This window comes from Rahnella sp. CJA17(1/100) (assembly GCF_963881615.1).
GTDB classification, from domain to species: Bacteria; Pseudomonadota; Gammaproteobacteria; order Enterobacterales; family Enterobacteriaceae; genus Rahnella; species Rahnella aceris.
Genome location: NZ_CAWOJA010000003.1, coordinates 1 through 57,671 on the forward strand (window position 1 = coordinate 1; position 57,671 = coordinate 57,671).

47 protein-coding genes (1 of these 47 running past the window's edge) are annotated in these 57,671 nt (G+C 52.8%); 27 read left to right on the forward strand and 20 right to left on the reverse strand.

The features are described from left to right. Positions 1 to 174: 174 nt before the first annotated feature. Both gorA and AACU55_RS01750 read right to left on the reverse strand, forming a co-directional pair. Positions 175 to 1,527 carry a glutathione-disulfide reductase gene (gene gorA / locus AACU55_RS01745; RefSeq protein WP_037033742.1) on the reverse strand — a complete coding sequence of 451 codons (1,353 nt, stop codon included), beginning with the start codon at positions 1,525 to 1,527 and terminating at the stop codon, positions 175 to 177. 176 nt (positions 1,528 to 1,703) lie between these two features. Next, positions 1,704 to 2,546, reverse strand: coding sequence for a 23S rRNA (adenine(2030)-N(6))-methyltransferase RlmJ (locus AACU55_RS01750; protein ID WP_013573521.1), 843 nt, complete (start codon positions 2,544 to 2,546; stop codon positions 1,704 to 1,706). Positions 2,547 to 2,727: 181 nt separating this feature from the next. Between AACU55_RS01750 and prlC the strand changes: the two genes are divergently transcribed. Continuing rightward, positions 2,728 to 4,788, forward strand: a complete 2,061-nt coding sequence (prlC, locus tag AACU55_RS01755) for an oligopeptidase A (protein WP_112151950.1) — start codon at positions 2,728 to 2,730, stop codon at positions 4,786 to 4,788. A gap of 9 nt (positions 4,789 to 4,797) precedes the next feature. Further along, complete coding sequence (rsmJ, locus tag AACU55_RS01760; RefSeq protein WP_037033739.1) at positions 4,798 to 5,544, forward strand: 16S rRNA (guanine(1516)-N(2))-methyltransferase RsmJ; 747 nt, start codon at positions 4,798 to 4,800, stop codon at positions 5,542 to 5,544. A gap of 93 nt (positions 5,545 to 5,637) precedes the next feature. Here the strand turns inward: rsmJ and uspA are convergent, their stop codons facing one another. After that, the gene (uspA, locus tag AACU55_RS01765) at positions 5,638 to 6,078 is read right to left on the reverse strand and encodes a universal stress protein UspA (protein WP_013573524.1); all 441 of its coding nucleotides are present in this window, start codon (positions 6,076 to 6,078) and stop codon (positions 5,638 to 5,640) included. A 337-nt stretch (positions 6,079 to 6,415) separates the two neighbouring features. Between uspA and uspB the strand changes: the two genes are divergently transcribed. Beyond that, positions 6,416 to 6,751: a universal stress protein UspB gene (gene uspB / locus AACU55_RS01770; RefSeq protein WP_013573525.1), complete on the forward strand. Its 336-nt coding sequence runs from the start codon at positions 6,416 to 6,418 to the stop codon at positions 6,749 to 6,751. Between the two features lie 100 nt (positions 6,752 to 6,851). Here uspB and pitA read toward each other — a convergent pair whose 3' ends face one another. Further along, complete coding sequence (gene pitA, locus AACU55_RS01775) at positions 6,852 to 8,357, reverse strand: inorganic phosphate transporter PitA (RefSeq protein WP_037033738.1); 1,506 nt, start codon at positions 8,355 to 8,357, stop codon at positions 6,852 to 6,854. Positions 8,358 to 8,668: 311 nt separating this feature from the next. Here pitA and AACU55_RS01780 point away from each other — a divergent pair, with 311 nt between their 5' ends. The 3 genes from AACU55_RS01780 to AACU55_RS01790 all read left to right on the forward strand — a co-directional run bounded on the left by AACU55_RS01780 (position 8,669) and on the right by AACU55_RS01790 (position 11,639). Continuing rightward, the gene (locus tag AACU55_RS01780) at positions 8,669 to 9,868 is read left to right on the forward strand and encodes an NAD(P)/FAD-dependent oxidoreductase (protein ID WP_134706545.1); all 1,200 of its coding nucleotides are present in this window, start codon (positions 8,669 to 8,671) and stop codon (positions 9,866 to 9,868) included. A gap of 439 nt (positions 9,869 to 10,307) precedes the next feature. Next, positions 10,308 to 10,967 carry a hypothetical protein gene (locus tag AACU55_RS01785; protein WP_134706588.1) on the forward strand — a complete coding sequence of 220 codons (660 nt, stop codon included), beginning with the start codon at positions 10,308 to 10,310 and terminating at the stop codon, positions 10,965 to 10,967. A gap of 192 nt (positions 10,968 to 11,159) precedes the next feature. Further along, positions 11,160 to 11,639: an Hcp family type VI secretion system effector gene (locus AACU55_RS01790; RefSeq protein ID WP_134706546.1), complete on the forward strand. Its 480-nt coding sequence runs from the start codon at positions 11,160 to 11,162 to the stop codon at positions 11,637 to 11,639. 250 nt (positions 11,640 to 11,889) lie between these two features. On the opposite strand, the gene AACU55_RS01795 is transcribed toward AACU55_RS01790, so the two are convergent. Beyond that, positions 11,890 to 12,198: a hypothetical protein gene (locus AACU55_RS01795; RefSeq protein WP_134706547.1), complete on the reverse strand. Its 309-nt coding sequence runs from the start codon at positions 12,196 to 12,198 to the stop codon at positions 11,890 to 11,892. A gap of 41 nt (positions 12,199 to 12,239) precedes the next feature. Further along, a complete protein-coding gene (locus AACU55_RS01800) occupies positions 12,240 to 13,895 on the reverse strand; it encodes a methyl-accepting chemotaxis protein (protein ID WP_134706548.1) in 1,656 nt (551 codons plus the stop codon). A 156-nt stretch (positions 13,896 to 14,051) separates the two neighbouring features. Between AACU55_RS01800 and AACU55_RS01805 the strand changes: the two genes are divergently transcribed. Then, positions 14,052 to 14,294: a hypothetical protein gene (locus AACU55_RS01805; RefSeq protein WP_013573530.1), complete on the forward strand. Its 243-nt coding sequence runs from the start codon at positions 14,052 to 14,054 to the stop codon at positions 14,292 to 14,294. A gap of 35 nt (positions 14,295 to 14,329) precedes the next feature. Further along, positions 14,330 to 15,541, forward strand: a complete 1,212-nt coding sequence (locus tag AACU55_RS01810; RefSeq protein WP_240785672.1) for a serine hydrolase domain-containing protein — start codon at positions 14,330 to 14,332, stop codon at positions 15,539 to 15,541. A gap of 1 nt (position 15,542) precedes the next feature. Here the strand turns inward: AACU55_RS01810 and AACU55_RS01815 are convergent, their stop codons facing one another. Beyond that, positions 15,543 to 17,249 (reverse strand): lysophospholipid acyltransferase family protein, encoded by a 1,707-nt coding sequence (locus AACU55_RS01815; RefSeq protein ID WP_037033733.1) that lies wholly within the window; start codon positions 17,247 to 17,249, stop codon positions 15,543 to 15,545. A gap of 198 nt (positions 17,250 to 17,447) precedes the next feature. Between AACU55_RS01815 and AACU55_RS01820 the strand changes: the two genes are divergently transcribed. After that, positions 17,448 to 18,674 carry an MFS transporter gene (locus tag AACU55_RS01820; protein ID WP_134706550.1) on the forward strand — a complete coding sequence of 409 codons (1,227 nt, stop codon included), beginning with the start codon at positions 17,448 to 17,450 and terminating at the stop codon, positions 18,672 to 18,674. Here the strand turns inward: AACU55_RS01820 and AACU55_RS01825 are convergent. The 3 genes from AACU55_RS01825 to AACU55_RS01835 form a co-directional block, all read right to left on the reverse strand. Then, positions 18,671 to 19,180, reverse strand: coding sequence for a GNAT family N-acetyltransferase (locus AACU55_RS01825; RefSeq protein WP_134706551.1), 510 nt, complete (start codon positions 19,178 to 19,180; stop codon positions 18,671 to 18,673). The genes AACU55_RS01820 and AACU55_RS01825 overlap by 4 nt on opposite strands. 432 nt (positions 19,181 to 19,612) lie before the next feature. Then, on the reverse strand, positions 19,613 to 21,463 hold the full coding sequence (locus AACU55_RS01830) for a hypothetical protein (RefSeq protein WP_134706552.1): 1,851 nt from the start codon (positions 21,461 to 21,463) through the stop codon (positions 19,613 to 19,615). Positions 21,464 to 21,506: 43 nt separating this feature from the next. Next, entirely contained in the window at positions 21,507 to 23,603 is a 2,097-nt protein-coding gene (locus tag AACU55_RS01835) for a hypothetical protein (RefSeq protein WP_134706553.1), read from the reverse strand. A 237-nt stretch (positions 23,604 to 23,840) separates the two neighbouring features. Here AACU55_RS01835 and AACU55_RS01840 point away from each other — a divergent pair, with 237 nt between their 5' ends. Next, complete coding sequence (locus tag AACU55_RS01840; protein WP_013573537.1) at positions 23,841 to 24,536, forward strand: pirin family protein; 696 nt, start codon at positions 23,841 to 23,843, stop codon at positions 24,534 to 24,536. A 64-nt stretch (positions 24,537 to 24,600) separates the two neighbouring features. On the opposite strand, the gene AACU55_RS01845 is transcribed toward AACU55_RS01840, so the two are convergent. After that, entirely contained in the window at positions 24,601 to 27,321 is a 2,721-nt protein-coding gene (locus AACU55_RS01845) for an autotransporter family protein (protein ID WP_134706554.1), read from the reverse strand. Between the two features lie 400 nt (positions 27,322 to 27,721). Here AACU55_RS01845 and AACU55_RS01850 point away from each other — a divergent pair, with 400 nt between their 5' ends. The 5 genes from AACU55_RS01850 to gntR all read left to right on the forward strand — a co-directional run bounded on the left by AACU55_RS01850 (position 27,722) and on the right by gntR (position 32,838). Further along, the gene (locus AACU55_RS01850) at positions 27,722 to 28,045 is read left to right on the forward strand and encodes a PTS sugar transporter subunit IIB (RefSeq protein WP_013573539.1); all 324 of its coding nucleotides are present in this window, start codon (positions 27,722 to 27,724) and stop codon (positions 28,043 to 28,045) included. Beyond that, positions 28,042 to 29,370 (forward strand): PTS cellobiose transporter subunit IIC, encoded by a 1,329-nt coding sequence (locus AACU55_RS01855; RefSeq protein ID WP_013573540.1) that lies wholly within the window; start codon positions 28,042 to 28,044, stop codon positions 29,368 to 29,370. Before AACU55_RS01850 ends, AACU55_RS01855 begins: the two co-directional genes overlap by 4 nt. A gap of 53 nt (positions 29,371 to 29,423) precedes the next feature. After that, positions 29,424 to 30,806 (forward strand): glycoside hydrolase family 1 protein, encoded by a 1,383-nt coding sequence (locus tag AACU55_RS01860; protein WP_134706555.1) that lies wholly within the window; start codon positions 29,424 to 29,426, stop codon positions 30,804 to 30,806. 13 nt (positions 30,807 to 30,819) lie between these two features. Next, a complete protein-coding gene (locus AACU55_RS01865; protein ID WP_134706556.1) occupies positions 30,820 to 31,737 on the forward strand; it encodes a LacI family DNA-binding transcriptional regulator in 918 nt (305 codons plus the stop codon). Positions 31,738 to 31,842: 105 nt separating this feature from the next. Continuing rightward, positions 31,843 to 32,838: a gluconate operon transcriptional repressor GntR gene (gntR, locus tag AACU55_RS01870; RefSeq protein ID WP_014411484.1), complete on the forward strand. Its 996-nt coding sequence runs from the start codon at positions 31,843 to 31,845 to the stop codon at positions 32,836 to 32,838. A gap of 121 nt (positions 32,839 to 32,959) precedes the next feature. Here the strand turns inward: gntR and AACU55_RS01875 are convergent, their stop codons facing one another. Further along, on the reverse strand, positions 32,960 to 33,475 hold the full coding sequence (locus AACU55_RS01875; protein WP_037033722.1) for a gluconokinase: 516 nt from the start codon (positions 33,473 to 33,475) through the stop codon (positions 32,960 to 32,962). 246 nt (positions 33,476 to 33,721) lie between these two features. On the opposite strand from AACU55_RS01875, the gene gntT reads away from it, so the two are divergent. The 3 genes from gntT to nadS all read left to right on the forward strand — a co-directional run bounded on the left by gntT (position 33,722) and on the right by nadS (position 35,799). Next, positions 33,722 to 35,038 carry a gluconate transporter gene (gene gntT / locus AACU55_RS01880; RefSeq protein WP_013573545.1) on the forward strand — a complete coding sequence of 439 codons (1,317 nt, stop codon included), beginning with the start codon at positions 33,722 to 33,724 and terminating at the stop codon, positions 35,036 to 35,038. A gap of 131 nt (positions 35,039 to 35,169) precedes the next feature. Continuing rightward, positions 35,170 to 35,493 carry a toxin RelE gene (locus AACU55_RS01885; RefSeq protein WP_014411485.1) on the forward strand — a complete coding sequence of 108 codons (324 nt, stop codon included), beginning with the start codon at positions 35,170 to 35,172 and terminating at the stop codon, positions 35,491 to 35,493. A gap of 15 nt (positions 35,494 to 35,508) precedes the next feature. Then, the gene (gene nadS, locus AACU55_RS01890; RefSeq protein WP_013573547.1) at positions 35,509 to 35,799 is read left to right on the forward strand and encodes a NadS family protein; all 291 of its coding nucleotides are present in this window, start codon (positions 35,509 to 35,511) and stop codon (positions 35,797 to 35,799) included. A gap of 54 nt (positions 35,800 to 35,853) precedes the next feature. Here nadS and AACU55_RS01895 read toward each other — a convergent pair whose 3' ends face one another. Continuing rightward, entirely contained in the window at positions 35,854 to 36,447 is a 594-nt protein-coding gene (locus AACU55_RS01895; protein ID WP_013573548.1) for a YhgN family NAAT transporter, read from the reverse strand. Between the two features lie 210 nt (positions 36,448 to 36,657). On the opposite strand from AACU55_RS01895, the gene asd reads away from it, so the two are divergent. From asd to glgP, 6 genes are all read left to right on the forward strand, one after another. Then, a complete protein-coding gene (asd, locus tag AACU55_RS01900; RefSeq protein WP_013573549.1) occupies positions 36,658 to 37,761 on the forward strand; it encodes an aspartate-semialdehyde dehydrogenase in 1,104 nt (367 codons plus the stop codon). A 412-nt stretch (positions 37,762 to 38,173) separates the two neighbouring features. Next, positions 38,174 to 40,357, forward strand: a complete 2,184-nt coding sequence (glgB, locus tag AACU55_RS01905) for a 1,4-alpha-glucan branching protein GlgB (protein WP_013573550.1) — start codon at positions 38,174 to 38,176, stop codon at positions 40,355 to 40,357. Continuing rightward, positions 40,357 to 42,381 carry a glycogen debranching protein GlgX gene (gene glgX / locus AACU55_RS01910; RefSeq protein WP_134706557.1) on the forward strand — a complete coding sequence of 675 codons (2,025 nt, stop codon included), beginning with the start codon at positions 40,357 to 40,359 and terminating at the stop codon, positions 42,379 to 42,381. The genes glgB and glgX overlap by 1 nt, the downstream gene beginning before the upstream one ends. A 17-nt stretch (positions 42,382 to 42,398) precedes the next feature. Continuing rightward, positions 42,399 to 43,676 carry a glucose-1-phosphate adenylyltransferase gene (gene glgC, locus AACU55_RS01915; protein WP_013573552.1) on the forward strand — a complete coding sequence of 426 codons (1,278 nt, stop codon included), beginning with the start codon at positions 42,399 to 42,401 and terminating at the stop codon, positions 43,674 to 43,676. Between the two features lie 71 nt (positions 43,677 to 43,747). Beyond that, positions 43,748 to 45,184, forward strand: a complete 1,437-nt coding sequence (glgA, locus tag AACU55_RS01920) for a glycogen synthase GlgA (RefSeq protein WP_013573553.1) — start codon at positions 43,748 to 43,750, stop codon at positions 45,182 to 45,184. Positions 45,185 to 45,221: 37 nt separating this feature from the next. Continuing rightward, positions 45,222 to 47,669, forward strand: a complete 2,448-nt coding sequence (gene glgP / locus AACU55_RS01925; RefSeq protein ID WP_014411488.1) for a glycogen phosphorylase — start codon at positions 45,222 to 45,224, stop codon at positions 47,667 to 47,669. Between the two features lie 144 nt (positions 47,670 to 47,813). Here the strand turns inward: glgP and glpD are convergent, their stop codons facing one another. The 7 genes from glpD to ulaG form a co-directional block, all read right to left on the reverse strand. Further along, positions 47,814 to 49,325: a glycerol-3-phosphate dehydrogenase gene (gene glpD / locus AACU55_RS01930; protein ID WP_014411489.1), complete on the reverse strand. Its 1,512-nt coding sequence runs from the start codon at positions 49,323 to 49,325 to the stop codon at positions 47,814 to 47,816. 277 nt (positions 49,326 to 49,602) lie between these two features. Continuing rightward, complete coding sequence (locus tag AACU55_RS01935; RefSeq protein WP_013573556.1) at positions 49,603 to 50,361, reverse strand: DeoR/GlpR family transcriptional regulator; 759 nt, start codon at positions 50,359 to 50,361, stop codon at positions 49,603 to 49,605. 9 nt (positions 50,362 to 50,370) lie between these two features. After that, entirely contained in the window at positions 50,371 to 51,204 is an 834-nt protein-coding gene (gene glpG, locus AACU55_RS01940) for a rhomboid family intramembrane serine protease GlpG (RefSeq protein WP_134706558.1), read from the reverse strand. Positions 51,205 to 51,423: 219 nt separating this feature from the next. Then, complete coding sequence (locus AACU55_RS01945) at positions 51,424 to 52,614, reverse strand: trans-sulfuration enzyme family protein (protein WP_037033717.1); 1,191 nt, start codon at positions 52,612 to 52,614, stop codon at positions 51,424 to 51,426. Positions 52,615 to 52,754: 140 nt separating this feature from the next. Continuing rightward, entirely contained in the window at positions 52,755 to 53,075 is a 321-nt protein-coding gene (gene glpE, locus AACU55_RS01950; RefSeq protein ID WP_134706559.1) for a thiosulfate sulfurtransferase GlpE, read from the reverse strand. Between the two features lie 84 nt (positions 53,076 to 53,159). After that, the gene (gene ulaR / locus AACU55_RS01955; protein ID WP_013573562.1) at positions 53,160 to 53,915 is read right to left on the reverse strand and encodes an HTH-type transcriptional regulator UlaR; all 756 of its coding nucleotides are present in this window, start codon (positions 53,913 to 53,915) and stop codon (positions 53,160 to 53,162) included. A gap of 114 nt (positions 53,916 to 54,029) precedes the next feature. After that, positions 54,030 to 55,094 carry an L-ascorbate 6-phosphate lactonase gene (ulaG, locus tag AACU55_RS01960; RefSeq protein WP_013573563.1) on the reverse strand — a complete coding sequence of 355 codons (1,065 nt, stop codon included), beginning with the start codon at positions 55,092 to 55,094 and terminating at the stop codon, positions 54,030 to 54,032. Between the two features lie 412 nt (positions 55,095 to 55,506). Between ulaG and ulaA the strand changes: the two genes are divergently transcribed. The 3 genes in view from ulaA to ulaC are tightly spaced (at most 56 nt apart) and all read left to right on the forward strand, a layout consistent with a single transcriptional unit that may run on beyond the window. Then, positions 55,507 to 56,910 carry a PTS ascorbate transporter subunit IIC gene (ulaA, locus tag AACU55_RS01965; protein WP_014411492.1) on the forward strand — a complete coding sequence of 468 codons (1,404 nt, stop codon included), beginning with the start codon at positions 55,507 to 55,509 and terminating at the stop codon, positions 56,908 to 56,910. A 56-nt stretch (positions 56,911 to 56,966) separates the two neighbouring features. After that, positions 56,967 to 57,275 carry a PTS ascorbate transporter subunit IIB gene (gene ulaB / locus AACU55_RS01970; protein WP_013573565.1) on the forward strand — a complete coding sequence of 103 codons (309 nt, stop codon included), beginning with the start codon at positions 56,967 to 56,969 and terminating at the stop codon, positions 57,273 to 57,275. Between the two features lie 10 nt (positions 57,276 to 57,285). After that, positions 57,286 to 57,671, forward strand: the 5' portion of a protein-coding gene (ulaC, locus tag AACU55_RS01975; RefSeq protein WP_013573566.1) for a PTS ascorbate transporter subunit IIA. The gene runs 85 nt beyond the window's last position; the window shows 386 of its 471 coding nt (coding positions 1–386); it begins with the start codon at positions 57,286 to 57,288; its stop codon lies beyond the right edge, outside the window.

Below are 57,671 nucleotides of genomic sequence, written 5' to 3' on the forward strand. Positions count from 1 at the left end.
CAGCAACGCAGCGATGCTAAAACTGCCCTCGAGACGTGAGCGTGAATATGTCAGGGAAGTGAGAGAAAAAAGGTCGAAATATCCCTTAAAAAACAATGCCGGTCACCTTAAGTGACCGGCATTAGCCGATCGGCAGCCTTTCAGTGCATTGCGACTCAGCGCAAGCCCCGCGAATTAACGCATAGTCACAAACTCTTCCGCACCGGTCGGGTGGATGGCGACGGTGTTGTCGAAGTCTTTCTTGGTCGCGCCCATTTTCAGTGCGACCGCAAAGCCCTGCAACATTTCATCCATACCGTAGCCGATGCCGTGGATACCGACGATTTTCTCTTCAGCACCGACGCACACCAGTTTCATGCGGCACGGCTGGCGGTGTTGAGTGACGGCGGTGTACATGGCGGTGAAAGCAGATTTGTAGACTTTGACGTTATCTTCGCCGAACTGCTCTTTCGCCTGTGGCTCGGTCAGACCGACCGTACCGATTGGCGGGTGGCTGAATACCACGGTCGCAATGTTGCTGTAATCCAGATGTTCGTCAGGTTTGTTGTTAAACAGACGCTCAGACAGACGACGACCCGCAGCAACGGCAACCGGAGTCAGTTCAACGGCACCGGTATTATCGCCAACGGCGTAAATCCCGTTTACGCTGGTGTTCTGGAACTTATCGACGACGATGTAACCTTTTTCGTTGGTTTTCACGCCGGTCGCTTTCAGATTGAAGTTATCGGTTTCCGGTTCGCGGCCAATTGCCCAGACCAGGCTGTCGACTTCAAATTCCTGACCGTTTTCCAGCTTCAGCGTCAGGCTGCCGTCGGCATTTTTCACCACTTCTTTCGGAATGGATTCTTTATGCAGCGCCGGGCCTTCGGTTTCCATCACTTCCACCAGCGTCTCGACGATCAGCGGATCGAAAGTCCGCAGCGGCGCGTGTTTACGCACGAACAGGTGAGTTTCAGCACCCAGCGCGTTCATCACACCGGCGATTTCTACCGCGATATAACCTGCGCCAACCACCGCAACGCGTTTTGGCATTTCGGTCAGATCGAAGAAACCGTCTGAATCGATGCCGTATTCAGCACCCGGAATATCCGGATGGCTCGGGCGTCCGCCGGTAGCGATCAGGATGTGATCTGCCGTGATCTTCTCACCGTTCACTTCCACAGTATGATCGTCAACGAAACGGGCGAAGCCTTTGATCACATCAACGTTATTTTTGCCCAGCACGTTATCGTACGAGGTATGGATACGGTCGATGTAGGCGGTACGGTTGGCGACCAGCGTTTTCCAGTTGAAGCTGTTCACGGTGGTATCAAAGCCGTAATCCGGGCCGTAGTTGCGGATCGCTTCAGCGATTTGCGCGGCATGCCACATCACTTTTTTCGGGACACAACCCACGTTGACGCACGTGCCGCCCAGCTCTTTAGCTTCGATCAGCGCACATTTTTTCCCATACATGGCTGCACGGTTGATTGATGCGATACCGCCGCTGCCGCCGCCAATTGCCAGATAGTCATAATGTTTGGTCATCGGATTTTCCATGAGTTGTCAAAAATGAAGAACGCCATACCGGCGTCGCTAATCTTAAAAATTGCTTGTGAGTTTAGCGCGTGAATGCGTTTTGTCGCAAAGTTTGGATCGATGGCTGCAATAGGTTTGATAGCTGAGACCTTAGAAAAAGGCCTCAGCGAAGGGAAATTCTTTACTTACTCAGGCACTACCCAGTTCACCGTGGTGTGACCGGTACCGGAAGGCACCAGCACTTTGAGCAGCCACGGCAGTACGTTGTTCATCTGCTGCTCGAGTTTCCACGGCGGGTTAATCACGATCATGCCGGAAGCGGTCATGCCGCGCTGATCGCTGTCGGGACGCACGCCCAGTTCGATTTGCAGAATACGGCGGATGCCGGTCGCTTCGAGATCACGCAGCATTTTCTTGATTTGCTGGCGCATCACCACCGGATACCACAACGCGTAAGTGCCGGTGGCAAAACGTTTGTAGCCTTCCTGAATGCCTTTTACCACGTCCTGATAATCGGTTTTCATTTCGTACGGCGGGTCCATCAGGATCAGCCCGCGACGTGAAGGCGGTGGCAACTGGGCTTTCAACTGCTGATAACCGTCGGCACGCGCAACGCGGGTACGGTCATCTTTCTGGAATTCACTGCGCAGCAGCGGGAAATCGCTCGGGTGCAGTTCGGTCAGGTGCAGCTTGTCGTCTTCGCGCAGCAACTGACGGGCAATCAGCGGTGAACCCGGGTAATAACGCAGGTTCTCGTTGCGGTTGAAGTGATTGACGACGGACATATACGCCGCCAGTTCTTCAGGAATATCGTCCCGCTGCCAGATGCGCGCGATGCCTTCCAGATATTCGCCAGTACGTTCGGCATGTTCACCGCTCAGCTGATAACGCCCGGCACCCGCGTGGGTGTCGAGATAAAGGAAGGGCTTTTCTTTTTCTTTCAGAGATTCAATGATCAGGCTCTGAACGGTGTGTTTCAGTACATCGGCATGGTTGCCGGCGTGAAAACTGTGGCGGTAACTCAACATGTGCGGCTTCTCCTGCGGCTTCGCGGCATTATCCATTAAAGACTATCCCGCCGCCACCCATTGATTTCCCCATAACTTGACCGCATGTTAGAAGTTACGTCATCTTTAAGACGACCCGAATTCACGGCGTGGTGCGCCACAGGCGCATCAGCCCCAAACGCTATTACGAAGGACTGGCCCTATGACTGAACAGCAAAACGCGTCGAATCCGCTCTTAAAACCGTTCTCCCTGCCTCCTTTCTCTGCGATCAAGCCTGAACATATTGTCCCTGCGATGAAATCCGCTATCGAAGAAAGCCGTCAGACGATCGAACGTGTTGTCGCGCAGGGCGCGCCTTATACCTGGGAAAATCTCTGTCAGCCGCTGGCCGAAAGTGATGACCGCCTGAGCCGTATCTGGTCGCCAGTGGGGCATCTCAATGCCGTAAAAAACAGCCCGGAACTGCGTGAAGCTTACGAGCAGTGCCTGCCGATTCTGTCTGAATTCAGTACCTGGACCGGGCAGCACGCCGGTTTGTATCAGGCCTACCGCGATTTAAAAGACAGCGAACATTTCAGCACGCTGTCCGTGGCACAGAAAAAAGCCATTGATAACGCGCTGCGTGATTTCGAGCTGTCCGGCATTGGTTTGCCGATGGAAAAACAAAAGCGCTATGGCGAAATTTCCGCGCGTCTGTCTGAGCTGGGTTCGACCTACAGCAACAACGTGCTCGATGCCACGATGGGCTGGAGCAAACTCATCACTGATGAGAATGACCTGAAAGGTCTGCCGGAAAGTGCGCTGGCCGCCGCGAAAGCGCTGGCAGAATCGAAAGAGCAGGAAGGCTGGCTGTTGACGCTGGATATCCCGAGCTATCTGCCGGTGATCACCTATGGCGAAAACCGTGAACTGCGTGAAGAGATGTACCGCGCATTCGCTACCCGCGCCTCCGATCAGGGTCCGAATGCCGGTAAGTGGGACAACAGTGAAGTGATGGCTGAAGAACTGGCGCTGCGTCACGAACTGGCTCAGTTGTTAGGTTTTGATTCTTTCGCGGATATGTCTCTCGCCACCAAAATGGCCGAAAGCCCGAAACAGGTGATCGACTTCCTGAGCGGTCTGGCAACCCGTGCGCGTCCGCAGGGCGAGCAGGAACTGGCCCAACTGCGTGCTTTCGCCAAAGAACATTTCGGTGTGGACGAAATGGAAGCCTGGGATTTGCCGTTCTACGGCGAAAAACAGAAACAGCATCTGTTCTCCATCAACGACGAACAGTTACGTCCTTACTTCCCTGAGCAGCGTGCGCTGGAAGGGCTGTTTGAAGTGGTGAAACGCATTTACGGCATCACCGCCAAAGAACGTAAAGACGTAGAAACCTGGCATAAAGACGTGCGTTTCTTCGACCTGTTCGATGAAACCGGCGACCTGCGCGGCAGCTTCTATCTCGACCTGTATGCCCGCGAACACAAACGCGGTGGCGCATGGATGAACGACTGCGTTGGCAGCATGCGTAAAGCCGACGGCGAACTGCAAAAACCGGTCGCGTACCTGACCTGTAACTTTAACGGTCCGGTCGGCAACAAACCGGCGCTGTTTACCCATAACGAAGTCACGACGCTGTTCCATGAATTCGGTCACGGCCTGCATCATATGCTGACCCGCATCGACACGCCGGGAGTCGCCGGTATTGCCGGTGTGCCGTGGGATGCCGTCGAGCTGCCAAGCCAGTTTATGGAAAACTGGTGCTGGGAGCCGGACGCACTGGCGTTCATCTCCGGTCATTTCGAAACCGGCGAACCGTTGCCGAAAGAGATGCTGGATAAAATGCTGGCGGCGAAAAACTATCAGGCGGCGTTGTTTATCCTGCGTCAGCTGGAATTCGGCCTGTTCGATTTCCGTATGCATGCGGAATATGACCCGGCTAAAGGCGCGCAAATCCTGCAAACGCTGGCTGAAATCAAGAAACAGGTTGCCGTGGTGCCGTCACCTTCATGGGGCCGGTTCCCGCATGCCTTCAGCCACATCTTTGCAGGCGGTTATGCGGCCGGTTACTACAGCTATCTGTGGGCGGAAGTGTTGTCTGCAGATGCCTATTCCCGCTTTGAAGAAGAAGGGATTTTCAACCGCGAAACCGGTCAGTCGTTCCTGGATAACATTCTGTCGCGCGGCGGTTCCGAAGAGCCAATGGAGCTGTTCAAACGCTTCCGCGGGCGTGAGCCGCAGCTGGATGCTATGCTGCGCCACTACGGAATCAAAGGATAACCTCTGCCTGTGAGTGTGTGTTTACTGTGTGAAGAAGGCGCCGATGAAGGCGCCTTATCTGTTCTGGCGCAGCGCTGGAATCTGACGTCTGACCCGGATGCCGTGATGGCACTGGTGCTGACGCCTGAACGTCTGGAATTACGTAAACGTGATGAGCCGAAACTCGGCGCGATTTATGTCGATTTTGTCGGTGGCACGATGGCGCATCGTCGCAAATTTGGCGGCGGACGCGGTGAAGCGGTGGCCAAAGCTGTCGGCATCAAGGGGCGCTATCTGCCGGATGTTGTCGACGCGACCGCCGGGCTGGGCCGCGATGCGTTTGTGCTGGCTTCTCTGGGTTGCAAAGTGCGGATGCTGGAGCGTAATCCGGTGGTCGCGGCACTGCTTGATGACGGGCTGGCGCGTGGTTATCGCGATGCAGAAATTGGCCCGTGGCTGCGCGAGCGTATGACGTTGCTGCACGTCTCAAGCCTGACGGCGCTTGCTGAGCTTTCGCCAAAGCCGGAAGTGGTGTATCTCGACCCGATGTATCCGCACAAACAGAAAAGTGCGCTGGTGAAGAAAGAGATGCGCGTGTTTCAGGGACTGGTCGGCCCGGACGAAGATGCCGATGGCTTGCTGGAACCGGCACGCCGTTTAGCGACCAAACGTATTGTGGTGAAACGCCCGGACTATGCGCCACCGATGGCCGACATCCCCGCACAGGCCGCCGTGGTGACCAAGAGCCACCGGTTTGATATCTATACGCCGTTATAGAAAGCCGCTGCTGTAACGTCTTTCCACTACTGTCATAAAAAAAAGCCCGCAGGTGCAAACCAGCGGGCTTTTTTAAATTAACAACAACGCCTCTTATTCTTCTTCTTCCTCATCGCGCAACGGCACGATCAGCATGTCGATATGAACGGTGTTGATTAGCTGGCGTGCGGAGGACATCAGTTTGCTCCAGAAATCCTGGTGATGGCCGCACAGTACTAAGTCCATGCCATATTTGTTGATGGCATCCACCAGCACCTGCGCTAAATCACCGCTGCCGCTCAGGGTTTCTGAAATCGGATAGCCGGCATTTTGCGACAGTTCGTTCAACGCGTGATGCGTTTCTTCGGAAATACGTTTCTGCATGTCACCCAGATTAACGTCGATCAGACCGGTATACAGGTCTGAATAGTTTACATCAACGTGGATCAGGGACACTTTGGCGTTATACGGACGCGCCATGGAAACGGCTTTCTCGACCAGAACTTTGCTCTCCGGTGACAAGTCCACAGCAATAAGTATGTGTTTGTAAGCCATAAGAAAACTCCTTCCATAAGTCGGTTAATAGCAATATCAGCATCATGCAAAACTCATGACTTCAGTATAGCGCCAAAAGGGTTAAATAAATCAAGCATACAGATCCCATTTCCGTTTCCGGCTATGTATAGATATAAATAATATGAACAGTTACGGATTCGTTTCCTACACTGAATAATGCAGGCGTCTCCTGTTTTGGCAATCTTCTGTGATAGGGCAAGAGGGCGGGCGAACGTAGCCCGGGGGTGTGAAATTGCGGAAAGGCAGGGCGAAACGCCGGGTGTGTGCCAGCACGACGGGCGCATTGCGCGGTGTCAGTTCGCCTTGAGGGGGAATCATGATCAGTCCCGTTGCGCTGTTTTGGGCTTTATGTTTTGTGTGTGTAGTGAATATGCTGCGCTATTACTCTTCTTTGCGCGCATTGCTGGTGGTTCTGCGAGGGTGTGATCCGCTGCTGTATCAGTACGTTGATGGAGGAGGGTTTTTTACATCTCACGGTCAGCCCAGCAAGCAAATAAGGTTGGTACGCTATATTTATGCTCAGCGCTACGTTGAACATCACGATCCTGAGTTTATCCGCCGTTGTGAACGGGTTCGCGGTCAGTTTATCCTGACAACAGCATTGGTCGGTTTAATATTAATCAGTATGTTAGCCATGCTGATTTGGTATTAGAAACGGAAAGAAACGCGAGGGAGGATGCGTGAAAAAGGAAACAAAAAAGGCGACCTGCTGAGCAAGGTCGCCTTTTTATTTCATGCCGGTCAGACAATTATCAGATCAGCTTCAGTGCAATCCAGTACAGGACACCGGAAAGCACAATCGACACAGGCAGGGTTAAGACCCACGCCATCGCGATGTTTTTCACGGTTTTCGACTGCACACCGCCACCATCGACAATCATGGTTCCTGCGACCGCAGAAGACAGCACGTGCGTGGTGGATACCGGCATGCCGGTATAGCTGGCTACGCCGATGGAGACCGCCGCCGTGAGCTGTGCAGACAGACCCTGTGCGTAAGTCATGCCTTTCTTACCAATCTTCTCACCGATAGTGGTTGCGACACGTTTCCAGCCAATCATCGTACCCAGCGCCAGTGCCAGTGCCACAGCGATAATGATCCAGATAGGCGCGTATTCAACGGTTTGCAGAATGTCTGTTTTCAGCTCGCCGAGGAAGCGTTTGTCTGCAGGAGAGGTTTCCGGCAGCTTGGCCACTTTATCCGCAGTATCAGAAACACACATCAGCAGGCGACGCATATGGCTGCGTTCTTCCGGTGCCAGGTCGCTGTAAGACTGAAGATTGGTCAGCAGGGTTTGCGCGCGGCCGATAGCGTCAAGTGCGTGGCTGCTGTCGCAGTGGAACACTTTAGGCTCATCGGTCGGTGCGATATTGACGTCCGGTGCCGGCACCATTGGCGTCTGTGCAACCACGTGCGGCACGGCATCAACATGTTGCTGATAATACTGGCCGAGGTGAGTCACGGCGTCGCGGGTACGGGTAATGTCGTAACCGGTCGCGTTCATATTCACCACAAAACCGGCTGGCGCCACGCCAATCAGCACCAGCATGATCAGACCGATACCCTTCTGACCATCGTTAGCGCCGTGAGAGAAACTCACGCCGATAGCCGACAGAATCAGACCGGTACGTGTCCAGAATGGCGGCTTTTTCTTGCCGTCTTTCTTCTCACGTTCCGCTGGTGTCAGGTGGATACGGGCATGTTTCTTATTGCCACTCCAGTAACGGCGCAGCAGGAAAATCATGGTACCGGCGATAATCATCCCGACCAGCGGAGAGATAATCAGCGAAGCAAAAATACCAATCATTTTAGGGATGTTTAACGCATCGACCACGGAAGTGTGAGTCATTAATGCATTGGTCAGCCCTACGCCAATGATGGCGCCGATAAGGGTGTGGGAGCTGGACGCCGGCAGGCCGAAATACCAGGTACCGAGGTTCCAGATGATCGCGGCCAGTAACATAGAGAACACCATGGCAAGGCCATGAGCAGAACCCACATTGAGCAGCAAATCGGTTGGCAGTAAATGAACGATGGCATAGGCCACACTCAAACCACCAAGCAGGACGCCAAAGAAGTTAAATACCCCTGCCATCACGACCGCTAATTGCGAACGCATTGCCCGGGTATAGATGACGGTTGCCACTGCGTTGGCCGTATCATGAAAGCCGTTAATGGCTTCATAGAACAGAACAAACAGTAACGCGAGAATCAATAACGAACCGGTATGAATATCCAATCCGGCAAATAGATGCAGCATAATTGTTACGCCAGTTAGTGGTCATGAACGCCGCGCATTATCTGCGAGAACAGGGGGACGGGAAAAGGAAAATATGACATTTTTTTGACTAAAAACAGTTCAATGTTTGGCTTTATTTCAATTAAGTATTTATCTATCAATATGTTATTCCTCCTTTGAACGCAGAAACATTTACTTACGACGTCCGGCAAGCAGTCTGTCTGGCTGGTTTAACAGCCCTCCGTCCCTTACAATCCGCGACTCAAAGCCCCGGTTAACAGGGCAAACCTTATCTAAAACGTAGTTGAATTTCCGGAAAAGAGAGGCCAAAAGTGGAACAGGTTGATGTGGTAGTCATTGGTGCAGGTGCGGCAGGCATGTTCTGCGCAGCACAGGCCGGACAGGGTGGCTGCCGTGTTCTGCTGCTGGATAACGGCAAAAAAACCGGGCGAAAAATTCTGATGTCAGGCGGCGGACGCTGCAATTTCACCAACCTTTATGCCGAACCCGCTGCCTATCTTTCCGAAAACCCGCATTTCTGTAAATCCGCGCTGGCACGTTACACTCAGTGGGATTTCATCGATATGGTCAACCGTTACGGCATCGCCTGGCACGAGAAAACGCTCGGGCAGCTATTCTGCGACGACTCGGCACAGCAAATTGTCGCCATGCTCGATAAAGAATGCGAGCAGGGCAATGTCGATGTGCGCTTGCGCAGCGAGATTTCCGACGTGCAGAAAACCGAAAATGGCTTTGTTATCAAAGTGAATGGCTCAACTGTAAGCACTCACTCACTTGTTATTGCCAGCGGCGGGCTTTCCATGCCAGGGCTGGGCGCGACACCCTTCGGTTACCGTCTGGCGGAACAGTTTGGCCTGAAAGTGCTGCCGACCCGCGCCGGTCTGGTGCCATTTACCCTGCACAAGCCGCTGCTCGATCACTTGCAGACGCTTTCCGGGGTGTCAGTCCCGGCGGTGCTTACTGCTGAAGACGGCACTGTCTTCCGTGAAAGCATTCTTTTTACCCATCGTGGCATGTCCGGCCCGGCCGTTTTACAGCTTTCCAGTTACTGGCAGCCTGGCGAGTTTGTGAGCGTTAACTTACTTCCTGATGTCGATCTGGCGGCGTTTCTGAATGCACAGCGTCAGGAACACCCAAATCAGAGTCTGAAAAACACGCTGGCGATGCAACTGCCGAAGCGTCTGGTCGAATGCCTGCAAACGCTGGGGCAGTTGCCGGACGTGACGCTGAAACAGCTGAACGTGCCGCAGCAGGCCGAACTGGTTGAGCAACTGCAAAACTGGCAGGTACAGCCGAACGGCACCGAAGGTTACCGCACGGCGGAAGTCACACTCGGCGGCGTCGATACCAAAGAATTATCTTCAAAAACGATGGCGGCAGCGAAAGTCCCCGGCCTGTATTTCATCGGCGAAGTGGTGGATGTGACCGGCTGGCTGGGCGGATACAATTTCCAGTGGGCATGGAGCTCGGCGTGGGCATGTGCGCAGGATCTGGTGGCGGTTCTGGAATAATACAGACGGTGATCTGAATAAATAGTTTGTGATCTAACCTGAATTTGAGACATTAAAGTTCGTGATCTAGAGCACCTCTACAAAAAATCTAATTTTGATGTCAAACAGGACAATCTCCCCCCTCAAAAGCAGAAAAACAGTACATATGGTAGCAGTCGCAGATGGGCGGCATAGCATATGTAGTGTTTAGCGAACGGTTCACGCTGGTGGCATGAGGAAGTTGGGCAGTCTGGGTATAAAGCCCAATTCGGAAAAACTCTATTACGCAGCCTGCCCGTAAACCCGAATCTCACCGGCGAGCAAGGCCGCTGGGGAAATCACAGTGCATCATGAAGCGGGGAGGGCCGGCATGTATAAAGACGAAGCCTCTTTTAATATATCCACTGCCGAAGGGGGAGTATACTCACACGCTGGGAACTGGCTAATAAAAGGAATTAGCATGAGCAATTATGAGGAAATCGCCACACGCATTGCCGATATCATTATTTCACCTGACTCAGTATTAGGGTTTGTTCACGGTGCGCTCTCCGTACCCGTCGATCTTGGATATATGGCTTATGGTGTATTTGACACTGATTCACATTACGCCCACGAAACACAAACCATTAGAATCATCCATGCAATCAAAAATGGAATCCTCAATTATGATCGGATTCTAGACGCGATAAAGACGGTTTTCGAAAAGTTTGATAAATACGTTTCAGAAAGCAAACAAAACAAAATATACAGCCGGTCTTTATTTTCAATAATAGGTCGCACTGCAACTAACTCTGTAATTTCAGCAAAAATAGCCACGGCGATTGCTCAGCGTGCTGGATTGGCAGTCACAGTGCGGGGTGGTCTTGTTGGTAATTTATTGCTGATAGGTGGAATGAAAGAACGCTGTATCAGAACATCAGAAGCTCTCAGCATAGACGAACCTGAAATATATGGCGAGTTGCGAAAAAAAGATTATGACTTACTCTACTTTATGTTTGAACCGGCACTCAAGCCCTTTGTGGATGCTCTGATCGTAAGACGACAACAGGGAATGCTAGCGTTTGATAACATACTGGAACGTGTTGAATCAAAATTGAGTGGATCTTATGGGGTTAATTAAAGGCTCACTAGGCGCGTTTGCCGGTTCGATAGCTGTTTGGCTGTCTTTCTATTTCATTTTCCATTTTGACACATGGACAATGAGGTTGATTTCTATTTTTACTCTCAATGCTTGTATTTATCTTGTGGCAAAATTTTTAGACAAAAAATTTCCATGTGATTAATACAGTCGCTTAAATTATAAGGATGTAAAATGTCAAATCCAGCATATTTATGGTTAACTGATGAAAATGGATCACCCGTTATAGGTGGATCTTTAGTTTCTGGTCGAGTAGGAGCCATAGAATTAAAGTCGTTGACTCATAATGTACAGATCCCAACCGACTCAAATACGGGACGACTAACGGGAACACGGGTACATTCACCTTTATCATTTCAAAAGGAATTTGATAAGGTTACACCGCTTTTATACAAAGGACTGAGCCAGGGGCTTACCATGAAATCCGCAACATTTAAGATGTACCAGATCTTAGATGCAGGCATCGAATCCGAGTATTTTAATATAATCCTGGAAAATGTAAAAATAACTTCTATTACGCCGAACCTATATCAAGGCGGTCAGACGGGAACGCATTTTGAAACAATCCAAATGCGCTATGAAGTTATTACGTGGAAGTGTTGCGAGGGCAATATTATATTTAAAGATTCGTGGAATAACCGCTGGGTTGCATAAGCAGACGCACTCCACTTTATAGGGCAAGATGTCTATCCCCACTGTGGTCTCTGAACACAATTTGTGTACAAAGTTTATTGTTCCAAGACAGTGGCTGTTCGTGGCAGTTAAAACTATTTATTCCATATCGTCATCAGGACGTGCTGTCTGTGCGGTGAATTAAAAATCCCCCTGAAGGAGCAAGTGATCCTTCAGGGGGAAGATTAAAAAATACCCCGTGCCGCGTTACCGTCCCCCCGGTAACACATTCTCAGAACAAAAAACCTTTCAAATTTTCCAGCATGTTGGTCATCATGCCGAAGGCCATATTTACGCTGTGAATGCTGTAATACAGCGTAATATCATTGCGCATCAGGTATGTTTCAAAACGCTTATCTGCCAGCACCGCCTGAACTTCCAGACTGCGATCGCGAAAATGGCGGCAGTTATTAATGTACAAATCCAGCGACCGGTATTCTCCCGTAGCAAGCTGATTCACCAGCGCCGCCATCTGTTCGAAGCTCTCTACCAGCGCCCTGTGTTTTTCCAGATGGCCGGTATGCTCCTGAAGATTTTCCATAATGACGTTCTCCCGGTAATAAGACGACGGTAAAAGCCTGATCAGAAGCTTTGCCAGTCGGCCTCATTGGCTGAGAGTACCCCCGGCTTTTCCTTGCGTGGAAGGGCGGCAAGTGCCTGCGCCGGTTTTGCCAGGGACTGATGCTGAGCCGTGGCGTTGCTGAGGTGGAATTCGCCGACCAGTCTCGCCAGGCCATCCGCCTGATCCTGCAACGAGCGCGAGGCTGAAGAGGCTTCTTCAACCAGCGCGGCGTTCTGCTGGGTCACGTCATCCATCTGATTGACCGCCTGATGCACCTGAGAAATTCCCTGACTCTGTTCTGTTGCCGCTGCGGCAATCTCGTTGACCAAATCAGTCACCTGACGGATGGCATTACCCATGGAGTTCATGTTCTCGCCGACATCGCCCGCCTGATGGGCACCGGCTTCGATCAGGCTGTAGGAAAGGTCGATCAGTTCTTTGATCTCACGCGCGGCGGTGGTCGAACGTTGTGAAAGATTTCTGACTTCACCGGCAACAACAGCAAAGCCTTTACCGTGCTCACCGGCTCGTGCTGCTTCTACGGCAGCATTTAACGCCAGAATATTGGTCTGGAAGGCGATGCCTTCGATAAGCGTGATGATCTCAGTGACTTTGCGCGAACTGCTGCGGATATCACCCATCGTACCCAGCATCGTCTCAAGTGATGATGCACTTTTCTCCGACAGCGCATTCATGTTACCCGCCAGCTGGCTGGCCTGACGCGTGTTGTCAGCCGTCTGGCGAACCGTCTCACTGAGCTCGGTCATGCTGGCGGCCGTTTGTTCCAGAGAGGCCGCTTGCTGCTCGGTGCGCGAGGAGAGATCTTCGTTACCGGCCGCGATTTGTGCCGAGGCGCTGCTGACGGACTGGGAAGCCGCGCTCACAGACAGCAGCGCTCCGGATACGCGTTGCATCAGGTTGTTGAACGCGCGGGCCATGTTGCCCACTTCATCATGACGGCTGTCATCGGCGCTCACTGTCAGATCAAGCCGCTCGCTGGCAACGGCCATAATCCCCCCGATGTCCAGCAGGCTTTTTCGTACCCGACGGATGGTGGCCAGTGCAAGGGATCCCAACAGCAGGATAATGATCGTTACGCTGCCGCCCATTCCCCACAGTGTGGTGCTGAAAATGCTGTGGTTGGTGGCCCGCAGCTCCTCACCAATGTTGATATTTAAGGTAAGCTGCTTTCGGTAATCGGAGATGAGCTGACGGATAGCCCCGCCGATGCTGTCATCGCCCTCAATCATTGCCAGAGTGACCTCGTCCTGATGTGCCCGTGAAGAGGTCAGAAAGGCGGGAAGCGCCTCCTCCACTTTACGAATATTGTCGAAAGCCACGTGCGTCAGCCTTTCATCTTCAGCATCTGAGATGTCGTGCTGCAGATAATAATCTGTCAGCGTTTTTAACCCGGTAATCTGTTGCTGAATGCGGGTTTCTACTTCAGACATTTTGCTGTTATCAGTCTGGCTCTGATGTTTATAGAGGGTGAGAGAAAGCTTATTGCTTTGATCAATAAGATTATTGAGATCCTTAATTGAAGGGATCGTATTGACCTGAACATATTCAAACCGGTTCTGGAAACCCGAAATCAACATGATCGCGACGATGCCCATTGTGATAAGGGCCGCAGAAAGCAGCGAGAACGTCAGTAAAAGACGCTGTGTGATGTTCATATTTTCCCCTGATTTTAAAAGTCCCGCCTTCAGGAAAGCGGCAGGATGTGAATCAAGGTTATCGGCAAATGTTGCATCAACATTAATTAAACCGATCTAATTCAACAATTTACGTTAATGCAGTGTTCGTGGTGGGCATGTTTAAAGTGATTTTTTATGCATTTAAAGAAATTTTTCATTCTCATTGAGTCGGTTTTTGAATTATTCCCGAAGGGGCAGGAAGGTTTGTTGAAAAGAACATCAGGAACACAGCAATTTCTCATTGAAAAGCGCGAAGAAATAACCCAGTCTGCGGCCTGCACTGCGCCATCCGGCATGTCTCTTTCTCTGTCACAAGGTCATCTGATGTTTACCCATAATTGTTACCGTGCTATTGCGCTGTATAAATCAATGAAATGAAAAGAATGACGGGACGATTTACCGGTTTAAGCATCATGCTTCCTCTGCTTCTGACGTCATGCGGTACACTTTCTGAAATGCAGGTGGAGGACAATCCTCATGAAGTGAAGCAGCTTGCCTGTAGCCAAAATCTTGACGACATGGTGGATACCGTCGCGCAGCGATATCTGCACAGAGAAAAATCCAGCGGCATGGCGGTCGGGATCATCAGAAATAACGGCGCGGCCAGAACCTGGGGTTATGGCTATACCAACGCGGTGAACGGCTACAAGATTGATGGCGAAACGCTGTTTGCGCTTGGTTCGGTCAGTAAAGGCGTGACGGGAGAAGTGGTGGCGGGGCTGGTCGACAAAGGGCAGCTAAAGTGGGATGACAAACTGGCAGATTTACTGCCAAAAAATATTCCGCTGAGCGAGGACGCCAAAAATATCACTCTGCTGCAACTGGCGACGCATACTTCGGGATTGCCCCGTCAGAAAATGACCAAAGATATGCTGGAAAGTTTTCTCAGGTATTTATATACCGGCGACAACTTCTATCATGAACTGGACAGCGACGCCGTTGTGGATAATCTGTCGTCATTTAAAAAGCCATTATTGCTTGTGCCGCAATATTCTAATTTAGGGTATGCACTGCTCGGTTATATTCTGAAATTGAAAACTGGTGAAGATATCCAGCAATTATCTTATGCCTTTATTTTTAATGCCTTAAAAATGGGTAACACCAGTTTTTATGCCAGCCAGTTAAAAGCCTATCCGTATCGTGCGATTGGACATGCGGGAGATCAGCCTAAACTTATCCGCCGTGGCGAGGTCGTCCCCGACTGGCATTTCTCGAATAATATGGTAGCGGCGGCCAGCCTTTACAGTAATGCTGATGACTTGCTGAAATATCTGCGGGCGCATATTGATGATTCACAACCAGGCGATCTCAGTGACGCCATTCATGTGACGGAAAAAGTCTATTTCCAGCGAAAAATAGAAGCGGCCAATATTGCATGGGTCACGGATTATAAAGATGGCCAGATTATTACTTACCAGGTCGGTTATATCGGCGGCTATTCCAGTTATATTGGTTTTGATAAGAAACATAAAAATGCGGTAGTGGTTTTACAGAATACCTTCAACTGGAGCAATTACATTGGTCATGATTTACTGCTGAAAATGGCAATGGCGGATGACTATAAGGCAACCTGCGGGAAAGAGACGTTTTTCTCCTCCCCCGTTAAAGAGGGAGAAGCCCGGTGATCTATTCTGCCTGATGCACTGCAATATACCGCTCAAACTTCGCCGGTTTTAACTGGCTGAGATCCACCAGCACTAACCCGTCGATGCAGTTGTTGAATTCAGGGTCGCTGCCGAAATCAATAAACTGCACACCACCGGTTTCGCAAAGCTCGGAATATTGTTTATACAACGCCGGAATGCTGCACCCGAGATTCGCCAGCAGGCGTTTCAGGCGCTGCAAGTCTTCCTGATAATCATCGCCGCAAAACTGTGCTAACACATCAGGCAGCGAAGCCGGATACGGACGTCGTGATGTCGCCAGCGGTAATGCCGGGGAGAAATACAGGCGGTAAAACGCCACCAGTAAATCACGGGCGGGCAGCGGCATTCCGCCGGAAATCGACACCGGACCAAACAGATAACGGGTCTGCGGATATTTCGCCAGATACGCGCCGATGCCGAGCCACAGATAATCCAGCCCGCGTTTGCCCCAGTAAGCGGGCTGAATAAAGCTGCGCCCGAGTTCGATACCCTGCGCCAGAATCGGGTCCATCTGATGGCCATAGTGGAACAGGCTCTGGCTGTAGATCCCGTTCAGCCCTTTGCTGGCGACTTGTTCTGCGGTCGGGATGAACCGGTAAGCACCGACAATTTCCAGCGCCTGCGGATCCCATAAAACCAGATGATAATAATCATCATCATAGCCGTCGAGATCACGGCGGCGACCACTGCCTTCGCCCACGGCGCGGAACGCGATTTCGCGCAAACGCCCCAGCTCGCGCAAAATCGGCACAGTGTCTTCACCGTGACGACGATAGAGATAAATCATTTTGCCGTCCGGCGTGTTGCCCAGCACTTCGCTGGCTTCCAGCGCGTGTTTTAGTACCGCACGGTTTTCCGCACGGGCAATCGACGTTTCGGTGTGGAACAAACCCGGCTTGCCAGCGCCGAGGCGGTAAAGGTGTTTACGAAAACGCGCTGCCAGATCGCCCGCCTGCATTTGTCCATCGTGCCAGCTGGTATACGGAATGCGCGCACCGATTTTAAGCGTCAGGCTGTTGCCGCGCTGGCCGAACATTTCATGTACCAGTAAAAGCGTACTGAGCGGGCGGTAAATCATGGAACTGAGATAAAACAGCGCGCTGTTGCTGCCACTGATATGTACCGGCACCACCGGTGCACGGGCTTTGGCGGCGAGGCGGATAAATCCGGTGTGCCATTTTCCGTCGCGCACACCTTTCGAACTCATGCGGGATACTTCACCCGCCGGGAACACAATCAGCACGCCCTGATTCTCCAGATGTTCCTGCATCTGTGTGACCTGATTGCGCCGCGTGCGGTTGCCCATATTATCCACCGGGATCATCAGGCTGCCGAGTGAAGACACCAGCGACAGCAACTGATTCGCCACCACTTTGACATCCGGACGTACCGACGCCACCGCATGTAATATCGCCAGTCCGTCCAGCGTGCCAATCGGATGATTCGCTACGATAACTACCGGGCCGTAGCTCGGGATCTGCTCCCGGTCGCGCTCGGTCAGTTCACAGCGGATATTAAAATGTTCAAGTACCTGCTCGGCCATATCAATGCCTTTCAGGTGCGGATACTGATCGGCGAAACGGTGAAACTCTTTTTCGCGGAACAGGATTTTTAACAGTTTGCGTTGCCAGGAAGGGGTTTTCTGCTGCGGGTCGAGATCCTGAAACAGGGTATCCATGCTGAACATAGGATGTCCTCCGGTTGAAGTCTCCCGACCATAATCAGCGCGCATGACAGTGATGTGTCACTTTGATGGCAGTACGGGGAAGCCTGAGTAAAACAACGGTTCAATTTGTTGCGAAAGCAAGCCATTGCTAATAAAGTCAAACACTCATTTACGGCTTTGTAACATGCCAGAACCCTTTTTTGTGAGACGCGACTTTCCATGCCTGACGCTGCTTCGCCCGACCTGACTGCCACCAGTCCGTCAAAGACCACGCTGCGAATTCTCTCGATTCTGGTGTTCAATTTTGCCAACTATCTGACCATCGGCCTGCCACTGGCGATCCTGCCGGGTTATGTACATGAGCATCTCGGCTACAGTGCTTTCTGGGCGGGACTGGTCATCAGCCTGCAATATTTCGCGACGCTGCTGAGCCGCCCTTATGCCGGGCGTTATGCGGATAAAGTCGGGCCAAAAAGGGTGGTGATATTCGGGCTGAGCGGCTGCCTGTTCAGCGGTGTGTTCTATCTGCTGGCACTGGGATTTGACGCCACACCGGCGGTCAGTCTGGCGTTGTTATGTCTCGGGCGCGTGATGCTTGGTGCCGGGCAAAGTTTTGCCGGAACCGGTTCGACGCTGTGGGGCATCAGCGTGGTCGGCTCCCTGCATATCGGCAAAGTGATTTCATGGAGCGGGGTGGTCACTTACGGTGCGATGGCGATTGGTGCGCCACTCGGTGTGCTGATTTTCAGTTTCGGCGGCCTGACGCTGCTGTCGGTGTGCATCATTTTGGTGGCGCTGACGGCGCTCATCACCGCGTGGCGCAAGCCGCCGGTGGTCACAAAAGCCCCGGCGCAAATCCCGTTCCGCCAGGTGCTGGGGAAAATATTGCCTTACGGCATGATGCTGGCGCTGGCGTCCACCGGCTTTGGGGTGATTGCCACCTTCATCACCCTGTTTTATGCCGCGAAAGGCTGGCCGGGCGCGGCATTTTCCCTGACATTCTTCAGTGTGGCCTTTGTCGGCATGCGGCTGTTATTGCCCAACAGCATCAACCGTTTTGGCGGATTGCGTGTGGCGCTGGCCTGTTTTGTGGTGGAGATTGCCGGGCTGATTATGGTGTTTTTCGCCCCGACGGCGTGGGCTGCAATGGCCGGTGCTTTCATTACCGGTGTGGGTTTCTCGCTGGTCTATCCGGCGCTGGGCGTGGTGGCAGTCAAAAAGTTGCCGCAGGAAAATCAGGGCAGCGCGCTGGCGACCTATTCGGCATTTCTTGATTTATCTCTGGGGATTACCGGCCCGCTGGCCGGTGTGCTGATGGCGCAGGCTGGCATTGATGCGATTTATCTTGGCTCGGCGCTGCTGGTGCTGATGGCGCTGGCGCTGGTCGTCCGGTTGCTGTTACGTCAGCCTCCGCCTGAAACCAACGCCTCTGTCAGTGCTGATTAAACCGGTTGCCGTACGCCACGGATGCGGCCCATATGCAGCGTATCCACCAGTTCGCCGTCGCGCATTGCGTAGCTCGGGCTGAGGCCTTCAACGCTGAAACCGAACTTTTTGTACAGCCCGATTGCGGCATCATTATCGGCATAAACCGTCAGCTCGACGCGGATCACGTGCAACCATTTGTCACACAACTCAAGGGCAGCAGCGATCAGCTGACTGCCGACGCCTCTTCCCTGAAATTGCGTATCCACACCAATACCGAAAGTCGCCACATGGCGGCGTCGCCACGGCTGCTCAACCATCAGGGTGAGATTGCCCACCAGTTTGCCGTCGATACACGCAACCAGCGCGAACCGGCCGGGTGCGGTATTGGCAAGGCGGTCTTCCCATAGCGTGGCGGGTGGATAAGGGAGTTGCAGGGTGTCGCTGTAAACAGGAACCTGAGCGTATAGGTGTTGAAGCGCCTCTGCATCTGCGGCTTCAGCGTGACGAATGACTATTTCGCTCATGGCGACACTCCTCTTTTTGTGGTTACTGTTTGAATATCCTCTACATTTATCAGGAATAGGAAAACTGTCAATCGAATGTTTGGTGAAAAAAACGCTTTACAAGTGCGAATGATAATGATTATTATTGCCATGCGTTCCGGGGATGGCCTCACACCAAGGTCAAACGGGTCCCCATGAATGCACGACATTGCTCACATTGCTTCCAGTATTACTTAGCCAGCCGGGTGCTGGCTTTTTTTTCTTCATATTTTGAGCTGTGGATGCGTTGGCTGCGTTCGCTCACCCCGGTCACATACTTGTGTATGCTCCCGGGGATTCGCTCGCTTGCCGCCTTCCTGTAACTCAAACTATTTCGAAAAAACTTCCTTTCATATTATGGGGTCGCTCGCTGGCCGCGTTCCTGCGACTCACATTCTTTCGAAAAATCCTGCTTCAGGGAAAACTCATATTCTGCTGCCATATCACCCGATCTCCGGCGGGTGGTTGGGCGATGACGGTGCTGCCGGATAAACGGTTATTAAGGAACATCAGTGAGCTGGCGGGTTGTGCGGCGACGTCGGTGAAGTCGAACGTTGCCTGCGTCAGGGTTGAGGAAAGAATATCGATTTGCTTTGGCGCAGTGCCGGAAAGCGTGAAGCCGACCTGATTAAACTGCGATGCCTGAACCGACAGTGTGGAGGATTTCAGCGTGAGCGGTGCAAATTCGGTGGTGGCATTAAACGTACAGCGGACAAAATTCACCGGCGCCGTGCTGTCAAATGAATGCCCGTTGATGTCATTAAATACCGTATCGGTAAAGGTGATGGCGGCAGTGACGTTGCTTTGTACTACCGGCGCGCCGTCCTCCTGCAGGGAAAACTGACACTGACGAATAACGTTCGGGCGCGCAGCGCGTTGCGATGCCTGGCTGATAATCAGGGTGCGGTCAGCGGTACAGCCGGTCATCTGCAAACCGTCGGCATTCACCCACAACATCCCGGACTGCGGGATAGTCTCGTTGGTAATCACCACCAGATCTTCCAGCGTCAGTTCACTCACGCCGGAGCGGGCGACAAACCACGGACAGACGTGCTTACGTACATTGATACGTTTGGCGCTGCCTCCCCAGGTGACACCGGAATTGGCAAAGGTCATCAGGCCGGAATTGCCGGTATAGGTGAGATCATGTTCGTACTGACCGTGAGTCACGAACGGGCCTTTTTCCGCGCTCTGTCCGCTGGCGTGACAATTCTCGACCAGGCAATATGCCGACGCCGTGAAATCATTTAAATGCCGCGCGTTCGCCACGCTGCAATCACTGACATGTCCATACAGACAATAGATTTGCTGTGTCAGATATCCGGCACCGCCAAAGGCGGTGTTCGGCGGATTAATGAGAGAGCACTGCTGCGTCAGATAATGGGTATTCCAGCGTCGCATCACCACCGGCCAGAACGAGCCCGTCGAATGGATCCCTTCGACATTGGTGTAAACACCGTATTCGAACGCCACCGGATGGCTGCCGGTGATCTGATCAGCCCCCGCCCCGAAGAACTGCATATTTTTGATGGTGACGAATGCGACCGGTTCGACTTTCTGCCAGCTGATCACCCTGCCGGCCAGCAGTTCCCAGCCGTTGTAATAGCCAATCTGAATATGCGTGCTGTCAGGAATCGCGATGATTTCCACCAGCTTTTGCAGCTCGCGTTCCGCCGCGCCTTTCACCGGTGCAACCTGCACCGCATACCAGTCGCCCACGCTGAACAGTGACGAATCCGCGACCGGGAAAATATCCGTTTGCTCCTGCAACGTTTCTGTCAGCGTGAAGGAGACGGGGGTGCCGGTCACCGTGCCCCGGAAGAACAGTACGGCGGCAAACGGGTCATTGACCGGTGCGCTGGCAATGCCGGTGGTGAAAACCCGGTTGTTCTGGAAATCCAGGGTGATGTCTGAGCGTGAGAAACGATGGCGGCGCTGAAAAAGCAAATCTGAAAAAGCGAAGATCTGGCTGATGGCCGGGTCATTGACTAATGCATCCAGCGCATCGTCGGCGGGTTGCTCAGCATTGAGAATACCGAAAGTGCGGAAATCGCCCACGCCCTGATGGATAAGCAGCCAGCGTCCGGTGTCCGAGTGGTCAGAAGGGATGACTGTGCCGTTATTGGCGGGCAGAACGCAGTTTTTGTCCCAGTGATAATGACCGCCGCCGCCGTCACCGGCCTGAAAATAACCATTAACGAAGACATTATGATCCAGACGTATTTTATGATTCTTCAGCGCGGATACAGAATTGAATGTTTTCATGGGTGAATCCTTTTAAGGCTCAGAGGTGAGCCACTTTATTTTGTTATATCTCCGTATTTTCAACCACAATATGCGGCCCTGTACTGGCTGGCACAACGGATCGGGTATTTATCATGATATTGTTCTGTTCAATAAAATAAGACGGACGGGAAAATGCCTTATCTGTGAATAACCGCTTACCGTGCGTGAATGTCACGTGATGCGCCTGATAATGATTAATACCAGCGGTAATGTGAATATGAAGCTGATCGTCACCGGTCACTTCAGTTTGCATTGGGCCTAATCGCCAGGTCACAGGATATTCGCCGGTCCGTGAAAGTAAAGGCCGGGAGGCCTGATCGCTGGACAGTGTGGAATCACCATTAATAACGATTTTCTGAGGTTCATCCGCCGTTAATATAAGGGACACATTTTCAAGACGGCAGGCGTTAAAGTTAACTTCTTTATTTTTAATTAACAGCGAAACATCTTTGTCCGTTCCTTTAAACTGGCAATGGGAAAAATACAGCAGCGAACGGCCATTAATGGAATTCCGGGCTTCGGCCGCCGGATGGGAAACAATAAACGGGTCATCCGGCGCCAGGTTACTGATAGTGGAATCATGGCGAGGATCCAGTACGAACCCGCAGTTTTCGAATACGTTCATTTTGATACTGCGCTGACTGTTTTGCAGTAATGTCAGTTCTCCGCTGAGGCTGCAGTTTTGCACCGTCAGTCCGTCGCAATTCAGGCGCAATATGCCGAGATTATCCTGTTCCACACTCCGGTAAATGTGCACATCCGTTAAGGTCAGATCAGTGACGTGCGTGTCGGCTGTCAGCATAGAACAATGGTGCTGGTTGATGACAATACGTGCCGCCGACTGTCCCCAGGGTTTGCCGGAGTTGGCCAGTGTCAGGATGCCGGAGTTGGCCGTAAAATGCAGATCATGTTCATACTGACCGTGGGTGACGAAAGCACCGGAACTGTCACCGTTGCTGTGACAGTGCTTTACCACGCAGGAAGAGCTGGCGGTGAAATCGTTAAGATGCCGGGCATTGGATGCCGTACAGTCCGTAATCACGCCATACTGACAGTAAATTTGCTGAGTCAGATAGCCTGCGCCGCCCCAGGAAACCGAAGGTGGATTAGTCAGCGAGCATTGTTCAGTGCGAAAGAAGGTGTTCCAGCGACGGAAAATGACTGACCAGAATGTCCCCTGAGCATGAACATTCAGAACATCGCAATAAATGGCATATTCGAAGGCGACCGGCTGGGAACTGTTATTAGCCAGCTGCCCCTCTGCGACATATTGCATGTTCTGAATACAGACATTCTCAACCGGCGTGACTTTGCGCCAGTGCAGTTGACTTTGGGCGTCCAGCGCCCAGCCGCTTCTGTAATTGAGCCGGATATGCGTTTCATCAATCTGTTCTGTCACCTGTACCAGTCGTTGTATTTTGCGTTCCCAGTGGCCGGAGACTTTGTCCGATTCCAGGCAATACCACTGGCCGACAGGATATAAGCTGCTGTCATCTACCGGATAGATTTCTGACAATAAAGGCAAAGGATCCCTGAGAAGGGATATTGATGTTTTTTCTTCTGCTATTCCCCTGAAAAAGAAAATAGCGGAGAGGTAATTATTTTTGGCATCTGCCAGGGTTTCCAGTCCTGTCGCGGTCACTGTCTGGCCATTAAAATCGAGGGTGATATTCGAACGGTTAAAGCGATGGCGCGACATGAAATTCAGCGAGGTATGTGCTTCAATCCGGTGAATAAGCGGATCACTGATCATCGCCTTCAGTGCCGCATCTGCAGCATTTTGTCGGTTAACTATACCAAACTGACGAAAATCCATGACGCCGTTATGTAATTGCAACCAGCGGCCTTTAGCGGATTTTAACGAGGAAATAACGGTGCCCTGATTGGCCTCTTTCTCACTGTTCGCATCCCAGTAAACCAGTTTTGGCGCACCATCTCCGGCAAAGTAATATCCCAAAACCATCGCACAGGTCCGGTCAGCAGGCGCAGAGAGGTTTCTTAACGCCATAATGTTGCTCGCGCTAATCATTTTATCCGGATTAATTTCAACGGCTTTAAATAATCCCGCCGACACTACACCACCGGTTATTCCCGCGATCAACTCGCGGCGGTTAATCATGATAATTTCCGGAAACAGATGTCACATTAATTTACCTTAAGGAGTTTCTTCTTTGAGTATTGTACCGATGGGTAATTAAGCAACCTGTACAAGAACAATTTACCTCAACCTTCCTCAAATCCTTTGGATTGAGTCACCTGCATTTGTTCATATTTTTTGAACAGAGGGGTGAAGTTTTTACGCTTTCTTATTCTCAGGCGTTGACTAGACTAGAGAAAACATTGAGGAGAGTTGAACATGATCTATTTACGTCAGGCACAAGAACGCGGTCACGCCAGTCACGGCTGGCTGGAAAGCTGGCACACCTTCTCTTTCGCCGATTATTACGATGCACAATTCATGGGATTCTCCGCACTGCGGGTGATCAATGAAGACTTTATCGATGAAGGACAGGGTTTTGGTAAGCATCCGCATAAAGACATGGAAATTCTGACCTATGTGCTGGAAGGCACCGTGGAACATCAGGACAGCATGGGCAATAAAGAACAGATCCAGGCGGGGGAATTCCAGATTATGAGCGCCGGGACCGGGGTGACACACTCTGAATACAACGGTAACAGCGACCGTAAACTGCACCTTTATCAGATCTGGATTATCCCGAATCAAAAAGGGCTGGAACCGCGTTACGAACAGCGCATGTTCGATGCGCCGCAGGGTCGCCAGTTAGTGCTTTCACCGGATGCCCGCGACGGTTCGCTGAAAGTGTTCCAGGATATGGAGTTGTCCCGCTGGGCGCTGAAAAAAGATGAACAGTCGGTTTATCAGATTCAGGCCGACCGCCGCGTGTGGATCCAGGTGGTAAAAGGCACCGTGTCCATCAACGGTAAGAAAGCCGGGCAGAGTGATGCGCTGGCGATCTGGGATGAAACGGCATTGTCCGTTCACGCAGAGGAAGACAGCGAAATTCTGCTGTTTGACCTGCCGCCAGTCTGATCATGGTGAAGTCAAAAGCAAAAGGCGGTGCTCCGGCATCGCCTTTTTTTGCATCATTCATTCGTCATTTGAAGCTGACATTAATACCGATATTGCCCCGGTAACCTTCCTGTTTTCCGTCAAAGCCACGCTGATAATTCACGCTGGTGTAAAACGATGCATTTTTACTCAATGGCGCCGTGATCCCGCCACCTGCTTTCCAGGCGCTTTGCGAGAAATCAGGCGAAATCTCAGTGCTGCCGATGGTGACGGCGGGCGCATCGCTGAGCGTCGATACTGCGTCGATATTCAGGTATGGCGTAATGTTGGGCTGATCTACCTGAGGCTGATGAGAAAGCCGCAAACCGCCGCGTGCCTGTACGCTGTTGTCGACGGTTTTCGCTACCTCGGCAATACCGTCATTGAACCCTCTCATATGCAGATACTGATAAATCACCTGCGCCTGGGGTTCGAGTCTCCAGCTTTGGGTTATTGCAAAGGGAATGCCGCTTTCCGCTGAAAGCGCCACGCCGTAGCCGTCCTGTTTAGCTTCCGTTTCACTCTGGAATTCGGTGTGGTAATCGGTGACTTGCCCGACGAAATCCAGATACGCGCCGCTGTCGGTCTTCACGGTGTAATAGCCGCCAATGCCGTAAGCATCGGTAGCCACATCTCCGGTATCGGTGGATTCACCGACCAGCCCGCGGGCGCTGTCCGAGCTGCTGGTTTTCTGATCCCCCAGCGAAATCATCACCCCGGCATGCACATTATTCCCGCGCGGTGTCTCATCCTGATACAAATCCTTGCCGATCTGGATATAACGAATGTCGCTGTCAAAACTGAAGCGACCTACATCATAATTATCATGCGATCCGCCGACGCGTGCCCATGTGCCATCCTGAGCACGTTTGACGCTATCGCCGGTACGTTCGTGATAAGACCCCATTGAGCTAAAGCCGTACTGCCGGTTAAGGAAGGGCGCGGCAATGTAACCCACGACATCCGTCCGGTAGGCGATCACCGGTTTAGGTGTGGGTGCAGGTTGCGGTGTGGGCTCCGGTGTCGGGTTAGGGGTCGGGTCAGGATCAGGCACTGGTTCCGGCGGCGGCACCGGTTCGAGCCAGGTGCGCAGATACCAGTCTTTCGGCGACGTACTGCCGCCTTTATAGAGATAATAATCGTATGCCCCCGCACTGACTTTTCTCAGCAATTTCAGCGACGATGTGTCATCGCCATCCACCTGCACCAGACGGATCCCGTCGCCTGTCGTCAGCGCACCATTGCCCCCGGCATTGCGCACCAGCACCCCAAAATTGCCGCTGGCGTTACCCTGAACATGCAGTAAATCGGTGGGGGAATTATCGCTGCCCAGTTGCGTGTTGAAATTCAGGGCACCGTTGCCGGAAAGCGTGCTGGCGGTAAGTGTGTGGAATGCCCCCTGCTGCGGTTGGGTGAAGTTCATCAGGCTGTTATCGAGCGATAAATCCCCGAGGACGGAATCGCCAGTCAGATTCCACACCGACTGATTATTCAGCGCCAGTGAATTGAGGTTTTGCACCGAGCCGGTCAGCACGGAGGCATCCAGTGTGACATCGGTTTTCGCCGTCGTCGCATTGATAATATTGCCGATAATCTGGCTTTTGCCGCTGACATTCACCGTACTGATGCCGTTATCGGCAAAGGTCATGGCCGCGTTAATACCGACAATGCGAGCGGCATTTTCGATGATCAGTTGCGCATTACCGTTGTAAATCTTGCTGATGCCGATATTGCCGCTGTTTATGGTCGCGTTATCAATGCGAACGTTTTGCCACTGATCGTCTGTCATGGGGGCGCCGCTCAGTGACAGGCCGACGGAGGCATTGCCCGGTGTGGAAATAAGCAGTTCATTTTCCAGAATCAGGTTGTTAGCGCCGAGGAATGTTATGCCGTTAGTGGACGTCGCCTTCGTGGTAATGGATCCGCCGTTGATCCGTACATTGCTGTCGTTTTCCAGCATCACGCCGTTGCCATATTGCCCGGAGGTGTGGATGTCGACATTTTTCATTTGTAAATTACCGAACGACAACATCACGGCATTGCTCTGATCTTTCTGCGTGATGATGGTTCCGCGATCATAAGTGACATTTGAGAAGCGGTCAGCGGAGCCGTCGATACTTATGCCCTGACGAACCTGAGACAAAAGTGACGTATTGAGTAATGTGGCATCGGCATTGTTGATGGCTATTGCCGAACTGCTGGACATTCCCGAAAGATGATTAACAGTCAGCCCGGTGGCATTCAGCGTGGCGCCATTATTCACCTCAACGGCATTATCCGCGTTATTGGCGTTAATTGTGGCGTTAAGCATATTTGCCGAGGCGTTATCATTAATCACCACGGCGGCATTATTGGAATTTACCGTGGCTTCATTAATATTTAATACGCTGTTCTCATCCTGGACCGTGATGGCATGAGAAATACCGGATAACGTGCTGTTGTGATTAACAACAGAATCCTTTCCGATATTAATTATCCCACCATTTTGAGCGGAAAGGGAGGAGCCAAGCTGGCTGCCGGACGCGTTGAACGTGTTAGCCAGGAGGGTCAGTTCTGCGCCATTTTTCACCATAATGCCATATTTTATCAGCGGGTTATCGGCAACAATGTTTTCGTTATCCTTGGTGGATAAGGTCAGCTTTTGATTGTTCGTCAGCAGCAGTGGCAGAGTGTAATTTGCCGCACTGGCGCTCATGACGGCAATATTGGGCAGGCAACACGCCAGCAGAATACATCGTGTAATTTTACAGGTGTTAAACGCCGGCATCAGGCATTCCTTAAAGATAATAAGCGGTGAATGCCGGACAATGTATTGATTAATTTCCCACCGACAAAATCATTCCATATCAATTTTTAACATCACATAGTGCGTGATATTAATCAGGTCTTATTTTGATTTTTGACGGTTTTAAATATCCTGCTGATGAGTAATTTAATCCCTCCGTGATAATTGTTATCTGGTTTTTCATGTAGCGTGAGTTTCTTACTGCGCGAATGAAAAATGCGCAAAATGTGAAACGTTTCACATTGCCGGACAATCACCGTGAAATTTTATGAACAGGTTCGCACATTTTCCCTGAAGCCATGGAAACCGGTTTCCATAAGGACTCAAATACCCTCAACAGGCTAAAAAGGGCAGAACATTAATCATCTCGGAGTGAAGCAAAATGAAAAGAATCATGCTTTGTTGTTCGGCGGGGATGTCGACCAGTTTGTTGGTGCGCAAGATGAAAGAAGTGGCGGCGGAACGCGGAGAAGAGGTGCAGATTGATGCATTCGGTGCCAGCGAGTTTGATGAAAAATTCCGTGATTATCAGGTGGTACTGCTCGGACCGCAGGTGCGTTACATGCAGGCTGATTTATCTGCCAGAGCGGCAGAATTCAACATTCCGGTCGAAACCATCAACATGATGGATTACGGCATGCAGCGCGGCGATAACGTGCTCGACTTCGCTTACGGCCTGATCGCACAGGAAGGAAGCCGCGTATGAGTGGCCTTTATCAGGCGATGGTTAACGTCATCGAAAAACACATCACGCCCCTGGCGGGCAGCGTTGGCCAGCAGCGGCATGTGATCGCCATCCGCGACGGCTTTATCGCTGCGCTGCCTTTTATGATTATCGGCTCGTTCATGCTGGTCTTTATTTTCCCGCCATTCTCGCCGGACACCACCATGGGATTTGCGCGCGGGTGGCTGGATCTGTCGCTGAAATACCGCGAGCAGCTGATGTTGCCGTGGTATCTGAGCATGGGCGTGATGACGTTTTTTATTTCGGTAGGCATTGGCGCAAGCCTCGGCAAACACTACAAGCTTGATCCGATCATGACCGGTTTACTGGCGTTTATGGCGTTTCTGCTGGTGGCCGCGCCGTATCATGACAAACAAATCTCGACGCAGTATTTCTCCGGCGAAGGCATCTTCACCGCGATCCTGACGGCGATTTATGCCGCCGAAGTGTATGCGCTGCTCAAACGCCGCAATATCACCATCCGCCTGCCGAAAGAAGTGCCGACCGGCGTGGCGCGCTCGTTTGAAATTCTGATCCCGGTGGTGGCGATTGTCGCCACGCTGCACCCGCTGAACCTGTTTATTCAGTCCACCACCGGCATGATAATTCCGGAAGCCATCATGCACTTGCTGGCACCGCTGGTTTCTGCGTCGGATTCCCTGCCAGCGATTTTGATTTCAGTGTTTATCTGTCAGGTACTGTGGTTTGCGGGTATTCATGGCGCGCTGATTGTCACCGGCATCATGAACCCGTTCTGGATGACCAATCTGGCACTCAACCAGACGGCGTTGCAGGCCGGTGCGCCATTGCCACACATTTATCTGCAAGGATTCTGGGATCACTATCTGTTAATTGGCGGCGTGGGGTCGACCTTACCGCTGGCGATTTTATTGCTGTGCAGCAAGGCCGTGCACCTGCGCACCATTGGCCGGATGGGGGTGGTGCCGAGCTTCTTTAACATCAATGAACCGATCCTGTTCGGCACGCCAATTATCATGAATCCGGTATTCTTCCTGCCGTTTACGCTGGTGCCGATGCTGAACGCTATTTTTGCTTACACCGCCACCAAACTCGGCTGGGTTGCACAGGTGGTCTCGCTCACACCCTGGACAACGCCTGCGCCGATTGGTGCGTCATGGGCCGCAAACTGGGCATTCAGCCCGGTAATTATGTGCCTGTTCTGTATGGTGTTATCAGCCGTTATGTACTATCCGTTCCTGAAAGCCTATGAACGTACGTTGCTGAAACAGGAAGCGGAAAAAGCCCTGGCACAGACGGCGGGCAATGCCGTGCCGGCAAACAGCTAAACAGTCAAATAATTCAGTTAAAAACGTAAAGCTAACGGACAGCGAGGATGACGATGAAATACGCATTTCCAAAAGAATTCTGGTGGGGCAGTGCCAGTTCAGCGCCGCAGACGGAAGGTGAAACCCTGAGCCACGGAAAAAGCGCGACGGTGTGGGATCACTGGTATTCACAACAGCCGACACGTTTCCACAACGACGTCGGTCCGCAGGATACCTCGACGTTTTACAAAAACTGGCGCGAAGATATCGCGCTGCTGAAACGGCTGAACCACAACACGTTTCGCACGTCGATTTCCTGGGCGCGTTTGATCCCCAACGGGCGTGGTGAAGTGAATCAGGAAGCGGTCACGTTTTATAACCAGGTGATCGACGAAATGCTGGCGCAGGGCGTGCAGCCGTTTATCAATCTGTTCCACTTTGATATGCCGATGGCGATGCAGGAAATCGGCGGCTGGGAAAACCGCAACGTCGTGCAGGCTTACGCAAAATACGCCGATACCTGTTTCGAGCTGTTCGGTGACCGCGTGAAGCATTGGTTTACGTTCAACGAACCGGTGGTGCCGGTGGAAGGCGGTTATTTGTATGATTTCCATTACCCGAACGTGGTGGATTTCAAACGGGCTGCCACCGTGGCGTATCACACTATGCTGGCCCATTCGCTGGCGGTGAAGGCCTATCGCGCCCGCAATTCTGGCGGTGAAATCGGCATTATTCTTAACCTTACGCCGTCTTATCCACGGTCACAGAATCCGGCTGACCTGAAAGCCGCTAACATTGCAGACCTGATGTTTAACCGCAGCTTCCTCGATCCGGCGCTGCGTGGTGAATATCCGCAGGAACTGGTGGAATTGCTGAAAAAATACGATCAGCTTCCGGCCTGCCAGCAGGGCGATAAAGCACTGCTGCAACAGGGTGTGGTGGATTTACTCGGCATTAACTATTACCAGCCGCGCCGTATTCAGTGTCGCGACAGTATGGTTAATCCGGAAAGTCCGTTTATGCCGGAATGGTTCTTCGATAACTATGTCATGCCGGGACGTAAAATGAACCCGCACCGTGGCTGGGAAATCTACGAGCAGGGCATTTACGATATTCTGACCAATCTGCGTGAAAACTACGGCAATCCGCGCTGTTTCATTTCCGAAAACGGCATGGGTGTGGAAAATGAACTGCGCTTTGAACAGGCGGGGCGGATTGATGATGATTACCGTATCGAGTTTGTCAGCGGGCACCTGAAATGGCTGCACCGCGCCTTGCAGGAAGGCAGTGGTTGTCTGGGTTATCACATGTGGACATTTATTGATTGCTGGTCATGGATGAATGCCTATAAAAACCGGTATGGTTTCATCCAGCTGGATCTGGAAACGCAGAAGCGTACGGTGAAGAAAAGCGGCGAATGGTTCGCGGCGGTGTCTAAAAATAACGGTTTCGACTAACACAAGGAAAGACATGGCAAACATTAACGACGTTTCGCGGCTGGCGAAGGTGTCGAAAGCGACGGTGTCCCGTGTCCTGAGTGGCAGCCGCGGTGTCAAAGAAGAAAGCCGCCTGGCTGTGATGCAGGCGGTGGAAACACTGCAATATAAACCGAGCGTGATTGCGCAGTCGCTGTCCACGCAGTCTACCGGTTGTATCGGCGTGATTTGTGCGACCGAAAACATCAATCAGTCCACCGGTTATCTCCACGCGCTGGAAAAAGAGTTGCGGCTGAATCAGAAGTATCTGCTGCTGCGCTTTGCCACCGACGCAGCGAGCCTGACGCATTCCGTAGCTGAAATTGGCCGTGGTCTGTGCGATGCGATGATTGTGATCGGTGCGCGTTTTCCGCTGCCGGCATTGCCGGAAAACGTGATCACCATTGATTGTCTGGATGCGGATTCAGCACGCAGCATTCACTTTGACCGCAGCTTTGCCGCCGAAACTGCCTGCCAGTATGTGCTCAAACAAGGGCGCCGGCAGATTGCCCTGATCAACGCGGAAAACAGCGAAACCGCCGGACAAATCTTGCAGGGATATCATCTGGCACTGGAGAAGTTCCTGCTGCCTTACGACCGGCGGCTGGAGCACAGCGGCGCAGATGCGCTGACGAAACTGCTGGCACAGAACGTGCCGTTCAATGCGCTGCTGGTGCCGGACGATGCCACCGCGCAGGATGCACTCCGTCAGCTCGCCCGGCACGGGCGCGCCGTGCCTGAAAATGTGATGGTGTTCAGTCTCGACAGTACGCTGCCACCGGGCGTTTCTGTTGTTCCGGCGATTGCCTATCCGCTGGAAACCCTGGCACAACGCGCGATGGCGCTGCTGACCGGCCAGCTCTCAGCGAACCTCAGCGCACCGGTTCGCGGGCAGCTTTCCCTGCCTTCCTGATAAACCTCTCATGTCGCGCAGCAACGGATATCCGCCTGCGCGATTGTTTGCTAACATCAAGCTCTGATCCCTTAACCTTTTCAGCGGCCCATCTCTTTGATGAATATGAAGAAAAAAAGACCCGTACTCCAGGATGTTGCCGATAAGGTGGGCGTCACCAAAATGACGGTCAGCCGTTATTTGCGTAACCCTGAACAGGTTTCCGGCGCGTTGCAGGAAAAAATCTCTGCGGCGCTCGACGAGCTGGGCTACATCCCCAACCGCGCACCGGACATTCTTTCTAACGCTAAAAGCCGCGCCATCGGTGTGCTGCTGCCGTCGCTGACCAACCAGGTGTTTGCGGAAGTGCTGCGCGGCATCGAAAGCGTGACTGATATCCACGGTTATCAGACCATGCTGGCGCACTACGGCTACAGCCAGGAGCGCGAAGAACAGCGTCTGACTTCACTGCTTTCTTACAATATCGACGGACTGATTTTGTCCGAACGCCATCACACCGCGCGTACGCTGAAGATGATTGAAGTGGCCGGTATTCCGGTGGTGGAGATGATGGACTGTGTGTCGCCGTGTGTGGATCTGGCGGTCGGCTTCAACAACTTCGAAGCCGCGCGGCAGATGACGCAACAAATTATCGCGCGCGGCCATCGTCATGTGGTGTATTTCGGCGCTCGTCAGGATGAGCGAACCATTATCAAACAGCAGGGTTATGAACAGGCGATGCGTGAATCCGGTCTGGAGCCTTACAGTGTGATGACCAGCCGTTCTTCCAGTTACAGTGGCGGCGCGGAATTACTGCGTCAGGCGCAAAAAGACTGGCCACAAATCGACAGTATTTTCTGTACCAACGATGACCTCGCGGCGGGCGCATTTTTTGAATGTCAGCGTCAGGGTCTGAAAATCCCTTCACAAATGGCGATTGCCGGTTTTCATGGGCACAACATGGGGCAGGCGATGGAGCCACCACTCGCCAGCGTGCTGACACCGCGCGAAAGAATGGGGCAAATCTCCGCCGAACGCCTGCTGGCGAGACTTCGCGGCGAAGAAGTGGTGCCGAGAATGGTGGATGTCGGGTTTACGATATCTGCGGGTGGAAGTATTTGATTTCTTTGCTCCTTCCCCTCTCACGAGGGGAAGGCCGGGATGGGGTGTTGGTTTTGCGGATGACAGCTCAGCCATTAAAACCCCCTCCCCACCTCCCCCTTCGCTGGGGGAGGCGAAAGTCTTACTTCTGAATTGTTTTGAGGGCTGCAACGCAGCGATCTACCACACCTTCAAACTTGTGATCGATATTCACGCGCAACACATCCGGTTCGTCTTCGCCCGGTTCTTCGAGCGCATCGAACTGGCTGCGCAGTAAATCGGTCGGCATGAAATGTCCGGCACGCGCTTTAAGGCGCTCGGCGATCACTTCAAAACTGCCTTTCATGTAGATGAACACCATGCCTTCGTTGTCTTTACGCAGGGCGTCACGGTAGCGACGCTTCAGTGCAGAACAGACAATGATGCCGGTTTCATTTTTATGGCGCAGGCTGTAAGCCGCGTCGTTGAGACGCAATAACCACGGCGCGCGGTCATCGTCGTTCAGTGGCGTGCCGCTGGCCATCTTTTGAATATTGGCGCGGGGATGAAGATCATCGCCGTCGATAAATTTCGCGTTAATTTCACGGGCCAGTGCCGCGCCGACGGTGGATTTACCGCTGCCTGACACGCCCATCAGAATGATGCTTTGTCCTGCCATAAGTATGATCTCTATCCCAAAATGAACATTTTGACTGCGTAGTGAGTCCTAATATTACCATGTTACCGGTATCATGATACCGGTAACAAATGGAGATGTGACTAATATCACAAAGGAATGCACTGCTGTTTTAGCGGTCGCGGTCTGTACCCGTAGCACTGTTAATTCCTACAACATCTTGAAAATTAAAAACAATGCTTCACCCGGTTTTTAGTCATACCCGGGTGACTGCGTGAGGGGAAGAATATGCCATTAGTTATTGTAGCGGTGGGTGTCGCACTGCTGTTGTTACTTATGATCCGATTTAAGCTTAATGGCTTCATTGCACTGATTCTTGTCGCGCTGGCGGTGGGGATTATGCAGGGAATGCCGGTCGATAAAGTTATCACCTCGATCAAAAACGGGGTGGGTGGGACACTTGGCAGTCTTGCGCTGATCATGGGCTTCGGTGCCATGCTCGGTAAAATGCTGGCGGATTGCGGTGGCGCACAACGTATCGCGACCACCCTTATCGAAAAGTTTGGCCGTGAGCACATTCAGTGGGCGATCGTGCTGACAGGTTTCATCGTCGGGTTTGCCCTGTTCTATGAAGTCGGTTTCGTGCTGATGTTGCCACTGGTCTTCACTGTGGCCGCGGCGGCGCGTTTACCATTGCTGTATGTCGGGGTTCCGATGGCGGCTGCGTTATCCGTTACACACGGGTTCCTGCCTCCGCACCCTGGTCCGACGGCGATTGCGACGATTTTCCATGCGGATATGGGTAAAACACTGCTGTTTGGTTCACTGCTGGCGGTGCCGACGGTGATTCTGGCAGGGCCGGTGTATGCGCGCTTCCTGAAAGGTATCGACAAACCGGTGCCGGAAGGTCTGTTTAACCCGAAAACCTTCACGGAAGAAGAGATGCCGGGCTTTGGCGTCAGCGTCGCGACTTCACTGGTGCCGGTTATTCTGATGGCATTCCGCGCACTTTGCGAAATGATCCTGCCGAAAGGGCATCCGGTGCTGGCGTATGCTGAATTCTTCGGCGACCCGGTGATGGCAACGCTGATTGCGGTGCTGATCGCTATCTTCACTTTCGGTCTGAACCGTGGCCGTAAGATGGAAGATGTGATGGCAACTGTGACCGATTCCATCAAAATCATCGCGATGATGTTGTTAATCATCGGCGGTGGCGGTGCGTTTAAACAGGTGCTGGTGGACAGCGGTATTGAAAAATACATTGCAGCTCTGATGGACGGCAGCACGCTCTCGCCAATCCTGCTGGCCTGGTCCATTGCGGCGGTTCTGCGTATCGCATTGGGGTCTGCTACCGTGGCAGCGATTACTGCGGGCGGTATTGCCGCGCCACTGATCGCCACCACGGGCGTCAGCCCTGAACTGATGGTGATCGCCGTGGGTTCCGGCAGCGTGATTTTCTCGCACGTCAACGATCCGGGCTTCTGGTTGTTCAAGGAATATTTCAACCTGAGCATTGTCGAAACCTTCAAATCCTGGTCTGTGCTGGAAACCATCATTTCCCTGTGCGGTCTGGCGGGATGTCTGCTGTTGTCGATGGTCGTCTGACGACAAATTGTTAGCATATAAAAGGCGAGCCGCGTGGCTCGCCTTTTTCGTTTCTGACGAGAAAAACCTCGCGTTGAACTCTTACCCCGTGAGAGTATTATTCAGCCATCTTGAGTCATGGAATGAGTCATATGGAATATCTGGAGTTTATCGAAACCCCGACCTTTAGCCGCAAATGCAAAGAGCTGCTGACTGAGGAGGAATATCGCCAGTTTCAGGAATACCTCACCCATTATCCCGACGCAGGGGCTTTGATTGTCGGCACCGGTGGATGCAGAAAAATCCGCTGGGGTCATCAAAGGCGTGGAAAAAGTGCGGGTGTGCGGGCGATTTATTATTACCTGTGCGCTGACGGTCAGATTTTCATGCTGCTGGTTTATCCGAAGAGTGAGAAAGATTCACTGACGGAAAGCGAAAAATTGATTTTGAAAAACATTGTACGAAGTCTGTCGTGACACAGGAGATAGACCATGACGAAAGAATTCTTTGAAGAATTGCGACAATCCGCTGAAGAGATGGTCGCTATCCATAAAGGCGAAATGACACCTGCGCATATCACGCGTGTTGCCATGCCCGAAGTAAAACAAATCCGTACAAAGGCGGGAATTAAGCAGGATGAATTTGCCCGACTGCTCGGTGTATCTCCTTCGCTGGTGCAGGCGTGGGAACAACAAAAGCGTTTGCCGAATGGCGCTGCGCTGAAATTATTGAAAATGCTCGAACTGAATCCGCAAATTATCCAGACGCTTAAAACGATTTAAAACAGATGTAAAAAAGGCGAGACGCGTGGCTCGCCTTTTTCGTTTTTTCTGCCGCTAAATCTTCAGATACGCCCTGATCCCATCAAGGAACATCTGTGTCGAGAGCATCACCAGAATCAGGCCCATCAGGCGTTCGAGGGCGCTGACGCCTTTGTCGCCGAGCAGGCGCAGGAACAGGTTCGACAGCAGAAGGATCGCCATCGACATGCCCCAGGCGATAAACAGCGCCAGCGTGAGATGACTCATCTGATTCGGATACTGGTGCGAAAGCAGCATCAGCGTGGCGAGAATCGACGGGCCAGCAACCAGCGGGATGGCCATCGGTACGAGGAAGGGTTCTTCACCGGCTGGCAGGCCGCTGCTGCTTTTCTCTTCTGACGGGAAAATCATTTTGATGGCAATCAGGAACAGAATAATACCGCCGGAAATCGACACGGTTTCGGTACGTAAATTCAGGAACGACAGGATTTTTTCCCCGGCGAACAGGAAGATCAGCATCAGGATCAGTGCGATCAGCATTTCGCGGATTAACACGACCCGGCGACGTTTCGGGTCGAGATGTTTTAAAACCGACATAAAAATCGGTAAGTTGCCCAGCGGATCCATAATTAAAAACAGCAAAATGGTTGCTGAAATCATTTCGGTCATGACTACCTCAGAAAAAATGCCTGTTATAAGTTGCGCTGCTATTAAAAGCTGCACTATTGATTAAATTCACTTGCCACTTCTACTACATTTTGTAAGGTGGTAGACCAGCGCGTTAACGGGGCACAGTGCATCAAAACAGGCACTAACTTAGTGCAAACGCGCGTTCAAGCCGTTTTAAGCAGTTATCACCCTCAGGGCAGGACAGATATTATGAAAAATGTAGGTTTCGTTGGCTGGCGCGGGATGGTCGGTTCTGTACTCATGCAACGCATGATTGAAGAACGCGATTTCGACGCTATCCGTCCGGTATTCTTCTCCACCTCTCAGCACGGTCAGGCCGCGCCTTCTTTCACGGGTCAGTCCGGAACCTTGCAGGATGCCTATGATCTGGACGCTCTGAGCGCGCTGGACATTATCATCACCTGTCAGGGCGGCGATTATACCAATGAAATCTATCCTAAGCTGCGTGAAATCGGTTGGTCTGGCTACTGGATTGACGCAGCATCCTCTCTGAGAATGGAAGATGACGCGATAATCATCCTTGACCCGGTGAACAGCGCAGTGATCCATCAGGGCATCGACAAAGGCATTAAAACCTTTGTGGGCGGTAACTGCACCGTCAGCCTGATGCTGATGTCGCTCGGCGGCCTGTTTGCGAATGACCTGATCGAGTGGGCGTCTGTTGCCACGTACCAGGCAGCTTCCGGCGGCGGCGCGCGTCACATGCGTGAACTGCTGACCCAGATGGGTATGCTGCATAGCAGCGTGGCAAAAGAGCTGGAAAACCCGGCGTCCGCCATTCTGGACATCGAACGTAAAGTGACCGCGCTGACCCGCAGCGGTACGTTGCCAACCGATAACTTCGGTGTTCCGCTGGCGGGCGGTCTGATCCCGTGGATCGACAAACAGCTCGATAACGGCCAGACCAAAGAAGAATGGAAAGGTCAGGCGGAAACCAACAAAATTCTCGGCACTTCCAGCATTATTCCGGTGGATGGCCTGTGTGTTCGTATCGGCGCGCTGCGTTGTCACAGCCAGGCTTTCACGCTGAAATTGAAACAAGACGTGTCAATTCCGGAAATCGAACAGATGCTGGCTTCGCATAATGACTGGGTTCGCGTGATCCCAAATGACCGCGAACTGTCGATGCGTGAACTGACGCCAGCGGCTGTCACCGGCACCATGAACACACCGGTCGGCCGTCTGCGTAAACTGAATATGGGCCCGCAATATCTGTCTGCATTCACCGTGGGTGATCAGCTGCTGTGGGGCGCGGCAGAGCCTTTACGCCGCATGCTGCGTATTCTTCTCTAACGCGATGCAATATTGAAAACTGCCCTGTTTTCTTTGTAAAGATTTCCCCGCGGGACACCAGCACGGTGTCCCGTTTTTGATTCTGTCATCAATCACTTCACCGTTTATCCGCCTTTTTCCAGCGCAACTCTCTGTATTTCATTTTGCGAAAAATTCATCGGTTTCTTCCCGCTGATTTTTCGAACCTTTGTCTATGCTTAGTAGAAGAGCTATGCCTCTTTGAGAAGCTGAAATAAGCACTTATTTGGAAATTGTGAGCGTAAGCGTCATCGCGCACTTTTTGGCAAAACCGAAACACAGCCGGATCACAAAGCGGCGATAAAAAGGGGAGCACACTGGGATCACGTTTCGTATTGAATACCTGAATGATTTTATTGGATTTATTGATTTAATTAATCATAGGACGAAATACATGTCTGTACTTCCCGATCAGCACGTCATTAACCAAATTATATCTGGCCACTACGCTGATCCTTTTTCTCTTTTGGGTATGCATTCTGTGGCCGCCGGGCTGGAAGTGCGTGCCCTGTTGCCGGATGCGGATCAGGTCTGGGTTATTGATGTAGAAAAAGGTAAACAGGTGGCGGAACTGCGTCGTTACGATGATCGCGGTTTCTTTGTCGGCCTGATCCCGCGGCGTAAAAATGCCTTTCGTTACAAGCTGGAAGTCCGCTGGGGCGAGAATCTGCATGTGATTGACGATCCGTACCGGTTCGGCACATTGTTGCAGGAACTGGATATCTGGTTGCTGGCAGAAGGCACGCACCTGCGGCCATACGAAAAACTCGGCGCACATCTGCAAACGCTGGATGACGTCGAGGGTGTCAGTTTTGCCGTCTGGGCACCGAACGCCACGCGGGTTTCCGTCGTGGGTGAATTCAACTTCTGGGACGGCCGCCGACACCCGATGCGCCAGCGCCGTGAAAATGGTATCTGGGAACTCTTCATTCCCGCCGTCCGCGAAGGTCAACTGTATAAATTCGAAATTATCGACTGCCGCGGGCATGTCAGCCTGCGCGCCGACCCTTATGCTTTTGAGGCGCAGATGCGTCCGGATACTGCCTCGTGCGTGCGTAAATTACCGGATGTTGTGCCGCATTCAGAAAGCCGAAAGAAAGCCAATGCGCTGAATCAGCCGGTTTCCGTGTATGAAGTGCACCTGGGTTCCTGGCGTCGTCATACCGATGATAATTTCTGGCTCAGCTATGGTGAACTGGCCGAGCAATTAGTCTCGTATGCCAAATGGATGGGTTTTACGCACATCGAACTGATGCCGGTCAACGAACATCCGTTCGACGGTAGCTGGGGTTATCAGCCGCTTGGCATGTATGCGCCGACCCGTCGTTTTGGCACGCCGATGGAATTCAAAGCCTTTGTTGATGCCGCGCATAACGCCGGGCTGAACGTCATTCTCGACTGGGTGCCGGGGCATTTTCCGAGCGACACCTATGGTTTAGCGCAGTTTGACGGCACCGCGCTGTACGAATATGCCGATCCACGTGAAGGTTATCATCAGGACTGGAACACGCTGATTTATAACTATGGCCGCCATGAAGTGCGTAACTATCTGGCAGGCAATGGTTTTTACTGGATTGAACGGTTTGGCATTGACGGCCTGCGTGTCGATGCCGTGGCTTCCATGATTTACCGCGATTACAGCCGTAAAGCCGGGGAGTGGATCCCGAATTATTACGGTGGCCGCGAAAACCTCGAAGCCATTTCCTTCCTGAAATACACCAACCAGACCATTGGTCGTGAACTCGGCGGTGCGGTGACGCTGGCGGAAGAATCGACCGATTATCCTGGCGTCACCATGCCGCCGGATGCTAACGGGCTGGGTTTCCATTACAAGTGGAATATGGGCTGGATGCACGATTCCCTGACCTATATGCAGCTTGATCCGGTTCACCGCAAATATCATCACAACCTCATGACATTCGGCGTGCTTTACGCTTACAGCGAGAACTTCATATTGCCGCTGTCCCACGATGAAGTGGTACACGGTAAAAAATCTTTACTGGATAAAATGCCCGGCGATGTGTGGCAGAAGTTCGCCAACCTGCGCGCTTACTACGGCTTTATGTGGGCACATCCGGGCAAGAAATTGCTGTTTATGGGCAATGAATTTGCGCAGGGGCGTGAGTGGAATTTTGACGCCAGCCTCGACTGGCATCTGCTTGACGATCCAAGCGGCTGGCACAGCGGCGTACAACATCTGGTTCGCGACCTGAACCAGACCTATCAGGCCAATGCGCCGTTGTATGAGCTCGATTACAACCCGCGCGGTTTCGAATGGCTGGTGGTCGACGATCACGAAAACTCGATTTTCGCCTTTGCCCGCCGTGACGAAAATGGCGGTGAAGTGATCGTCATCAGTAACTTTACGCCGGTTCCGCGTGAGCATTATCGCATAGGCATCAGTCAGCCTGGGCGTTATCACGAAATCCTCAATACCGATTCGCATTTCTACCGTGGCAGTAATGTCGGCAACGGTTGCGATATTTACAGTGAAAATATTGGCCATCATCAGCGTGACCATTCGATCAGCGTGACTATTCCGCCGCTGGCGACGGTTTATTTGCGAAGGGAGGCGTAATGAAACAGCTCGCGACCGGTCAGCCCGCGCCTTTTGGTGCGCATCTCAGAGATAACGGCGTCAATTTTTGCCTGTACTCTGCACATGCGGAAAAAGTGGAACTCTGTCTTTTTGATGAGACCGGCAGCGAGCAACATTTGCCTTTGACCGGGCGCACCGGCCATCTCTGGCATGGATTTGTGCCGGGGCTGAAAGCCGGACAACGCTACGGCTACCGGGTTTACGGACCGTTCGACCCGAAAAAGGGTCACCGGTTTAACCCGAAGAAAGTGCTGATCGACCCAAGCGCACGTGCGATTGACGGCGTACTGCTCGACAACGCACGGTTCACCGGCGGCACCGATGCGCCCGACGATAAAGACAGCGCCGTGGTTGCGCCGAAATCAGTGGTGGTCGCCGGAAATTTCGACTGGGGTGATGATCAACCGCCCGCGAAACCCTGGGGTGAAACGGTGATTTACGAGGCGCATGTGCGCGGCCTCACCCGCCAGCATCCCCATATTCCGGCAGCCCTTCGCGGCACCTATGCCGGGCTGGCACATCCGGTGATGCTTGAATATTTGCAGCATCTGGGCGTCACCGCGATAGAACTTTTGCCGGTGCAGCATCATGCCGACGAACCACGCCTGCAACACCTTGGGCTGAGTAATTACTGGGGCTACAACGTGCTGGCACCGTGCGCGGTTGAACCGCGTTACGCCAGCGGGCTGGGCGGTGTATCGGCGCTGAATGAATTTAAATCGGCGGTTAAAGCGCTGCATCAGGCGGGTATTGAAGTGATCCTCGATGTGGTGTTCAACCACAGCGCTGAGCTGGATATCGACGGGCCGTTTATTTCGTTTCGTGGCATTGATAACGCCAGCGGGTACTGGCTTAACGACGACGGTTCCGACAACAACATGACCGGCTGCGGCAACACGATACGGCTGATGGACGAGGACATGATCGCCTGGACCCTCGATTGCCTGCATTACTGGGTACGTGAATGTCATGTTGATGGCTTCCGTTTTGATTTAGCGACAGTTCTCGGCAGAACGCCGGAGTTCACCGCACAATCGCCGTTGTTCCTGGCCATTAAACACGATGACATCCTCTCGAAAATCAAACTGATTGCCGAGCCGTGGGATATCGGGGCCGGGGGCTATCAGCTCGGAAATTTCCCGGCACCCTTTGCCGAATGGAGTGATGTGTGGCGCGACGATATGCGCCAGTTCTGGCTGCATGGCGATCTTTCTCTGGGGCAGTTTGCCGGGCGTTTTGCCGCCTCCGCCGACAAGTTCAACCCCGCGCAGCGTGAGCCTTACGCCAGCATCAACATGCTGACGGCGCACGACGGCTTCACGTTGCGCGATCTCGTCAGTTTTAACCAGAAACATAACCAGGCCAACGGTGAAGAAAATCGCGACGGCCATAACGAAAATTTCAGCCAAAACCACGGTGAAGAAGGGCTTGAGGCGTCTGAAGGCGTATTACAGCAGCGCCGTCTCAGCCAGCGTGCCTTGCTGGCAACGCTGTTTCTGTCACAGGGCACGCCGATGTTGCTGGCCGGTGATGAACTCGGCAACAGCCAGTCGGGCAACAACAATGCCTATTGTCAGGACAATCCGCTGACCTGGCTCGACTGGGAAAATGCCGATGAAAGCCTGACGGCCTACACCGCTGCGCTGATTGCGTTGCGCCGGAAAATTCCGGCACTGACGCAAAACCGCTGGTGGCAGGAAGGCAGCGAAGACGTGCAATGGCTGAATCAACAGGGGCAACCGATGAGCCCCGGCGACTGGGAGCAGGGGCCGCAGCAGTGGCTGCAAATCTGCCTGTCACAGCGCTGGTTGGTTATCGTTAATGCCTCGCTGCACGAGGTGGATTTGCACCTGCCGCCGGGAAACTGGCAGCCAGTGGCACCGTTCAACAGCGTGCTTTTTGATGAGGAACCCCGGCGTGTCATGGAAGGCTCGCAATGGCGGGCAGCAGCAAAAACCCTCTGTGTCCTACAAGATTTCACTTCACAGAGCCGGTCATTATAAAAACAAAGGAGTCAGATATGGCGACATTAGATAACCGGGACCCGGTCATGCTGGCAAGGCAGTTGCCGCTGAAATCCGTGGCATTAATCCTTGCCGGGGGCCGTGGTTCAAGACTGAAAGATTTAACCGCAACCCGGGCAAAACCCGCCGTTCACTTTGGCGGAAAATTCCGCATCATTGATTTCGCCCTGTCAAATTGCCTGAACTCCGGCATTCGTCGCATCGGCGTGATTACACAATATCAGTCACACACGCTGGTTCAGCATATTCAGCGCGGCTGGTCTTTCCTTAACGAAGAAATGAACGAATTCGTCGATTTACTTCCGGCGCAGCAACGCCACAGCACCGAGCACTGGTACAAAGGTACCGCCGATGCGGTTTATCAGAATCTGGATATCATCCGCCGCTATAACGCCGAGTTTGTGGTGATCCTGGCGGGTGATCATATCTACAAGATGGACTACTCGCGGATGCTGATCGACCACGTGCAGAAGGGCGGTGAATGTACCGTCGCCTGCCTGGAAGTGCCGCGCACCGAGGCCAGTGAATTCGGTGTTATCGGCGTCACTGAGGATTATCACATCACCAGTTTTGTCGAAAAACCCAAAGACCCGCCGCCGATGCCCGGCAATCCCGACATGGCGCTGGCGAGCATGGGCATCTACATTTTTAATGCAGACTATCTGTTTCGCATGCTCGAAGAAGACATGGCGAGTGAAGAGTCGAGCCATGATTTCGGCAAAGACCTGATCCCGAAACTGACCCGTCAGGGCGTCGCCCGCGCGCATCCGTTTGGTCTTTCCTGCGTCACGCAAAACGATGAAGCGCCGCCGTACTGGCGTGATGTCGGCACGCTCGATGCCTACTGGCGCGCTAATCTGGATCTGGCGTCAGTCACGCCGGAGCTGGATATGTACGACCGCGACTGGCCGATCCGTACCCACATGGAGCCGCTGCCGCCCGCCAAATTTGTACAGGATCGCTCAGGCAGCCACGGCATGACCATGAATTCGCTGGTGGCCGGTGGCGTGATTGTTTCCGGTTCGGTGGTGGTGCATTCCGTGCTGTTCCCGCGGGTACGTGTCAACTCTTTCTGCAATATCGATTCGGCCATCATCCTGCCGGATGTGAATGTGGGGCGTTCATGCCGTTTACGCAAATGCGTCATTGACCGCGCTTGTCAGATCCCTGAAGGCATGGTGATTGGTGAGAATGCCGATGAAGACAGCCGCCGTTTCTACCGTTCGGAAGGTGGCGTGGTGCTGGTGACCCGCGCAATGCTGGCGAAACTATAAACAGACGATAGAAGTACGACTTTTCGTCATCCCGGTGAACGCCGGGATGACCGGGATAATCAGGAGCGCGAATGCAGGTTTTACATGTTTGTTCTGAGCTGTTTCCGCTGTTAAAAACGGGCGGCCTTGCGGATGTCGCCGGTGCATTACCCGCCGCTCAGATTGCGGAAGGCGCGGATGTCCGCGTGCTCATTCCGGCTTTCCCTGACGTCAAAAAAGGACTGGGGGAAACACAGGTGATTGGCACGCTGGCAACTTTTGCCGGGCATGTCACCCTTTCACTGGGTTACTTTGATGGCGTGGGTATTTATCTGATTGATGTGCCGGGATTGTATGACCGTCCCGGTAGCCCGTATCACGATCAATCGTCGTTTGCCTATCCGGATAACCATCTGCGCTTTGCGTTGCTGAGCTGGATGGCCTGCGAACTGGCATTGAATTTCGATCCACACTGGCAACCCGATATCGTCCACTCTCATGACTGGCACGCCGGTCTATGTTCCGCGTATATCCGCGCCCGTAATGCGCCGGTGCGGACGGTTTTCACCGTACATAATCTGGCGTTTCAGGGATTGTTTGGCGCGCATCATCTCGATGAGCTGTATATCCCGCGCGAGTTCTTTCAGATGCACGGGCTGGAATTCTACGGCCAGATATCTTTCCTGAAAGCCGGTCTGTTCTATTCCGACCACGTGACCACCGTCAGCCCAACGTACGCGAAAGAAATCACCCGTCCGGAATTTGGCTATGGCATGGAATCGCTGCTGCTGGAACGTGAAATGCAAGGGCGGCTGACGGGGATCCTTAACGGCGTCGATGACGCTATCTGGCAGCCGCGTGATGACGTGCTGCTGTCAGCGCGTTACGACGCGGAGGATTTACGCTCGAAAGCGGTCAATAAAGCCTATCTGCAACGGGCGATGGGGCTGGATGTGGATGATTCGCGGCTGGTATTTGCTGTCGTCAGTCGCCTGACCAGCCAGAAAGGGCTGGATCTGGTGCTGGAAGCCTTGCCGGATTTACTCGAACGCGGCGGTCAGCTGGCGCTGCTGGGCGCGGGTGACGCGGTGCTGCAACAGGCATTTCTGGCAGCCGCGGCGGACAACCCTGGCCAGGTCGGCGTGCAGCTCGGCTATCACGAAGCGTTTTCCCATCGCATTATCGGCGGGGCGGATGTCATTATGGTGCCGAGCCGTTTTGAACCTTGCGGATTAACCCAATTATATGGCCTCAAATACGGTACGTTGCCGCTGGTGCGCCGCACCGGCGGGCTGGCCGACACGGTGGTCGATTGTGCACTGGAAAATCTGGCCGACGGAACAGCCAGTGGTTTTGTCTTTGAAGAAGCAACGGGGAAATCGCTGGGAAATGCGATCCGCCGGGCATTTGTTTTGTGGAGCCGACCGAAACACTGGCGACACGTCCAACAACACGCCATGGGTATTGATTTTGGCTGGAAGGTGGCTGCGCAGGAATATATCACCCTGTATAACCGCCTGCTGTCCTGACCCTGAACGTAGCTAACTTGATCGGGAATGTAACGCTATGACTTCACCGTTTAATTACAACTCACCGACAGTCAGTGTCGAAGCGCTTAAGCATTCTATTGCCTATAAACTGATGTTTATCATCGGCAAAGATCCGTCTATTGCGACACAACACGACTGGCTGAACGCCACATTGTTTGCGGTGCGCGATCGCATGGTGGAACGCTGGTTGCGTTCTAACCGGGCGCAAACCTCACAGGACGTCCGGCAGGTTTATTACCTGTCGATGGAGTTTCTGATTGGACGGACGCTTTCCAATGCGTTGCTGGCGATGGGTATTTACGACGACCTGAAAAGCGCGCTTGATGAAATGGGCTTTGATCTCGAAGAACTGATCGGTGAAGAAAATGACCCTGGTTTAGGCAACGGCGGTCTCGGACGACTGGCGGCCTGTTTCCTTGATTCGCTGGCGACGCTGGCGCTGCCGGGGCGCGGTTACGGCATCCGGTATGAATACGGTATGTTTGCGCAAAGCATCATCAACGGTGAGCAAAAAGAAGCGCCGGATTACTGGCTGGAATACGGTAACCCGTGGGAATTCCAGCGTTACAATACCCGTTATAAAGTGCGTTTCGGCGGACGGGTGCAACATGAAGGCATCAAAACCCGCTGGCTGGAAACCGAGGAGGTCATCGCCTGCGCCTATGATCAGGTCATTCCCGGCTACGACACCGACGCGACCAACACGCTGCGCTTGTGGGGCGCGCAGGCCAGTAACGAAATCAATCTGGGGAAATTTAATCAGGGCGATTACTTCGCGGCGGTGGAAGATAAAAACCATTCTGAGAACGTGTCCCGCGTGTTGTATCCCGATGACTCAACTTATTCTGGCCGCGAGCTGCGGTTGCGTCAGGAATATTTTCTGGTGTCGGCGACCGTGCAGGATATTCTCAACCGGCATTACACCACGCACCATACTTACGACAATCTGGCCGATAAAATCGCCATCCACCTCAACGACACGCACCCGGTATTGTCCATCCCTGAGCTGATGCGCCTGTTAATCGACGAGCATAAATTCGAGTGGCAAGCCGCGTGGCAAACCGTGTGCAGCGTGTTCTCTTACACCAACCACACGCTGATGAGCGAAGCGCTGGAAACCTGGCCGGTAGACATGATCGGCAAAATCCTGCCGCGTCATCTGGAGATTATTTTCCAGATTAACGATCACTTCCTCAAAGAAGTGGCGGAAAAGATCCCCAACGATAATGGCCTGCTGTCGCGTGTCTCGATCATCGATGAAGGCAATGGCCGCAAAGTGCGGATGGCGTGGCTTGCGGTCATCGCCAGCCACAAAGTTAACGGTGTGTCTGAGCTGCATTCCGAGCTGATGGTGCAGTCGTTGTTTGCTGATTTTGCCCGTATTTATCCGGACCGTTTCTGTAATAAAACCAACGGCGTGACGCCGCGCCGCTGGCTGGCACTGGCCAACAAACCGCTGTCAGCGGTAATTGACGATGCCATCGGCCAGACCTGGCGTTCTGATCTCAGCCAGCTGGCGGAACTGAAACAGAATCTGGATTACCTGAGCTTCCTGCAGGCAATCCGCAAGGCCAAGCTGGACAACAAAAAGCGGCTGGCGCTGTATATCGCCCAGAAGCTGAATATTGTGGTGGATCCGAAAAGCCTGTTCGACGTGCAGATTAAGCGTATCCACGAATATAAACGTCAGCTAATGAATGTGCTGCACGTCATCACCCGTTATAACCGCATTCTCGAAGAGCCAGATGCCGAATGGGTGCCACGCACAGTGATTTTCGCCGGTAAAGCGGCCTCGGCGTATTATGCGGCGAAGCAGATCATCCGGCTGATCAACGATGTGGCGGCGGTGATCAACAACGATCCGCGTATTGGCAACAAGCTGAAGATCGTTTTCATTCCGAACTACAGTGTCAGCCTGGCGCAACTGATCATTCCGGCGGCGGATCTTTCCGAGCAAATCTCTCTGGCGGGTACCGAAGCCTCCGGCACCAGTAACATGAAATTTGCTCTCAATGGCGCGCTGACTATCGGGACGCTTGACGGTGCCAACGTTGAAATGCTCGAACACGTGGGCGAGGAGAATATCTTTATCTTTGGCAATACCACGCCGCAGGTCGAGGAATTACGCCGCAAAGGCTACAACCCGCATACTTACTTCGAGCAGGACGCCGAGCTGCATCAGGTGCTGACGCAAATCGCCACCGGGGTCTTCAGCCCAGGCGAGCCGAAGCGCTACACCAACCTGTTCGATACGCTGGTCAATCTCGGCGATCACTATCAGGTGCTGGCGGATTACCGCAGTTATGTCGATACGCAGGATAAAGTCGATGAGCTGTATAAACTGCCGGAAGAATGGACGCGCCGCACGCTGCATAACATCGCCAACATGGGCTATTTCTCCTCGGACCGTACCATTCAGGAATACGCCGATGAGATCTGGAACATTAAGCCGGTGAAGTTGTAGAGGAGTGGCTCCCTCCCCTGCGAAGGGGAGGGTTGGGGTGGGGTATTAAGGTCAAAAACAAGATGTTAAGTGTGCATAAGCACTTGTTTTGTCTGTTAAACCCCCTCCCGGCCTCCCCCTTCGCAGGGGGAGGAGCTAACTAAATCAAGACGCCAGCGACAGATGTTTCTTCTGCTGTTTGTGCGTTTCCAGCCACTCGGCGACGCGTTGTTGCTGGGTTTTATCCAGCCACATACCGAGTTTGGTACGACGCCAGATGGCATCATCAAGCTGTGAAACCCACTCTTTTTCCACCAGATAACGCAGTTCAGCTTCGTAGAATCCGTGACCGAAATCTTCGCCCAGCGATTCAAGACTGGTCGCGTCATTCAGGAATAACTCTGTCTGGCTGCCGTACGTACGCGCATAACGGCGTGCCAGTGATTCCGGTAACCATTTGAAGCGGGAACGCAGATTGGCGCTGTAGGTATCACGGTCTCCGTTCAGTTTCCCGCCAGGCAGCACGGCCGTTTTGGTCCACGCCGGGCCGGCTTTCGGATAGTACTTCACCAGTTTTTCCAGCGCGTGTTCTGCCAGTTTACGGTAGGTGGTCAGCTTGCCGCCGAATACAGAAAGCAGCGGTGCTTTGCCATCCTGATCGTGAACGTCGAGCGTGTAATCGCGGGTCACCGCCTGTGGTGAATCTGATTCGTCATCGCACAGCGGGCGCACGCCGGAATAAGTCCAGACGATGTCTTCAGTGGTCAGTTGTTTCTTAAAGTGGTCGTTATACACTTTCAGCAGATAACCGATTTCATTGTCATCGATTTTCACGTCTTTCGGATCGCCGTGATATTCCACGTCGGTGGTGCCGATGATGGAGAATTCATCCATCCACGGGATCACGAAAACAATGCGGTGATCTTCGTTTTGCAGAATGTAGGCCTGCGGCTGATTGTGTGCACGGGGCACCACAATATGGCTGCCTTTGATCAGACGGATGCCGTATGGCGATTTCAGCTTCAGGCCGTCGTCGAAGAAATGTTTTACCCACGGACCGGTAGCGTTTACCAGACCTTTGGCGCGCCAGGTGAAGGTTTTGCCGGTGTCGATATCTTCGGCTTCCACCATCCACATGCCGTCTTCACGCCATGCGCGGGTCACGCGGGTGCGGGTACGAACTTCGCCGCCACGTTCTTCCACTTCCTGTGCATTGACGACCACTAAACGCGCATCGTCGACCCAGCAATCCGAGTATTCAAAACCTTTGGTCAGTTCTGGTTTCAGCACGGACTCGCTGCCGAATTTCAGACCTTTACTGGCCGGCAGGCTGGTGCGTTTGCCCAGATGGTCGTACAGGAACAAACCGGCGCGGATCATCCAGGCCGGGCGCAAATGCGGCTGATGCGGTAAACGGAAACGCATCGGGAATGCAATATGCGGTGCCATTTTCAACAGCACTTCACGTTCAGCCAGCGCTTCGCTGACCAGACGGAATTCGTAATGTTCCAGATAGCGCAGGCCACCGTGGATCAGTTTAGAACTGGCCGAAGAGGTCGCGCAGGCCAAGTCTTGCGCTTCAAGCAGCAGAACAGACAGCCCGCGGCCAGCTGCGTCGACTGCGATGCCGGTACCATTAATACCGCCACCAATTACGATCAAGTCTTTGGTTTCCACGTCATCTTCCTCCAGATGTTCGCAATAGCTCTTTTATGTTCGTTTTCGCTCACGATTGTAATCGAGAATCGACAAACAAGCCAAGCGTTAACCAAATAAAAACAATTATGCGTGATGAAGGTAACATTTTTGTGTCGGTTTCGAGCAAAATAGCAAGGCGGGGACGAAACCGAACGCCGCTACGCGTGGAATTTTTCGAAATTGTTCGTTTTGCCGGGCAGGGCGGAGGGAGGAAAAGCAGGAGCGCCAGCCGCAGCGCTCCTTAAATGCAGGCAAATCAGCACAGTTCGAGATGCACGTCGTACTTGTCGATGATCTGCTTCACGCTGTCCGGCGGCTGTTTATCAGTGAACAGATAATGAATCAGATCCATTTTGCCGAGGTTGACCATCGCGTTTCGGCCAAATTTGGAATGGTCCGTCACCAGCATCACGCAGCGGGAGTTTTCGATAATCGCGCGTTTGGTACGGGCTTCGTGATAGTCGAATTCGAGCAGCGAACCGTCCATATCGATGCCACTGATGCCGAGAATGCCGTAATCAAGGCGGAACTGAGAGATGAAATCGAGCGTTGCCTCGCCCATGATGCCGCCGTCGCGGGCGCGCACTTCACCGCCTGCGAGGAACAAACGAAAGTCCTCTTTGGCTGTCAGCAGCGTCGCGACGTTCAGGTTGTTGGTCACGATGCGCAGATTTTTATGGTTAAGCAGCGCATGCGCCACGGCTTCCGGCGTGGTGCCGATATCAATAAACAGCGTTGAACCGTCAGGGATCTGGCTGGCGACTCGTTCGGCGATACGCGCTTTCGCTTCCGACCACATCACTTTACGGTCGTTGTATGCCGCATTCACCGAACTGGACGGCAAGGCTGCACCGCCATGGTGACGGTGAATTTTATTCTGTTCCGCCAGATCATTCAGATCACGGCGGATAGTTTGCGGGCTGACTGCAAAATGCTCCACCAGCTCTTCGGTGCTGACATACCCCTGCTGGCGGACTAAATCGATAATCGCATCATGGCGTTGTGTTTGTTTCACCCGAATCCCCTACTTATTTTTTTTGTTGCGCGGAGTGCGCGTATCAACAAATGCCATGACCAGGCCGAGACCCAGACCAAACGCATGCGCGGCATTCGACACGGCCGCGCCGCCCGTAGCATAGCCAATGAACATAAAAATCAGCGAAATGACCAGTAATCCGCCGGGCACATACAGACGACTTTCCGGTTTCAACTGGCCGGTCAGCCAGGCGTAACCCATCAGCGCGTACACCACACCGGATAATCCGCCGAACCACGAACCGTTGACCATCGACTGGCCCCAGCCGCTGATCAGGGCAGAAATTAAGGTTACGGTGAACAGTTTGCCGCTGCCCAGATGCATCTCAATCTGGCTGGCGAGATACCACCACCATGCCAGATTAATCAGCAGGGCAATAAAGGAGAAATTCATCAGGGCCGGGGTGAACCAGCGCCATAACTGGAAAACGCGCGAACTGTCCGGCCAGGCGAGCCAGCTCATCACCAGTTCGTCGCCGACCATCTGTTGCAGGATAAACACCGCGAGACTCAGCACAATCATGCCTATCGTCAGCGGCCCGGCGCGGCTGCGCAGGGTTTTCAGGAAGGGCGTGTGCGACATCTTTAAATGTGGCTGTGCCTTGCCGGTTTTCCAGCTTGCTTCCTGATAGCGCGGATGCAGGGGATCGCGCACAAACAGCGCCACCTGCTTCTCGGCCTCTTCCAGACGGGATTCATCTTCCAGCCAGAGCTGCACTTCCTGACTTTCGTGTTTCATCGTCAGCGTAAAACCCTGGGTTGCCATGTAATCGACAAAAGCCTGAGCCAGGCGGGGGTTGTTCAGGTTAAGAATGCGCACCATAGCGTTTAGCGGTTTCCCTAATTGTTTGATTTGTTGCCGTCATTTTAGGGCAATACCTTATCTGCCAGCGTGGGGGATGTCGATTATAACGTCAGACGGGTAAAGGAGGGGAATTTAGGAATGCTGTGCGGTTATCTGTGAATAGAAAATTATGGTGATGTGATGAGGATCGAAGTCTTTTGCAACACCGCCGGATGACGGTGTTGCAAAATCGAGCCTTTAAAGCCCTTCCAGCGCCTGTTGCAGATCAGCAATCAGGTCTTCGGTATCTTCGATACCGATGCTGATGCGCACCAGTCCGTCGGTGATACCGCTCTGGCGGCGAACTTCCGGCGCGACGGCGCTGTGCGTTGTCGATGCCGGATGGCAGGCCAGCGAATCGGTGTCGCCGAGCGATACCGCCTGCGTGATGATGCTCAGCTTATCGAGGAACGTCCGTGCGGCGTTGAGGCCGCCTTTCAGCTCAATGGCCATAATCCCGCCAAACAGTTTCATTTGTTTTGAGGCGGTGGCATATCCCGGATGCTGCTTCAGCCCCGGATAGAACACGGTGTCTACCGCGCTGTGGCCGTCGAGGAATTCCGCCACCGCCTGTGCGCTCAGCGAACTGGCTTCGACGCGCAGCGGCAGAGTTTTCAGGCCGCGGATCAGCAAACTGGCTTCGAACGGGCTCAGGTTGCCGCCGAACTGCTTCAGACTCAGGGTGCGGATTGGCGTGATTAATGCCGCTGAACCGGCCACTACGCCACCGGTCGCATCGCCGTGGCCGCTGATGTATTTGGTCGCGGAATGCAGAACGATATCAATGCCCAGTTCCAGCGGGCGCGTCAGGTACGGCGTGGCAAAGGTATTATCCGCCACACTGACTGCACCGGCGGCTTTCGACAGACGGGCGACTTCAGCCAGATCGGCGATATCCAGTCCCGGGTTAGCCGGGGTTTCCACCAGCACCACTTTGGTGTTTTTTGTGAATGCCGCTTCCAGTTCGCTCACATGGGTAACGTGAACCGGTTTGATGCCATAACGTGGCAGCAGGTTACGCACCACGCCTTCAGTGCCGCCATACAGCGTGCCGATATGAATGATTTCATCGCCGGGAACCAGCAGGGCAAACAACGTTGCGCTGATCGCTGCCATGCCACTCGCGCAGGCAACGGCGGTTTCTGCACCTTCTAGCGCCGCCAGTTTCTGTTCAAAAACGGCCACCGTTGGATTGGCGAAACGGCTGTAAATATAACCCGGTTCTTCACCACTGAAACGGCGTGCGCCGCTGTCAAAATCCGGGTATGAAAATGCCGATGCGGCGGTGATAGGTGTCGCAATCGCGCCGGTCAGGGCATCGGGCTGCTGTCCGCCATGAACGGCGAGCGTACGCATCCCTAAAGAACGTGAAGTGTTCAGATGTTTCATCTTGTAATCCTGTCGATAGTAGGCGGAAATTATATCAACACTGGAGAAAGGTAGCTTTTTCAGCTTAAGAACATTTTCGGCGCAAACTCATTAGCCTGGTTATAAAGACTATAGCGTGCGCCGGCGTCAATAAAGGGGGATCAGGCTTCGATATCTTGCGGGAAGGTTTGCGACCAGGCTTCGAAACCGCCGTCAACGCTGTACACGGATTCGAATCCCTGGCCGATCAGGAACTGTGCGGCACCGCGGCTGCTGATGCCGTGATAGCACATCACCAGTACCGGTGTTTTGGCATCGGCCTGCTGGATAAACGCAGGCAGGCTGTCGTTGCTCAGATGATAAGCGCCAGGTGCATGTGCTGCGCCGAAGCTTTGCGGGTCACGAATATCGACCATCACGGCTTCGCCTGAGGTCAGGCGGGAATGTGCTTGTTCAACGCTGATTGCTTCAAATTGTTCCATTCTGGTCTTGCCTCATAAAAGGTTATGCCGCCATTCTACCCAATAATTGCACAACTAAGACCAGACGAAATACAGGGATAAAGGCTAAACCAGGATCACCTGCACGCCTTTCTGACGTAACTGTCCGATGATTTCATCATTCGCTTCTTTGCCGGTGATCAGCACATCGATTTGTTCGGTGCGGCTGAACAGCATGCCCGCGCGCTGGCCGATTTTGCTGCTGTCGACCAGTACCGCCAAATTCCCAACATAATTCAACATCTTCTGCTCGGCCATCGCGGTCAGCATATCGGTTTTGTACAGGCCATCGGCTGTCAGCCCCGCGCCGCTGGTGAACATCCAGTGCCCGGCATACAGGCTGGCATCGCCGTCTTGTGGTGCCAGCGTAATTGACTGACTTTTATTGTACTGACCGCCCATGATCACCACGCTGTCGTGCTCCTGTTCAATCAGATAATTGGCCAGCGGCAGATAATTGGTAATGACCTGAATATCTTTTCCGCACATTTCACGGCCGAGCAGAAACGCCGTCGAACCGCAGTTAATCACCACGCTTTCACCCGGCTGGCACAGTTCGGATGCCGCTTTGGCGATACGCATTTTCTCGTTGAGATTGTGCGTCTGATGGATATTCAGCGGTGTCCAGTTCTGGCGTGGCTGATTCACGGCTTCAGCGCCATTGCGCACTTTCCGCAATTTGCCCAGTTCGTTGAGCTTGGTGATGTCACGACGCGCCGTAGCGGGTGAAATATCAAACTGATCAATCACATCAGCGACGGAAATCTGCCCCTGACGTTGCAGCAGATCGAGAATAGCATTGTGGCGTTGTGGCTCAGTCATGGTGGCTCCGCAGGTAAATAGGTGATTACCGCGTGATTATAAACGAGCAGTAATGGCAATTACATGGTTTATAAAAAAGCGGAGTCTGTTGCCTCCGCCTGTTCATAACATACTTTATAAGAAAGACTTGAATGGCAGATCAGTCTCTGTCGTAAAGCAGTCGTCAAAGCCACGCGGATAATGATATTCGAAATTATCCTTATCATCCGGATACGTGAATTTACCGCCGACCTGCCAGATAAACGGTTTGAAGCCGTATTTCAGGCGATCTTTTTTCATCTCCCACAGCACGCGGATTTCCTGCGGATCGGCCTGGAAATTCGACCAGATATCGTGGTGGAACGGAATAACGACTTTGGTGTTGAGGGATTCCGCCATGCGCAGCATATCGACGCTGGTCATTTTATCGGTCACACCACGCGGGTTTTCGCCATAAGAGCCGAGCGCCACGTCTATCTGATATTCGTTACCGTGTTTGGCGTAGTAGTTGGAATAGTGCGAATCGCCGCTGTGATACAGGTTACCGCCCGGCGTTTTGAACAAATAATTCACCGCGCGCTGATCCATCATATCCGGCAATACCCCTGCGGCTTTCTGGTCTGCGGGCAGGGTGATCAGCACCGTGCGGTCGAAAGAATCCAGTGCGTGAATTTCCACGTCTTTGATCCTCACCACTTTGCCCGGCGTCATCACGATGCAACGACTGGCGGGCACGCCCCAGCTCATCCACAAATCCACACAGGTTTGCGGGCCGATAAAGGGCACGTCAGCAGCACAGTTTTGCATGACAGCGGCGGCCACGTTCACATCGATATGATCGTTATGATCGTGGGTGGATAACACCGCGTCGATCTCCCTGATCGCAAAGGGATCGAGCACAAACGGTGTGGTGCGCAGATTTGGCTGGAGCTTCTTTACACCGGCCATGCGCTGCATCTGGTGGCCGGTTTTCATCAGCGGGCTGCTGTGATTTTGCTTGCCGACGCCACACCAGAAATCGACACAAATATTCGCGCCGCCCTCAGACTTCAGCCAGATCCCCGTACAGCCCAGCCACCACATGGCAAAGGTGCCCGGCGCGACCTTTTCCTGCTCGATCTCTTCGTTTAACCAGGTGCCCCATTCCGGGAAAGTGCTGAGGATCCAGGATTCGCGGCTGATTGTTTCTACTTTGCTCATAGTATTCCCTCATCTGAGTTGGCTTTGAAATAGAGTCACAATAAATCATTTGGTGATTATATGTGATTTGTTTGTGAGAAGTTATCATCGAAAATTCATAATGACAATGATTATAAACGAGCGATTTTTAGCATTAAGCAGGGGGTGACAAAGAAGGATGGGAGGATTTCAGGCGGTTTTCACATGCTTTTTTTTGTAGTATATGGCTGATATTTATCATGAAAACAGAGTCATTTAGTTTGTTAGCTCATTCTGCCGATGACGATATCTTGCGAGACTGCTCACAAATAATCATTGCGAATCTTTATTTGATTCGATGTGAGCATTAGAGTGCGTTTGTCCCTCACTTTTTAGCGCAGCGGTTATGTTCAAGTGCGTTGAAGAGATCAAACAAGGTCAGACGGAGAGTCTTATGGAATTCCTCTACACCATCTTCACCGTATTTTTTAATCAGGTAATGACTAACGCGCCGTTGCTGCTGGGTATTGTGACCATGCTCGGTTACATCCTGCTCAGGAAGAGCGCGACGGTGATTATCAAGGGCACCATCAAAACCATTATCGGCTTTATGTTACTGCAGGCGGGGTCCGGCATTCTGACCGGTACCTTCAAACCGGTGGTGGCAAAACTTTCAGAAGTGTATGGCATTAACGGTGCAATATCAGATACCTATGCCTCAATGATGGCCACGGTGGAGCGCATGGGCGAGGCCTATAGCTGGGTCGGTTACGCGGTGCTGATCGCCCTAGCGCTGAATATCCTGATGGTGGTATTTCGCCGCATTACCGGCATTCGCACCATCATGCTCACCGGCCATATCATGTTCCAGCAGGCGGGGCTGATTGCGGTGTTCTTCTTCATCATGGGCTATCCGATGTGGACCACCATCTGGTCAACCGCAATTCTGGTATCGCTGTACTGGGGCATTACCTCGAACATGATGTACAAACCGACGCAGGCCGTGACCGAAAACAGCGGCTTCTCGATTGGTCACCAGCAGCAATTTGCCTCGTGGATCGCTTATAAAATCGCGCCGTATCTCGGCAAGAAAGAAGACAGTGTTGAAGATCTCAAACTGCCGGGCTGGCTGAATATTTTCCATGACAATATCGTGTCTACCGCCATCGTGATGACCGTGTTCTTCGGCATCATTCTGTGTTCCTTCGGCCTCGACACCCTGCAGCAAATGGCCGGAAAAACCCACTGGACGATTTACATCCTGCAAACCGGTCTGATGTTTGCAGTGGCGATTTTCATCATTATTCAGGGCGTGCGTATGTTCGTTGCTGAACTGACCGAAGCCTTTAACGGCATCTCCCAACGCCTGATCCCCGGTGCCGTGCTGGCCATCGACTGCGCGGCTATCTACAGCTTTGCGCCGAACGCCGTGGTCTGGGGCTTTATGTGGGGCACCATCGGCCAGCTGATTGCTGTCGCCATTCTGTTTGGCATGGGCTCTTCCATCATGATCATCCCCGGCTTTATCCCGATGTTCTTCTCTAACGCCACCATCGGCGTGTTTGCCAATCACTTCGGCGGCTGGCGCGCGGCGCTGAAAATCTGTCTGGTAATGGGGATGATCGAAATCTTCGGCTGCGTCTGGGCCATCAAACTCACCGGCCTGAGCGCCTGGATGGGCATGGCAGACTGGTCGATTCTGGCACCGCCAATGATGCAGGGCTTCTTCAGCATCGGTATGGCCTTTATGGGCGTCATTGCGGTGATTGTGCTGCTCTACATGTTCTTCGCGGGTCGCGCATTGCGGGCCGAAGAAGATGCTGAAAAACAGGCGCTTAATCAGTCCGTTTCTCACTAATGACTGTTCACTAATGACTTCTCACAAATAACTTCTCACAAAATAAAGAGGTTCCCATGACAGTACGAATTCTGGCGGTATGCGGTTGCGGGCAAGGCAGTTCGATGATCATGAAGATGAAAATCGGCCAGTTTCTGACGCAGGAAGGCGTGGATCACACCATGAACAGTTGCGCGGTGGGGGAATACAAATCCGAGCTGAGCGGTGCTGACATTATTGTCGCCTCCACGCACGTGGCGGATGAAATCACCGTCAGCGGCAACAAATACGTGGTCGGCGTGCGCAACATGCTGTCGGCGGCGGACTTCGGTCCGAAAGTGATGGAAGTGATTAACGCGCACTTTTCCGCAGACCTGAAAAAGTAAGGAGCGATGTATGAAACTGCGAGATTCGCTGGCTGAAAACAACTCGATTCGCCTCAACGCAGAAGCAGAAACCTGGCAGGACGCCGTGAAAATTGGCGTCGATATGCTGGTGGAAGCCGGAGTGGTAGAGCCGCGTTATTACCAGGCGATTCTGGACGGCGTCGAACGTTTCGGGCCGTATTTCGTGATCGCGCCCGGGCTTGCCATGCCGCATGGCCGTCCGGAAGAAGGTGTGCTGAAAACCGGTTTTGCGCTGGTGACGCTGAAAAAACCGCTGGTGTTCAATCATGAAGATAACGATCCGGTGGATATCCTCATCACGCTGGCGGCGGTGGATGCCAATGCGCATCAGGAAATCGGCATCATGCAGGTGGTGAACCTGTTTGATGATGAAGC

Excerpts from the sequence above, each read along its gene's own strand:
- gorA (WP_037033742.1), bottom strand. The coding sequence starts at position 1,527 with ATGACCAAACATTATGACTATCTGGCAATTGGCGGCGGCAGCGGCGGT.
- AACU55_RS01750 (WP_013573521.1), bottom strand. The coding sequence starts at position 2,546 with ATGTTGAGTTACCGCCACAGTTTTCACGCCGGCAACCATGCCGATGTA.
- prlC (WP_112151950.1), top strand. The coding sequence starts at position 2,728 with ATGACTGAACAGCAAAACGCGTCGAATCCGCTCTTAAAACCGTTCTCC.
- uspA (WP_013573524.1), bottom strand. The coding sequence starts at position 6,078 with ATGGCTTACAAACACATACTTATTGCTGTGGACTTGTCACCGGAGAGC.
- uspB (WP_013573525.1), top strand. The coding sequence starts at position 6,416 with ATGATCAGTCCCGTTGCGCTGTTTTGGGCTTTATGTTTTGTGTGTGTA.
- pitA (WP_037033738.1), bottom strand. The coding sequence starts at position 8,357 with ATGCTGCATCTATTTGCCGGATTGGATATTCATACCGGTTCGTTATTG.
- AACU55_RS01785 (WP_134706588.1), top strand. The coding sequence starts at position 10,308 with ATGAGCAATTATGAGGAAATCGCCACACGCATTGCCGATATCATTATT.
- AACU55_RS01790 (WP_134706546.1), top strand. The coding sequence starts at position 11,160 with ATGTCAAATCCAGCATATTTATGGTTAACTGATGAAAATGGATCACCC.
- AACU55_RS01795 (WP_134706547.1), bottom strand. The coding sequence starts at position 12,198 with ATGGAAAATCTTCAGGAGCATACCGGCCATCTGGAAAAACACAGGGCG.
- AACU55_RS01800 (WP_134706548.1), bottom strand. The coding sequence starts at position 13,895 with ATGAACATCACACAGCGTCTTTTACTGACGTTCTCGCTGCTTTCTGCG.
- AACU55_RS01805 (WP_013573530.1), top strand. The coding sequence starts at position 14,052 with ATGCATTTAAAGAAATTTTTCATTCTCATTGAGTCGGTTTTTGAATTA.
- AACU55_RS01810 (WP_240785672.1), top strand. The coding sequence starts at position 14,330 with ATGCTTCCTCTGCTTCTGACGTCATGCGGTACACTTTCTGAAATGCAG.
- AACU55_RS01815 (WP_037033733.1), bottom strand. The coding sequence starts at position 17,249 with ATGTTCAGCATGGATACCCTGTTTCAGGATCTCGACCCGCAGCAGAAA.
- AACU55_RS01820 (WP_134706550.1), top strand. The coding sequence starts at position 17,448 with ATGCCTGACGCTGCTTCGCCCGACCTGACTGCCACCAGTCCGTCAAAG.
- AACU55_RS01825 (WP_134706551.1), bottom strand. The coding sequence starts at position 19,180 with ATGAGCGAAATAGTCATTCGTCACGCTGAAGCCGCAGATGCAGAGGCG.
- AACU55_RS01830 (WP_134706552.1), bottom strand. The coding sequence starts at position 21,463 with ATGAAAACATTCAATTCTGTATCCGCGCTGAAGAATCATAAAATACGT.
- AACU55_RS01835 (WP_134706553.1), bottom strand. The coding sequence starts at position 23,603 with ATGATTAACCGCCGCGAGTTGATCGCGGGAATAACCGGTGGTGTAGTG.
- AACU55_RS01840 (WP_013573537.1), top strand. The coding sequence starts at position 23,841 with ATGATCTATTTACGTCAGGCACAAGAACGCGGTCACGCCAGTCACGGC.
- AACU55_RS01845 (WP_134706554.1), bottom strand. The coding sequence starts at position 27,321 with ATGCCGGCGTTTAACACCTGTAAAATTACACGATGTATTCTGCTGGCG.
- AACU55_RS01850 (WP_013573539.1), top strand. The coding sequence starts at position 27,722 with ATGAAAAGAATCATGCTTTGTTGTTCGGCGGGGATGTCGACCAGTTTG.
- AACU55_RS01855 (WP_013573540.1), top strand. The coding sequence starts at position 28,042 with ATGAGTGGCCTTTATCAGGCGATGGTTAACGTCATCGAAAAACACATC.
- AACU55_RS01860 (WP_134706555.1), top strand. The coding sequence starts at position 29,424 with ATGAAATACGCATTTCCAAAAGAATTCTGGTGGGGCAGTGCCAGTTCA.
- AACU55_RS01865 (WP_134706556.1), top strand. The coding sequence starts at position 30,820 with ATGGCAAACATTAACGACGTTTCGCGGCTGGCGAAGGTGTCGAAAGCG.
- gntR (WP_014411484.1), top strand. The coding sequence starts at position 31,843 with ATGAAGAAAAAAAGACCCGTACTCCAGGATGTTGCCGATAAGGTGGGC.
- AACU55_RS01875 (WP_037033722.1), bottom strand. The coding sequence starts at position 33,475 with ATGGCAGGACAAAGCATCATTCTGATGGGCGTGTCAGGCAGCGGTAAA.
- gntT (WP_013573545.1), top strand. The coding sequence starts at position 33,722 with ATGCCATTAGTTATTGTAGCGGTGGGTGTCGCACTGCTGTTGTTACTT.
- AACU55_RS01885 (WP_014411485.1), top strand. The coding sequence starts at position 35,170 with ATGGAATATCTGGAGTTTATCGAAACCCCGACCTTTAGCCGCAAATGC.
- nadS (WP_013573547.1), top strand. The coding sequence starts at position 35,509 with ATGACGAAAGAATTCTTTGAAGAATTGCGACAATCCGCTGAAGAGATG.
- AACU55_RS01895 (WP_013573548.1), bottom strand. The coding sequence starts at position 36,447 with ATGACCGAAATGATTTCAGCAACCATTTTGCTGTTTTTAATTATGGAT.
- asd (WP_013573549.1), top strand. The coding sequence starts at position 36,658 with ATGAAAAATGTAGGTTTCGTTGGCTGGCGCGGGATGGTCGGTTCTGTA.
- glgB (WP_013573550.1), top strand. The coding sequence starts at position 38,174 with ATGTCTGTACTTCCCGATCAGCACGTCATTAACCAAATTATATCTGGC.
- glgX (WP_134706557.1), top strand. The coding sequence starts at position 40,357 with ATGAAACAGCTCGCGACCGGTCAGCCCGCGCCTTTTGGTGCGCATCTC.
- glgC (WP_013573552.1), top strand. The coding sequence starts at position 42,399 with ATGGCGACATTAGATAACCGGGACCCGGTCATGCTGGCAAGGCAGTTG.
- glgA (WP_013573553.1), top strand. The coding sequence starts at position 43,748 with ATGCAGGTTTTACATGTTTGTTCTGAGCTGTTTCCGCTGTTAAAAACG.
- glgP (WP_014411488.1), top strand. The coding sequence starts at position 45,222 with ATGACTTCACCGTTTAATTACAACTCACCGACAGTCAGTGTCGAAGCG.
- glpG (WP_134706558.1), bottom strand. The coding sequence starts at position 51,204 with ATGGTGCGCATTCTTAACCTGAACAACCCCCGCCTGGCTCAGGCTTTT.
- AACU55_RS01945 (WP_037033717.1), bottom strand. The coding sequence starts at position 52,614 with ATGAAACATCTGAACACTTCACGTTCTTTAGGGATGCGTACGCTCGCC.
- glpE (WP_134706559.1), bottom strand. The coding sequence starts at position 53,075 with ATGGAACAATTTGAAGCAATCAGCGTTGAACAAGCACATTCCCGCCTG.
- ulaR (WP_013573562.1), bottom strand. The coding sequence starts at position 53,915 with ATGACTGAGCCACAACGCCACAATGCTATTCTCGATCTGCTGCAACGT.
- ulaG (WP_013573563.1), bottom strand. The coding sequence starts at position 55,094 with ATGAGCAAAGTAGAAACAATCAGCCGCGAATCCTGGATCCTCAGCACT.
- ulaA (WP_014411492.1), top strand. The coding sequence starts at position 55,507 with ATGGAATTCCTCTACACCATCTTCACCGTATTTTTTAATCAGGTAATG.
- ulaB (WP_013573565.1), top strand. The coding sequence starts at position 56,967 with ATGACAGTACGAATTCTGGCGGTATGCGGTTGCGGGCAAGGCAGTTCG.